Origin of the sequence: Chitinivibrio alkaliphilus ACht1, from assembly GCF_000474745.1 — a bacterium.
In the GTDB taxonomy this organism is placed as follows: domain Bacteria; phylum Fibrobacterota; class Chitinivibrionia; order Chitinivibrionales; family Chitinivibrionaceae; genus Chitinivibrio; species Chitinivibrio alkaliphilus.
Genome location: NZ_ASJR01000007.1, coordinates 1 through 57671, shown reverse-complemented (window position 1 = coordinate 57671; position 57671 = coordinate 1). Strand labels below are relative to the sequence as shown.

General features: G+C 45.7%; 48 protein-coding genes and 1 tRNA gene (1 of these 49 running past the window's edge). 22 read left to right on the top strand and 27 right to left on the bottom strand.

What is annotated here, in order from left to right; genetic code table 11:
* From CALK_RS04625 to CALK_RS12065, 4 genes are all read left to right on the top strand, one after another.
* Nucleotides 1-1071 carry the 3' portion of a trans-sulfuration enzyme family protein gene (locus CALK_RS04625; protein ID WP_022636496.1) on the top strand. It extends 90 nt beyond the left edge of the window, so the window shows 1071 of its 1161 coding nt (coding positions 91-1161); the start codon falls outside the window, past its left edge; the stop codon is at nucleotides 1069-1071.
* Entirely contained in the window at nucleotides 1064-2539 is a 1476-nt protein-coding gene (locus tag CALK_RS04620) for a PLP-dependent transferase (RefSeq protein ID WP_022636495.1), read from the top strand. The genes CALK_RS04625 and CALK_RS04620 overlap by 8 nt, the downstream gene beginning before the upstream one ends.
* A gap of 358 nt (nucleotides 2540-2897) precedes the next feature.
* Nucleotides 2898-3758 carry a hypothetical protein gene (locus tag CALK_RS04615; RefSeq protein WP_034636830.1) on the top strand — a complete coding sequence of 287 codons (861 nt, stop codon included), beginning with the start codon at nucleotides 2898-2900 and terminating at the stop codon, nucleotides 3756-3758.
* A gap of 106 nt (nucleotides 3759-3864) precedes the next feature.
* Nucleotides 3865-4293 carry a hypothetical protein gene (locus tag CALK_RS12065; RefSeq protein WP_022636493.1) on the top strand — a complete coding sequence of 143 codons (429 nt, stop codon included), beginning with the start codon at nucleotides 3865-3867 and terminating at the stop codon, nucleotides 4291-4293.
* A 43-nt stretch (nucleotides 4294-4336) separates the two neighbouring features.
* Here the strand turns inward: CALK_RS12065 and CALK_RS04605 are convergent, their stop codons facing one another.
* The 9 genes from CALK_RS04605 to CALK_RS04565 form a co-directional block, all read right to left on the bottom strand.
* The gene (locus CALK_RS04605) at nucleotides 4337-6001 is read right to left on the bottom strand and encodes a BamA/OMP85 family outer membrane protein (RefSeq protein ID WP_022636492.1); all 1665 of its coding nucleotides are present in this window, start codon (nucleotides 5999-6001) and stop codon (nucleotides 4337-4339) included.
* 1 nt (nucleotide 6002) lies between these two features.
* Entirely contained in the window at nucleotides 6003-7073 is a 1071-nt protein-coding gene (locus tag CALK_RS04600) for a POTRA domain-containing protein (protein ID WP_155851784.1), read from the bottom strand.
* Nucleotides 7054-10917 carry a translocation/assembly module TamB domain-containing protein gene (locus CALK_RS04595; protein WP_022636490.1) on the bottom strand — a complete coding sequence of 1288 codons (3864 nt, stop codon included), beginning with the start codon at nucleotides 10915-10917 and terminating at the stop codon, nucleotides 7054-7056. The genes CALK_RS04600 and CALK_RS04595 overlap by 20 nt, the downstream gene beginning before the upstream one ends.
* 336 nt (nucleotides 10918-11253) lie before the next feature.
* On the bottom strand, nucleotides 11254-12954 hold the full coding sequence (locus CALK_RS04590) for a glutamine--tRNA ligase/YqeY domain fusion protein (RefSeq protein WP_022636489.1): 1701 nt from the start codon (nucleotides 12952-12954) through the stop codon (nucleotides 11254-11256).
* A complete protein-coding gene (gltX, locus tag CALK_RS04585; RefSeq protein ID WP_022636488.1) occupies nucleotides 12951-14411 on the bottom strand; it encodes a glutamate--tRNA ligase in 1461 nt (486 codons plus the stop codon). Before gltX ends, CALK_RS04590 begins: the two co-directional genes overlap by 4 nt.
* A 124-nt stretch (nucleotides 14412-14535) precedes the next feature.
* Complete coding sequence (locus tag CALK_RS04580) at nucleotides 14536-16353, bottom strand: peptidylprolyl isomerase (protein ID WP_022636487.1); 1818 nt, start codon at nucleotides 16351-16353, stop codon at nucleotides 14536-14538.
* A 35-nt stretch (nucleotides 16354-16388) separates the two neighbouring features.
* Nucleotides 16389-18182 (bottom strand): S41 family peptidase, encoded by a 1794-nt coding sequence (locus CALK_RS12060; RefSeq protein ID WP_022636486.1) that lies wholly within the window; start codon nucleotides 18180-18182, stop codon nucleotides 16389-16391.
* 203 nt (nucleotides 18183-18385) lie between these two features.
* A complete protein-coding gene (locus CALK_RS12055) occupies nucleotides 18386-20536 on the bottom strand; it encodes a methyl-accepting chemotaxis protein (RefSeq protein ID WP_022636485.1) in 2151 nt (716 codons plus the stop codon).
* Between the two features lie 59 nt (nucleotides 20537-20595).
* A complete protein-coding gene (locus CALK_RS04565; protein ID WP_022636484.1) occupies nucleotides 20596-21087 on the bottom strand; it encodes a chemotaxis protein CheD in 492 nt (163 codons plus the stop codon).
* Between the two features lie 123 nt (nucleotides 21088-21210).
* Here CALK_RS04565 and CALK_RS04560 point away from each other — a divergent pair, with 123 nt between their 5' ends.
* The gene (locus CALK_RS04560) at nucleotides 21211-22032 is read left to right on the top strand and encodes an HDOD domain-containing protein (RefSeq protein WP_022636483.1); all 822 of its coding nucleotides are present in this window, start codon (nucleotides 21211-21213) and stop codon (nucleotides 22030-22032) included.
* A 21-nt stretch (nucleotides 22033-22053) separates the two neighbouring features.
* The gene (gene trxB, locus CALK_RS04555; RefSeq protein ID WP_022636482.1) at nucleotides 22054-23010 is read left to right on the top strand and encodes a thioredoxin-disulfide reductase; all 957 of its coding nucleotides are present in this window, start codon (nucleotides 22054-22056) and stop codon (nucleotides 23008-23010) included.
* Nucleotides 23011-23062: 52 nt separating this feature from the next.
* On the opposite strand, the gene CALK_RS04550 is transcribed toward trxB, so the two are convergent.
* From CALK_RS04550 to CALK_RS04535, 5 genes are all read right to left on the bottom strand, one after another.
* Nucleotides 23063-23503, bottom strand: coding sequence for a GatB/YqeY domain-containing protein (locus tag CALK_RS04550; protein WP_022636481.1), 441 nt, complete (start codon nucleotides 23501-23503; stop codon nucleotides 23063-23065).
* An 8-nt stretch (nucleotides 23504-23511) separates the two neighbouring features.
* Nucleotides 23512-24621, bottom strand: a complete 1110-nt coding sequence (locus CALK_RS04545; RefSeq protein ID WP_022636480.1) for a PfkB family carbohydrate kinase — start codon at nucleotides 24619-24621, stop codon at nucleotides 23512-23514.
* A 145-nt stretch (nucleotides 24622-24766) separates the two neighbouring features.
* On the bottom strand, nucleotides 24767-24922 hold the full coding sequence (locus CALK_RS12795) for a YHS domain-containing protein (protein ID WP_155851783.1): 156 nt from the start codon (nucleotides 24920-24922) through the stop codon (nucleotides 24767-24769).
* A 305-nt stretch (nucleotides 24923-25227) separates the two neighbouring features.
* On the bottom strand, nucleotides 25228-25995 hold the full coding sequence (locus CALK_RS04540) for an exodeoxyribonuclease III (protein ID WP_022636479.1): 768 nt from the start codon (nucleotides 25993-25995) through the stop codon (nucleotides 25228-25230).
* A gap of 123 nt (nucleotides 25996-26118) precedes the next feature.
* Nucleotides 26119-28197: a glycosyl hydrolase family 8 gene (locus CALK_RS04535; RefSeq protein ID WP_022636478.1), complete on the bottom strand. Its 2079-nt coding sequence runs from the start codon at nucleotides 28195-28197 to the stop codon at nucleotides 26119-26121.
* 129 nt (nucleotides 28198-28326) lie between these two features.
* On the opposite strand from CALK_RS04535, the gene CALK_RS04530 reads away from it, so the two are divergent.
* Both CALK_RS04530 and CALK_RS04525 read left to right on the top strand, forming a co-directional pair.
* Nucleotides 28327-29241, top strand: a complete 915-nt coding sequence (locus CALK_RS04530; RefSeq protein WP_022636477.1) for a PD-(D/E)XK nuclease family protein — start codon at nucleotides 28327-28329, stop codon at nucleotides 29239-29241.
* Between the two features lie 5 nt (nucleotides 29242-29246).
* The gene (locus tag CALK_RS04525) at nucleotides 29247-29873 is read left to right on the top strand and encodes an alpha/beta fold hydrolase (RefSeq protein WP_081698000.1); all 627 of its coding nucleotides are present in this window, start codon (nucleotides 29247-29249) and stop codon (nucleotides 29871-29873) included.
* 54 nt (nucleotides 29874-29927) lie between these two features.
* Here the strand turns inward: CALK_RS04525 and CALK_RS04520 are convergent, their stop codons facing one another.
* From CALK_RS04520 to CALK_RS04490, 7 genes are all read right to left on the bottom strand, one after another.
* Nucleotides 29928-31673, bottom strand: a complete 1746-nt coding sequence (locus CALK_RS04520) for an NADH-dependent [FeFe] hydrogenase, group A6 (protein ID WP_034636818.1) — start codon at nucleotides 31671-31673, stop codon at nucleotides 29928-29930.
* Nucleotides 31674-31698: 25 nt separating this feature from the next.
* Nucleotides 31699-33492, bottom strand: a complete 1794-nt coding sequence (locus CALK_RS04515; RefSeq protein WP_022636474.1) for an NADH-quinone oxidoreductase subunit NuoF — start codon at nucleotides 33490-33492, stop codon at nucleotides 31699-31701.
* An 18-nt stretch (nucleotides 33493-33510) separates the two neighbouring features.
* Nucleotides 33511-33903, bottom strand: a complete 393-nt coding sequence (locus CALK_RS04510) for a (2Fe-2S) ferredoxin domain-containing protein (protein WP_022636473.1) — start codon at nucleotides 33901-33903, stop codon at nucleotides 33511-33513.
* Complete coding sequence (locus CALK_RS04505; RefSeq protein WP_081697999.1) at nucleotides 33896-34489, bottom strand: ATP-binding protein; 594 nt, start codon at nucleotides 34487-34489, stop codon at nucleotides 33896-33898. Before CALK_RS04505 ends, CALK_RS04510 begins: the two co-directional genes overlap by 8 nt.
* Nucleotides 34455-34934: an NADH-quinone oxidoreductase subunit NuoE family protein gene (locus CALK_RS04500; protein ID WP_034636794.1), complete on the bottom strand. Its 480-nt coding sequence runs from the start codon at nucleotides 34932-34934 to the stop codon at nucleotides 34455-34457. The genes CALK_RS04505 and CALK_RS04500 overlap by 35 nt, the downstream gene beginning before the upstream one ends.
* A gap of 159 nt (nucleotides 34935-35093) precedes the next feature.
* Complete coding sequence (locus tag CALK_RS04495; RefSeq protein WP_022636470.1) at nucleotides 35094-35558, bottom strand: cyclic nucleotide-binding domain-containing protein; 465 nt, start codon at nucleotides 35556-35558, stop codon at nucleotides 35094-35096.
* A 2-nt stretch (nucleotides 35559-35560) separates the two neighbouring features.
* Nucleotides 35561-38113, bottom strand: coding sequence for an MFS transporter (locus CALK_RS04490; protein ID WP_022636469.1), 2553 nt, complete (start codon nucleotides 38111-38113; stop codon nucleotides 35561-35563).
* 281 nt (nucleotides 38114-38394) lie between these two features.
* Here CALK_RS04490 and CALK_RS04485 point away from each other — a divergent pair, with 281 nt between their 5' ends.
* Nucleotides 38395-39525 (top strand): cysteine desulfurase family protein, encoded by a 1131-nt coding sequence (locus CALK_RS04485; RefSeq protein WP_022636468.1) that lies wholly within the window; start codon nucleotides 38395-38397, stop codon nucleotides 39523-39525.
* Nucleotides 39522-40754 carry a tRNA uracil 4-sulfurtransferase ThiI gene (thiI, locus tag CALK_RS04480; protein WP_022636467.1) on the top strand — a complete coding sequence of 411 codons (1233 nt, stop codon included), beginning with the start codon at nucleotides 39522-39524 and terminating at the stop codon, nucleotides 40752-40754. Before CALK_RS04485 ends, thiI begins: the two co-directional genes overlap by 4 nt.
* On the opposite strand, the gene CALK_RS04475 is transcribed toward thiI, so the two are convergent.
* The 4 genes from CALK_RS04475 to CALK_RS04460 form a co-directional block, all read right to left on the bottom strand.
* Entirely contained in the window at nucleotides 40746-41978 is a 1233-nt protein-coding gene (locus CALK_RS04475) for a response regulator (RefSeq protein ID WP_022636466.1), read from the bottom strand. The two genes, thiI and CALK_RS04475, sit on opposite strands and share 9 nt — an antisense overlap.
* Before the next feature lie 196 nt (nucleotides 41979-42174).
* Nucleotides 42175-43293: a glycosyltransferase family protein gene (locus tag CALK_RS04470; RefSeq protein WP_022636465.1), complete on the bottom strand. Its 1119-nt coding sequence runs from the start codon at nucleotides 43291-43293 to the stop codon at nucleotides 42175-42177.
* Nucleotides 43290-43820 (bottom strand): Fe-S-containing hydro-lyase, encoded by a 531-nt coding sequence (locus CALK_RS04465; protein WP_022636464.1) that lies wholly within the window; start codon nucleotides 43818-43820, stop codon nucleotides 43290-43292. Before CALK_RS04465 ends, CALK_RS04470 begins: the two co-directional genes overlap by 4 nt.
* Entirely contained in the window at nucleotides 43817-44662 is an 846-nt protein-coding gene (locus tag CALK_RS04460; RefSeq protein WP_420806140.1) for a fumarate hydratase, read from the bottom strand. The genes CALK_RS04465 and CALK_RS04460 overlap by 4 nt, the downstream gene beginning before the upstream one ends.
* A gap of 281 nt (nucleotides 44663-44943) precedes the next feature.
* On the opposite strand from CALK_RS04460, the gene CALK_RS04450 reads away from it, so the two are divergent.
* From CALK_RS04450 to trpB, 7 genes are all read left to right on the top strand, one after another.
* Entirely contained in the window at nucleotides 44944-47034 is a 2091-nt protein-coding gene (locus CALK_RS04450; protein ID WP_022636461.1) for a polyribonucleotide nucleotidyltransferase, read from the top strand.
* A 219-nt stretch (nucleotides 47035-47253) separates the two neighbouring features.
* On the top strand, nucleotides 47254-47664 hold the full coding sequence (locus tag CALK_RS04445) for a hypothetical protein (RefSeq protein ID WP_022636460.1): 411 nt from the start codon (nucleotides 47254-47256) through the stop codon (nucleotides 47662-47664).
* Between the two features lie 2 nt (nucleotides 47665-47666).
* Nucleotides 47667-47972, top strand: coding sequence for a hypothetical protein (locus tag CALK_RS04440; protein ID WP_022636459.1), 306 nt, complete (start codon nucleotides 47667-47669; stop codon nucleotides 47970-47972).
* A gap of 73 nt (nucleotides 47973-48045) precedes the next feature.
* A complete protein-coding gene (locus tag CALK_RS04435; RefSeq protein WP_022636458.1) occupies nucleotides 48046-49338 on the top strand; it encodes a 3-isopropylmalate dehydratase large subunit in 1293 nt (430 codons plus the stop codon).
* Between the two features lies 1 nt (nucleotide 49339).
* Nucleotides 49340-49870, top strand: coding sequence for a 3-isopropylmalate dehydratase small subunit (locus tag CALK_RS04430; protein WP_022636457.1), 531 nt, complete (start codon nucleotides 49340-49342; stop codon nucleotides 49868-49870).
* A gap of 321 nt (nucleotides 49871-50191) precedes the next feature.
* Nucleotides 50192-50443 (top strand): hypothetical protein, encoded by a 252-nt coding sequence (locus tag CALK_RS04425; protein ID WP_022636456.1) that lies wholly within the window; start codon nucleotides 50192-50194, stop codon nucleotides 50441-50443.
* Between the two features lie 99 nt (nucleotides 50444-50542).
* Nucleotides 50543-51769: a tryptophan synthase subunit beta gene (gene trpB / locus CALK_RS04420; RefSeq protein WP_022636455.1), complete on the top strand. Its 1227-nt coding sequence runs from the start codon at nucleotides 50543-50545 to the stop codon at nucleotides 51767-51769.
* Nucleotides 51770-52261: 492 nt separating this feature from the next.
* Here trpB and fbaA read toward each other — a convergent pair whose 3' ends face one another.
* Nucleotides 52262-53332 carry a class II fructose-bisphosphate aldolase gene (gene fbaA, locus CALK_RS04415; protein ID WP_022636454.1) on the bottom strand — a complete coding sequence of 357 codons (1071 nt, stop codon included), beginning with the start codon at nucleotides 53330-53332 and terminating at the stop codon, nucleotides 52262-52264.
* A 180-nt stretch (nucleotides 53333-53512) separates the two neighbouring features.
* Here fbaA and CALK_RS04410 point away from each other — a divergent pair, with 180 nt between their 5' ends.
* The 5 genes from CALK_RS04410 (at nucleotide 53513) to CALK_RS04390 (ending at nucleotide 57291) form a co-directional block, all read left to right on the top strand.
* On the top strand, nucleotides 53513-54415 hold the full coding sequence (locus CALK_RS04410) for a hypothetical protein (RefSeq protein WP_022636453.1): 903 nt from the start codon (nucleotides 53513-53515) through the stop codon (nucleotides 54413-54415).
* A 58-nt stretch (nucleotides 54416-54473) separates the two neighbouring features.
* A tRNA-His gene (locus tag CALK_RS04405) sits at nucleotides 54474-54550 on the top strand.
* Between the two features lie 56 nt (nucleotides 54551-54606).
* The gene (locus tag CALK_RS12530; RefSeq protein ID WP_022636452.1) at nucleotides 54607-55980 is read left to right on the top strand and encodes a sigma-54-dependent transcriptional regulator; all 1374 of its coding nucleotides are present in this window, start codon (nucleotides 54607-54609) and stop codon (nucleotides 55978-55980) included.
* Nucleotides 55973-56941 (top strand): radical SAM protein, encoded by a 969-nt coding sequence (locus CALK_RS04395; RefSeq protein WP_022636451.1) that lies wholly within the window; start codon nucleotides 55973-55975, stop codon nucleotides 56939-56941. The genes CALK_RS12530 and CALK_RS04395 overlap by 8 nt, the downstream gene beginning before the upstream one ends.
* A gap of 2 nt (nucleotides 56942-56943) precedes the next feature.
* Nucleotides 56944-57291 carry a phosphomannose isomerase type II C-terminal cupin domain gene (locus CALK_RS04390; RefSeq protein WP_204365298.1) on the top strand — a complete coding sequence of 116 codons (348 nt, stop codon included), beginning with the start codon at nucleotides 56944-56946 and terminating at the stop codon, nucleotides 57289-57291.
* Between the two features lie 159 nt (nucleotides 57292-57450).
* On the opposite strand, the gene CALK_RS13005 is transcribed toward CALK_RS04390, so the two are convergent.
* On the bottom strand, nucleotides 57451-57671 hold a 221-nt coding region (locus CALK_RS13005), incomplete at its 5' end, for a hypothetical protein (protein WP_034636787.1).

Below are 57671 nucleotides of genomic sequence, written 5' to 3'. Positions count from 1 at the left end.
CCCATTTATCAGACAGCCACCTTCGACTTAAAAAAGCAGGGGGAGACCCCCTATGATTATACGCGCAGCGGAAACCCCACCAGACACTCTCTGGAAAATCTCTTTACCAAGGTCTGTGAAGGACGTTCTGCCCATTGTACTCACACAGGGCTTGGTGCGGTGGCTCTATTGCTGGAGACCCTTGTAAAAACGGGGGACCACATCGTGGTGGAGCAAGACTGTTACGGAGGCACCTATCGCCTGCTGCAATCCTATCGTGAGCGCCTTGACATTACCATTCATTTTGTAGACTGTACCGATACTACAGCAGTCGAGCAGGTCTTGTCCCAAAACGATGTGCGCTTTATACTCTTTGAAACCCCCACCAATCCGGGCTTGAAAATTATTGATATTGCGGCAATTGCAAAACGGGCCCATGCGCACAACACCCTCTGTGTGGTGGATAATTCCCTGGCAACCTTTATCTCCCAAAAGCCCCTTGCTCTGGGGGCGGATATCTCCTTCTTCTCAACCACTAAATATGTCTCTGGTCACGGTTCCGTGGTGGGGGGTGTTCTTGTTACGGGGCGGGATGATCTGGTGGATCCCTTTGCCTATGCGGCAAACGCCTATGGACGCAGCCAAAACCCCATGGATGTCTATGTTACTTCCCTGGGGCTGCCCACCCTGCCAATGCGCATGAAGTTGCATGAAGAAAACGCTCACGCCCTTGCCACATGGCTTGAAACTCTGCCAGAGGTGGTCTCGGTTACTTATCCGGGGCTTCCCTCCCACCCCCAACACGAACTGGCACGCACACAAATGCGCTATTTCTCTGGGGTATTCACCGTTGATTTTGATACCCCGCAAACTGCACAACGGGTGGTGGAAAAAACGGTCCTTTTTGGGGAAAAAGCATCCTTTGGCACAGCCGACAGCAGAATAGAGATACCGGGCAAAATTAGCCATGCCTCTTTTTCTGAAGCAGAGTTGGCTGCCATCGGTATCACCCCTGCAACGGTGCGCCTTTCCCTTGGGTTGGAATCGGTTGATGATCTCAAAAAGGATATTCAGGAGGCTCTTTATGGATGAACGCTATTACAGCCCCATACCCTGCGGAACCCCCATCCCCTTTGATACTCCCCACGCTTTTTCCGTGTCTCTTCCCACCTATCAGGATGTTGCAGATTATGAAGAGAGTGCTGGTGACATTTTTACCAAAGTACGCCAAGCCTACCCTCGAATTATCCAGCATCCCCTGGTATCCCAACTCACCGAGGAGATTCGCCGTATCTATGACAGGGACAACCACTACGCCCTCTTGCTTCCCTCACGGGCAGCCTTTGATGAGGTGTGCCGCCTGTGGAAGAAAACCCCAACCTTCTATGAACACCGGGGCTCTCTTCTCCTTGCGCTTTTTTCGTCATCGCAGGAGCGCTACTCCTTCTTTACCATTATGAAATGGTGTGGATACATGATATTTTCACGGGAGGCAGAACGGATCCTCAAGGGGCATTCTCAGCCCTCCCCCGCGGAACAACAGCAAGAAAAACAGATAATAACGGATGTTCTGCGTGAAGGATACGGTCCGGGAAAAACTATCCTTACCAATAGCGGCATGAACGCCTTCTACAGTGTCTTTGCCGCCGTGAAAGATGCCGCAGCCCACACCCATCGAGATACGGTAATACAGTTTGGCTGGCTCTATACAGACTCCATATCAATTCTTCGCTCCTTTGCCCCACGACATCACCAAATACCCCGGGTTACGGATTTACACACACTAAGAACCGCTCTTGCCTACGAGGGAGATCGTGTCATGGCCATTGTCACAGAAACCGTTTCAAACCCCTTGCTTCACACCCCCAATTTTACTGCCCTAAAAGAGCTTTGTCGCGAATACGGCTGTTGGCTCATCGTGGACAACACCTTTGCAACGCCTTGGAATGTGGATATTTCCTCCGCCGCAGACTGCATTATTGAAAGCATGACAAAGTATGCCGTGGGCACGGGGGACACCATGGCGGGAGCTGTTTTTGTGCCCGCAGAGAGCTCTTTCTCAGAGACAATTCTTTCCGATGTGGCGAAACGCAGCATCCCCTTACAGCATGAAGATCTCTTGCGGTGTGCTCAGGGAATACGCTCCTATGGCGCACGGATGCAGCGGGTTAACGAGGTTTGCAAGCAGATAGCAGCCTTTCTTCGTCACCACCCTGCGGTGGAGTCGGTTTATTCGGTCTATTCAGAAACAGCAGAGAATTATGGAGCCATTGCAAGACATGATGAAGCCTATGGCGGGGTACTTACCTTTGCAGTGCGGGGTGATTTTGCAATATTTTACGACTCCCTCTGCCTTCCCAAGGGGCCAAGCCTAGGGACCGATTTTCCCTTGCTCATGAGCTATACCCTCCTCGCCCACTGGGATCTTGTGCAAAAGGAGGGGCAAAAAGAGCTTTCTCAGGCAGGAATTTCACCGTGGCTGCTCCGCCTTTCCGTGGGAACCTACGACCCAGACAGGACTATTGCAGCATTGAAGAGATCCCTTGATCTTCTTCTGTGATAGGAGTATAGATTCAGGAGAACCACCTTTCTCAAACTCGCTCCCAGTCTTCTGACTCTCTCATTTAGTAGAGCCATAAGGCTGATACTCTCTTTTTAGTAGGGGGTGAAGGTATATTTTGAACAAAAGTCATAGAAGAATCGACACCATTTGAGGTAATTGGCGTGCTTGACTTGAGGAACCATATCTTTGAGAAGTAATGAATGCCAGTTTTGCATATCAAACGGGATTGCTTTAATGGTATTGGCCTTCTCAAAGTATTCATTGGAAGTACAAAATAATAAAAGATTGACACGGTGAAATGTTGGATGATATTTTGCTTTAGATGATCAGGATGTTAGCGAATTAGAGGTACATGATGAACACTGCCAAAATTTCTGAACCAATTTCTGGAGATAAAGCATGTCAGACGAGGGCTCGCGCTGCGCTCCCATTACTTGTCCGCCAAGCGGAGGCAGGCGCACCGATCTTTTACTCCGATCTTGCTGAAGAGTTGGGAATGCCCAACCCACGTAACCTCAACTACGTCCTTGGGAGTATTGGGCAGTCTCTGGAGCGACTTTCAAAGGCATGGAAATCCAAGGTCCCACCAATACAATGTCTTGTAGTCAACAAGAACACGGGGCTGCCCGGAGAAGGTATCGGCTGGTTTCTAGTGAAGAAAGAGGACTTTGCATCACTTCCGCTTCGACAGAAGAGGGCAATTGTTGAAGCAGAACTACAGCATGTATTTTTGTACCCCCGATGGCAGGAAGTCCTTGAAGCTCTTGATCTTGAACCAACAACGTCTGATTTCACTGCTTTCGTGAAAAAATCAGCCGGCGGATTCGGTGGCGGTGAGAGCGAAGAACACAAAGCTCTTAAAGCGTATGTTGCTCAAAACCCAAAAGTCGTCAGTCTTGGCGCGAATACCCCACAAGGCACCACAGAACATCCATTACCGTCCGGGGATTGTCTGGACGTCTCGTTTAGAGATAACAAAGTTTGGGTAGCTGCAGAGGTTAAATCATTAATTTCAGCTGAAGCCGACATTGTACGGGGTCTCTACCAGTGTGTTAAATACCGGGCAGTCATGGAGGCGGTATTGCTCTCGGAGTCACGCCCACAAAACGCACGAGCATTGCTCGTCTTGGAATCAAAACTGCCTCCGTCACTTATTTCTCTGAGAAATATGCTAGGTGTTGAAGTGGTTGAGGGGGTTTCACCAAGAAATGGCTAACACTTGCATGCACTCGCGCAGCAAAAAGCGGCGCTCGATCATGGCTCTGCATTCTGTTGCCGGTGATGCGAGGCGTTAAGGTTGCAAGCAAAATAAGGAGTAATGATTGAATCCGGAAGATTTTGACAATACTACATCATTTCCTGCTGCCGATATAAAGGCAGAGACTGATGGTGCTGATATGAAGGTCAACCATTCTTATTCGGTTGTTACGCCGGATAAAGAAAAAAAAGACTTTATGATTACCATTAGGGCATCCGCGCTTAAAGGATGGCGTGAGAAACTTACTACCTTAAGAGCTAGCTCATTTCCTTGGGCTGAAATATTACTGGCTTTTTCATCTCTGGGCGTAGGTGCTATTTTGAGTTCACTATTATCTGATGTGGCCTTGAGTACACTTACAGGTAAGTTTTTCTTTATTATCTTACCTCCATTAACTTGCGGAGCAATAGTTGCATACTTGTTTGTGCGGCATATAGAGACATTCTCTACAAAGTCTATCAATCTCCTAATAACTAAATACTTCTTTGTATGAGCTCTAAATGTAACTAATATCAAATACACCGGATTACCCATGCTTAGAACGTATAGTTAATTGAAAAGATCCACATATCGGGGTTTTCTTCGTAATATTGTTTTGCCACCTCATCATCAAAGCCAAAGGAGGCCTTCTGGGCATACACAACTCCAATAGCACCAAGGGGACTTACATAGCGTACCCCTCCACCATAAGCACCCCGTGGAGTCTCGGAAAAGGTATAATCGCTTTGATCCGTCAGGAGCCCCACATCAAAAAAGGTATTTGCTTCAAAGGAGAGAATAAGGGGAATACGAGCTTCAATATTTCCGAAAAGAGCAGCATATCCTCCCAGGGGAGCATGCTCTACCGACTCATCCTCGTGGCTGCTTTCAAAAAAGAGCATCCCCTCTTCATACCCACGAACACTGCTCACCCCCCCCAAGGTTAAGAGCTGGTCACGCTGAATTGTATCGAGGGCGGGAGTATAATTATGAACCACTCCTCCTCCGAAACGACCGGCAAAGGTAAAGGCGCTTACGGGGGTTACGTAGGTACGAAACTCTCCACGGGCACGTACAAAATTATCCACCTCGTAGGAAAAGCCATAGGAAAGCTCTCCCTCTCCCCGAAAAAAGGAGCCCCGCCGGGGACGAAGAAAGCTATCTCGACTATCATAGGAGAGAATAGTTGATATTTGCGCAGCGTTTCGTACCGCCTCTGTATTACGAATATCCCGTGCCTCAAAGGAAAGCGACGCCGTTGCCTGAATCGCCTCACTCATACGCCAGTGCAAACTGTAAATATTCCCAATTTCTGCATAGTTTTCCACACTTCCCTGGAGTCCATAGGTCCCATAGAGTGACGAGGTTGCCCGAATCTCGCGATACAGGAAATGGGGGTTTGCAAAGGTAAGTTCCACCTCTCCCTCCCGTTGTGCCGTGACCATGCCACGAACCCCGAGATGTCGATCTCGTTGTAGAAAGTTTCGGTTTTGCGCACGCAGGGACACGTTAAAGGAGTTATATGTATCGTAAGCAAGGCCCACCTCTGCACTATAGGGGCGTGACTCCGTAAGAGAAAAGATAATATCAACCTCTTCATACCCCTCTTCCAAGGCAACAATACTATATGTGAGAGAAGAAAAGGAGCGTATTGTCCGTAAACGACGAACCCCACGACTTAATTCCCGACGTGAGAAAACATCCCCCTCCTCAATAGAGAGGATACGGCGTAGAAATGCCTCGTTCGTCTTCAAATTTCCAGAAAAATGGATGCCCTGTACGCGAACGCTATCGCCAGGGTCTAAAAGATATTCCACCGATACGGAAGAGCTATCTTCATTGAAATGGAGCCGATATCCCACATCAACAAAGGGATACCCCTTTTCCCGGTACTCCTCCAGCAGGGTTTCACGAAATGCACGTACTGTATCGATATGGAAAATATCCCACGGGGGGCTTGGAAGAAGAGCCTCTTCCTGGTCATTCTCTATTCCCGATATACGAACATCCTCACAGAACGTTTGTTCGCCCTCTCGAATGGAAATACTGAGGGCAACCACCGTATCCGATAAATAATCTGTTTCATAGGTTACCTCGGCTCCTAAAAACCCCGCACGAAGATATAAATCTCGTACACGCTGCATATCGTTGGCTGCACGAAGGGGAGTGTACGCAGCATGGCCATCACGTCCAATTCTACGGGTATGCGGCGTCAGGACCATCTCATTTTTTCAGAGCGCGTTCTGAAAAGTATTCATTTCCCTCAAAATGAATGAGTTCAAGGCGGGTTCGCGCTTCAACCGTGTCAACACGAAGGGATATCTCCCGAATGGAATCTCCCCGAGACGAGGTATATAAAGAGTCTTCAAAATCAACCGTTCCATACTGATATCCCATGGAGCGAAGTTCCCGGCGAAGATTGAACAGAACCCGATTGAGGGTAAAATCATTCCGATTTCCCTGATTGGAAAAATCAAGGGCGGTACGCACCCGTCTTCGACGTAAGGGAGCAACATCGGAGTAGTCAATATCATAGCGCGGTCCTTCATCAACGGTGATATTGAGGATAATCTGTTGCGCCTCCTCATCAAAATCATATTCCCACTCAACCTGCGCTTCGGGGTACTGCCGTGAATAGTAATACTCCTGTATAGAACGAATTTTCTGTTCTATCTCCTCAACAAAGAGATGCCCCCCGCGATCGCGCCAGAGCCCGCTCACCGTACGGAGGCGACGATCCGTAAATCGCCCATTTCCCGCAATGCGAATATCTTCTATGCGGTAAATTCCTTCGCGGGAAATACGCAGCTCAAGATCTGCAGTACCCTCGTTCATATCGTATACAATGCGGCTTTCAACTCGTGGGGAAATCAGACCAAATCGATCTTCCAGATCTTCCTCAAGGGACTCCACTTCCTCCTGGATACTTTCCGCAGTGACACGATCTCCCACACTGAGAGAGAAGGCAGAATGAATATCGCTTTCAAAGAGCGGTGCAGCCCCACGTATCTGTATCTCCGACAGCACAAAGGTGGGAGTGAGAAGCACGGAAAATTCCTCAGTACTTCGCACCGTATCTATAATTTCATAAAAGCCACTTCGTTCCAAAAAAGAGACTCCCTTGGCATAGGAATCTGCCACATCTGCTTCTGCTGCTGCAGCACGCCGAAAAAAGTCCTCTGCCACGGTTCTATAGAAGGTTGTATCTCCCACGGCTTCATCAAAATCAATGCGCAGCTGCCCAAGGACAAACACGGGAAGGCAGAGAAGAACCTTAACGACGTTCAAATTCAAAACGGACACTCCCTCCTGAATGACCTTCAGTATCGGTAAAACTTGAAACGGAGATATTCTCCAAAACCCGCAGAATAAAGCTTGCGCGCGTATATGTTTCTCCCCGGGCAATATCAAAATCAACCTTCGTAGAAAGACGACGGGTAAGATCGTCACTCAGGGTAAAGGCCGTACCCCCGCGTTCACTATCAAAAACAATGGTAATATTTTCGAGCCCCATATAGGGATTATCCATGGAACTCACCATATCCTGAATTTGACGTATTAAGGCTTCACGAACCCCCACATCATCACTCTGTAGCTCCGCTGTGGTGAATCCCGTAAGCAAAAGAGAAAAGACATCCATATCCTGTATCGTTCGTCCATCCCGGCTTTCACCGCGAAGAGAAAAATCAAGCTCTTCCTCCGGGTCTCCACTGACTTCCAGGGTTATCATATAATCCCGCACGTAGGATACAGCCGTAATATCAACATCCATGTGTAACCGATGGGGATCAAGAAAGGTAAGGGTTCCCTCCTTAATATTAAAGGTTCGGTTATAGTATGAAATATCTCCCTGAATAATTTCTGCGGTTCCTTCTGCGGCAAGGGAGCGCTCTGTCCCACGAATGGTAATATCCGGCCGTATTTCTAAAAAGGCAATATTGTTGTCAACATAGAAATTTCGCCGGGGAATAATACGTAAATCGATATCCATGAGTCCTCGTCCTTCATCGGCCATATCACGAGGGCCGTGGGCAAGTTCATCCTCATAGCGAGGCGCCGTAAAATCGATATCTTCAAAGTAATACCCCTCCAGCAAATCAATTGTTCCTGCAAGACTCATGCGTCCGCGATCAAAGGAGAGTCTACTCTGGGTATTTACTACCACCTCTGCTGCCCCGGGCACAACCAAGGGAATTGATCGAGCTCGGATATCATAGCCACCGCTCATCATACGCATCCCCTCATACTGAGCAGTACCACCCAGGGAAAATACGCCATTACGACCAATTCTTCCATGAATATCAGAGAGTACCTCTCCGGTATGACGAAACTGCAGCTCCGTATGAAGTGAGTGAACCCGCTGATTTGTGTAGGGGATAAAAAAGGAGATGTCCTCACCGAGGATATCACCGTCAAAACCAAAGGTTGTCCCATCAAACCGACTTGTCACATCAACGGCAAGGCTGCCCCGCAACGAGTCTACTTCTGCCATATCAAACTGGCGCACCAATGAGAGGGGAATCTCCCCGTGGCTACGGACACGAATATCTCCAGGCATGGCAGCCATGCCTGAAAGGTAGAGGTCTGAAGTCGTATCAAGACGGAGATGAAAATCATCCCAGAAAATTGTGTCTGCGGCATAGGAAAGATGTTGGTTTTCTACCCGTATGAGATCTGGGATATTTCGCTCTTCCTGCTCTTTATGAAACAAGCGAAGAGCCCCGATTTCCACGGAGGCATCCGTGAGGGAATGCTCTCTTCCACGTGCTTCAACCGACGCAGAGATATTGCCGTGAAAAGCAGAGGCACCATACACCGCAAGGAGTTCATTGAGAGAAAAGGTATCAATATTTGCTGCAAGAGAAAAGGAGCCTTCCGGAGTATACCCCCCAGACAGAGAGAGAGGGCCCGTGAGATTGTACGTCAGGGTATCCCGCGTTCCCCCAAGGGCCAGAGACATTTTCTGCGGAATTGACACATCATGCACACGAATATCAGCAGCATCAGCATTGAGGGAAAAATAAGGGTCATCCAAGGTGGAATCCACCAGCAGATCAAAGGAAAGATCTGCCCAGAGAGGAAGCTCTGAAACCACCGAGAGCGCACCAAGGGAGAATGACTCAGACCACACCCGCCCCGCCACATCTCCAGAAAGGTTCGCCGTGCCGGAAAAAGCCACCGTACCGGCAGAATCCGGAACCACCGTTCCCTCCGCAATCTCCACGGTGTTATCAGAAATATGCACGGGAAGAAAGAGATCATAGAGGGTAATCCAGGGGGTAGAAATCATGTCACTTTCCACCTGTACATCTCCATCACCGCGTAGGGCAACACCGCCATATTCCCCCGAAAAAGAAACCCGTCCGTCCAAAAAATCGTCACTCACATCAGCAAGCCACACTTCACCTCCCACGGAAGCATCCCAGGAAAAGTCTGGGCGAAGGGAGAACCCCTTGGAAGTAAAAAACTGCCCCCCCACGGAGGTCTCAGCAAAGGTACTGTCCCGTTGCACGCGGAAATCTGCTCCCACCTCTCCCGTTGAGAAGTCTGCAATAAAATCAAGATCACCGAAATCAACCCCGTATCGATCATACTGAAGCCCATGGGCAGTAAATACTCCCACCACTTCGGGATAATTCCAAGGACCACGCACGGTTAGATCACCCATGACACTGCCGAAAAGGGGTCCAAAATCGGTCAGAAAGGGAAGGTGTTCTTCAATAATAAGGGTGGAAAGGGTTGTTTTGATATCAAGCTCATGCCGAGCAAGGTCCACCGATCCCCCCAGACCAATCGCTGCGGAAGAGAACCTGATATCCGCAGAGTCAATCTCCACCCGACTCCCCTGCTTATCAAGAGCAGTAGTAATCTGAATATCCTGCTGAGTGCCATCATGAGAGGAAAGAGTGGTTCGGCCCCTCAGAGCTGTCTGTGCGCTCATCTGTGGAAAGGATGTGCCCTGCCCTGCAAGGGTAAAGTCCAAGGCTGACTCAGAGAGGGTGAGGTCGGGCGTTACGGGCCGTTGTGCCGAATCGGTGGCTCTTCCCTGAAATTCCCATGTGAGCAGTTCTGCAATGGATCCCATATCAGAAAAATCACCGGGCCAAGAACGCGATCCAGAAAGAGAAACCGTGCCCTCTGATGTTAGGAAAAGATCTGAGAAAAACTGCCCCCAGAGATGCTCCACCGTAAATACAGACTCCGCAAGATGTCCCTGTATATGAGCGGTATCTATATCACTTTCTGCGGTGCCCCGCATCGCCACATCCAGAGCCCCGGTTAAGCGTGGGATACTCCCCTCTGCGGAGAGGCTTATATCAATGGATTCAAAAATATTTTGAGACAAAAAAGGATCTATAAATGAGTGCTGTAGAGATGTTTCTGCAAAAAGCTCACCCCGGGGCGTTTGCGACGTAAAAACACCGGAGAGATCCCCCATCAGAGAAATAAAATTATCCTGTTCACGACCATAAAAGTGAAAATGAGAAATCTCCTTCTCGACCATATCTCCTGCCATGTACAGACTGTCAAGGAGAATCGTGTATTCTCCGTGATGCAAGTCCATATCTTTCAGGGAGATGGTTCCAGAGAAGTCCATATCCCGTGAATTTGCGTAGACCTGTGCTGATAGATTTTGCAGAGACAGGGAACTCTCCCCGTAAGCAAGAGAGAGTCTTCCCCGGGTAACAGTCCCCTGCCGAAGAAGAACATGCAACCCCTCTTGCTCTGGATCATCCTGTTTCGGTTCTATACCAAGCGCCTCATACAGTGTTGAAGAACCATCTTCCCAAAAGGAAAGAGTAACACGGGGGGCACCCAAATGAAGCGTATTAATTTGTACCGTATTATGCAAGAGCCCCCGCACACGCAGGGATGCCCCCACTGTATCAGCACTCAATAGGGTATCTCCCTCTGGATGTAGCAGAACAGGATCGTACAGGGTAAGGGAACGTCGCAGCAAAGAGAAGGAGTGATCACGAAAAGAAATAGTTCCCGGAAGGGTCTCGTTAAGATGCTCTAAGACCGTCGTTCGCACCACAGAGAGGTTCAGAATATACTGAGAAAGCAAAACCAAAAAGATTAGGGCAAGGGCGAACCAACGGAGTAGATATAAAAAGCGAAACCATACTCTCTGCACAGACCCTTCTATGGCCCCTCCTGGTTATCTATTTCTCAATGCGTAAAAATATATCACCGACTTCCCATGGAGACAGGGCAGAGAAAAATAAGGACATCGTCTTTTACAACGATGTCCTCACGCTAACAAAAAGGAGGTGTTATGAACAAAACATAACACATATATACAACCACAAATGCGGTTATATCAATTTTCTTCAGGGATATCGCTGTAACGAAAACCCTTGTTATACCCACAAATAATATACACTCATGGCAGCACAACAAAGGAGATTTTTTTAAAAAAACCGGGAAGGCCAAGGGCCCTCCCGTCATAGACAATCCGTAGGTTGAAGCGCTACTTTTTCTTTTGACCACGCTGTTTCTGAATTTTGGCCCAAGTGTCTCGTAGTGTTGCGGTTCTGTTTAGAACAAGATTTTCCGGTGATGAATCATGCTCATCAGCAATAAAATACCCCAATCGTTCAAACTGAAACGTCTTCCCCCCCCCCAACTTGAGAAGAGCCGGCTCTACCTTTGCAGAAACGGTGGTACGCGAATTGGGGTTAATATGGGCAGTAAAATCTTTCCCATCCTCAGCCGCCTTATCAGGATTTTCAGCGGAAAAAAGCGTTTCATAGAGTCGTACTGTTGCGTCCACACTATGACGAGCACTTACCCAATGAATCGTTCCCTTCACCTTGCGTCCATCAGGGGCATTGCCTCCCTTTGTTGCAGGGTCATAGGTGGCACGAATCTCCACAACCTTTCCTGATTCATCTTTTCGCACATCAGTACAAGTGATAAAATACGCGTAGCGAAGTCGAACTTCACGTCCCGGAGCAAGGCGGAAAAACTTTTTTGGAGGATCTTCCATGAAGTCTGACCGCTCAATGTACAATTCGCGGCAAAAGGGTATGTCCCGCGTTCCATCAGCTTCATTCTCAGGATTATTCACCCCGCATAGATACTCTTCCGAAGAGGAATCATAATTTTCAATCACTACTTTTATCGGATCAAGCACCCCCATAAACCGCAGAGCAGTTTTGTTTAGGGCTGTACGAACACAATGCTCTAACAGTGCAAAATCAACCATTGAATCGCGCTTTGCCACGCCAATCCGCTGACAAAAGTCAATGATTGCTTCAGCAGGATAGCCACGACGACGCATACCGGAGATCGTGATCATACGCGGATCATCCCACGAATCGACATGGCCCTCCGTAACTAAGCGTAACAGCTTCCGCTTGCTCATGACAGTATATGTTAAATTAAGCCGAGCAAACTCAATCTGCCGCGGTGTAGCGGGCGTATTGAGATTTTCGATTAACCAATTATAGAGTGGACGGTGATCCTCAAACTCAAGGGTACACAAGGAGTGGGTCACTCCCTCCTGTGCATCGGAAAGGGGGTGGGTAAAGTCATACATGGGGTATACTTTCCATGTATCTCCCGCCCGATGATGAGGCACTGCAGCAATACGGTAGATCACAGGATCACGCATGGTTATATTGGGAGAAGCCATATCAATTTTGGCACGTAACACCTTTTCTCCCGGAGAAAATTCGCCAGCAACCATACGTGCAAAAAGCGCACGATTTTCTTCAACACTTCTTTCACGCCATGGGCTATTCTTACCCGCTTCTGTAAGGGTACCACGGTAGGATCGTATCTCCTCAGGAGAAAGATCACACACATAGGCCTTACCCGCCATAATAAGCTCCACAGCATAATCATGCAGCACATCAAAATAATCTGAGGCATAATAGAGATTATCTCCCCAATCAAAGCCGAGCCACTGTACATCACGCTGAATAGATTCTATATATTCAAGGCTCTCCTTTTCAGGATTGGTATCGTCAAAACGAAGGTTACACTGCCCGTTATAATCGCGAGCAATGGTAAAATTAAGAACAATTGATTTTGCATGACCAATATGAAGGTACCCATTTGGTTCGGGGGGAAAACGGGTAATAATCTTTGAGTGTTTTCCCGTTGCAAGATCCTCTGCAACTATATCACGAATGAAATTTTTTAGTATTGGTTGCGCTTCACTCATTTTTCCGCCTCTGAATAATTCTGTAAAACATACTTTCTACATCTGGTAAGTCGGCGAATCACTGTCTCTTTTCCGAGAATTTCCATAAGTTCAAACAAAGAAGGCCCCCCTGCCTGTCCTGTAAGAGCAATCCGCACAGGAAGCCCCACCCGACCAAAGCCAAGTTCTTTTTCTGACAGATAGCGAGAGAAAGCCTCCTCCAAAACAGGAGCAGCAAATTCGCGACACTCCGATACGAGATCAATCATATCAGAAAATAAGGCTTCAACCCCATTTTTTTTCAGTGCTTTTACTACTTTTTTAGTATCGGGGTACTCCTGTGGATCGTGGCATAAAAGTTGCAAGGCCTCACCGAGTTCCTGAAGGGTCTTACAACGGCTCTTCAACAAACCAACAGCCTCCATAAGAGGAGGAAATTGCGCAACTGTTTCATCAATGAAGGGAGTTACCTCCTCAACAAGACGTTCAGCACTGGCATGGGCAAGATACTGCCCGTTCATCCACTCCAATTTGGTTGTATCAAAAACAGATCCCTTCGGAGAGATACCTGAAAATGAAAAGAGAGATGCCATTTCCGCCGTATCCAAGAGCTCACGATCATCTCCGGGAGACCAACCAAGCAGCGCAAGAAAATTAAATAAGGCCTCAGGAAGAATACCCCGACGGCAGTAATCCATAACAGAGGCTGCCCCTTTGCGCTTTGATAATTTGCCCCCTGACTCAGCAAGAATGATCGGCAGATGAACCCATTTGGGAGGAGCCCAGCCAAAAGATCGGTACAGAAGCTCATGTTTGGGCGTTGAGTTAATCCACTCGTCACCACGCAGAACATGACTAATCTCCATGGCGTGATCATCAACGACATTTGCCAAATGATATGTAGGATATCCGTCTGTTTTCATGAGAACAAAGTCATCAAGTTCATTGGTTGTAAAAGAAATCTCCCCTCGGATCTCATCAACAAAATGAATCGTTTCATCATCGGGGATACGTAACCGTACCACGGAAGTTTCACCGGCAGCACGGCGTTTGTTTGCCTCTTCAAGAGAGATATGTCGGCAGTGACGATCATAGCCAGAGGGACGATGATCTGCTTCCTGCTTAGCCCTCAGAGAGGCAAGTCGCTCTGCAGAGCAAAAACAGTGATAGGCAACTCCAGATTCAAGGAGCTCTTGGGTATAGGTTTCATAGAGCTCAAGACGTTGCGACTGATAATATGGACCATACGATCCCCCTTTTTCAGGTCCTTCATCCCACTCTAACCCAAGCCAGGTCAGAGAAGTAAAAATCTCTGTAAGAGCATCTTCCTGGTAGCGCGACTGATCCGTATCTTCAATACGAACAATAAAGGAGCCCTGCATCTTTTTTGCAAAGAGATAATTAAAAAGAGCCGTCCGTGCACCGCCAACGTGCAGATATCCTGTCGGGGAAGGAGCAAAGCGAACACGTACCGTCATAAACCCATCCTTTTAAGTAATTGAACGGCTGTAAAAATAGTTTATGGAACAATCTCCCGTATGTACTGCATATATAAAAAAAGAGGATATCTCCTCTTTTTTTAACGAGTACACAAGTTCTTGTTTAATAGAAATATCGTCGAAGATTATCTTCAACGGACATGGTCTTTTTCCGCTGGGTACCCCATTGACCATGCAACTGCTGTGCAGTTCTTTCTTGCAATTCCGTACGAATTTCTGCGACGTCTGCATCGTCAATCTCTTCAACTTGCGATTTCCACAGGGGAAGTACGGCATACACACTTCCTTCAGCCCCCTGCGTAATGGCAATGCCATCACCCGTGGGTGCTCCCATAGCTGCAAAAGCAGGGCGAGCATCACCAAAGCGACCGAAATAATCGGCTATAGTAGTGGTATCACTTATCCCAGTGGTGAGACGTTCATCTGAAAAATCTTCCTGGCTGAGGAAGGATTCACCTGTTGCTGTTTCTGCCACCGCCTCTTCCACAAACGTACGAGCAGCGGTATACCGAAGGCTGTCTTCCATACGGTAAAAAGCAGTTTGTAAATATTCATCTACGGAAATTCGCTGTGCCTCTTTTCTATCAAGAAGAACAACAACATAATTGGCTACACCGGGGTCATAAAAATCACCCACCGCATTGATATCTTCATCAAAGGAAAACCGCCCAAGCTCAGGGATATAGTCAATTATAGGAACCGCATGTCCCCGCCCAAAATACCCTGTTGTATCAGGGGTAATAGAATATTCTACTGCGGCACTATCAAAGCCGTGGCGCCGGGCAAACTCAAACACCTCTGCCGTAGTATCATCGATATCCATTTCTCGATCGGGAGAAATTTGTATTTGCTTGTAGATATGTCCCAGTTGCACCATGTTTTCATGTTTTTGAAGCACCGTAAAAATATGGTATCCCTCATCAAGGACCGGTGACCCTTCTACATACATGGGATCACTCACTTCATTCACAGAAAGATCTGCAATTACAGTAGCAACGTCCTCGGGAAGAAAATGATCTTCGAGATCGAGTGCCCCGAGATATCCACCGTTTTCAGCACTTTCACGATTATCAGATTCAAAACGAGCTTCTTCAGCAAAATCAACATCCTCACGACGTACGCGCTCCGCAATATCTGCTAAATCTTCACGCACATATCGCCGATCATATTCATCCGCCTCCTTGTCAAAACGCAATACCGCCAAGGATGCCATTTGCGTTCCCGCATATTGCTCTTGAAATCGCTCGTAGTCAGCACGAATCTGTTTCGAAGAGAGATCCTGTGGAGTTACACTAAAATCAGCAAGATCAGCACGAAGATATTCAAAAAGAACCTGATCTGTTCTACGGCGATATTCAAACTCCTGTTCTGCTGGAGAGGGAGAAAGGGTTTTAAAGAATGCCGTGAGACGTTGAAGTGGAATTTGCCGATACTTTAAGTCCTGTGCCAGAGATTCAAAAAACGGTTTGTTTTGCTGCACATACGCATGGTATTCCTGCAAATTCAGTTCTCCCGTGTTGGGATCTCCAAAAAGCTCAAAGAAGCGCTGTGGATCAACCCCCAGCATTCGCGGATCTGGATCTTCTAAAAGCAGCGTTTTTGCATCGCTATCACTTGCTTCAAGACCAAGATCATCGACAAGTTCTTCCCGAATACGTTCAGCAATAAGACTCTTCCATACCTGTTCCGGGAAACGACGCCGCTCTTCAGGCGTAAGATCTTGCGCATACTGTCGTTGGCGATCATGGAGTCGCGAAAACTCCTGTACAGAAACTGCTTCACCATCAATTCTGCCCACATTCTGACCACCGAAAACATCCATTCCACCGGCACCCCAGGAAACAAATATGGTTAGAATAAAAGCCACAAGAACGAAACCCATGATAAGCGGGGCCTTCTCACGCATCCAGTTAATAAGCATAGAATACACTCCTGTCCATTACGTACGCTGTTATGTTAATTTTGCTCTAGTATCGCCCGATACGTTTCGGTAATACGAAGTATATCAAGGGCTGCATTTACCTGCTGATCATCAGCAATATTCAATTCATGTATCAAGGGATTATCCTGTCCTTTTTCCCGTACCAAAAGGGCCATTCTAATTTTCTCGCGAATTTCCTCTTCACTGGCCCGAATAGCTTCCCTGTGAGATCGCTGAAATACTGATTCCAGCATATCTATGGCGGCACGAATTTCCTCAGCATCCTCTTCGGAAATATTCTTACGAAGAAAGGCCTCCCGGGACTCCTCATCTACCTTTGAGGTATCACCATGGTCAAGCCCCGTATGCGCCTTCAGGCTATCCAAGGTACGTCCCGCTGAGGATTCATATACCACACCTACAGAGTCTGCATAAGCGAGGAATTCCTGAAAAAGTTCATCGCTCACGGTAAACGTCTCTCCAATATCAACCCCCTGTTCTTCCAAAAGAGGATGATGGTAATTCGCAAATTTAAAAAAGAGATCCTTTACTAAAAGGGAACGAATTATGGCGTCAAACTCACGGGTTTCAACAATTGTATCAGGTACAATACCACCACCGCCAAATACTTTCCGCTCAAGACGTTTTGTGCGATACACCTTCGAGGAGTCAATCTCTATTTCAAGGGAATCGGGGTGAAGCTCTGATACATCCATATCATGAGGACGGTTGATACTCCTTCCACTGGGCGTATGATAGTAGGATGTGGTCAATTTCAAAAACCTGTTTTCTGTTCTGTCAATGGGCAAGACCGTCTGCACGGACCCTTTCCCAAAGGTGGTCTCTCCCAAAACAATCCCCCGATCCCAATCCTGAATAGCTCCGGCAACAATCTCCGAAGCTGAGGCTGAAGCCCGATTCACAAGAACAACCAAGGGCATATCATCGGGTATGGAGGCAGGAAGCTGTGTGAAGAATTCTCGATTTCCTTCACGAATGCGCCCCTGTGTATATACTACTTTTTTATTTGCCGGAAGAAAGACATCTGCCACACTGACAGCCTGCTCCAATAACCCACCAGGGTTTGAACGAAGATCAACAATTAAGCCCTGTGCACCTTCTTCTACTAACTGGTCTACGCGATTTCGCACAGAATCCGCAGAGACAGAGGAAAAGGTACTAAGCCGGACATATCCCACAGCATCTTTTAATATACCAGCATAAGGAATGGCCCGAATTTCGATAATATCTCGCGTTATCGTATAGTCAACCGGCTCTGTCTCACCACTTCGAGAAATGGTTATGGTTACATCGGTGCCCGGTTCGCCACGCATTTTATCCACGGCATTTTCAAGGCTGATCCCCTCTGTGGATTCGCCATCAATTTTTACAATTTGATCTCCCGATCGTATCCCCGCCCGTTCGGCAGGAGTACCCGCGATGGGAGTCATTACTGTAAGGACATCATCACGAATTGATATTTGAATACCAAGTCCACCAAACTCTCCTTCGGTACGCACACGAAGCTCTTCATACTCTTTCGGTTCATAAAAAGTTGTATAAGGATCGAGTATATCTAAAGCCCCGTCAATGGCTCCACGTATTAAACTATCTTCGTCAATATCTTCCACATACCCCGTATACACACGCTGTAAGGTTCGCTCAAGCAGATGGAGCCCGTAGTAAAATCGGTCATTGGATTGCAGGGTATCTTCTCGGCCACGCCGTGATTCCCCCGCCACGGTCGTATCCAAAAACACTCCCAAAAAGACAGTAACAGCAATGCAGGCTGTACAAAATAAAGATATTGAACCTTGTTTTATTTTCATAGATACTCCTCGATACTCTCTACCCAAAAAACAGAAGAGCGCGCTCTCTTCTGCCTTATTTTTCTATAATATACATAGTAGACATGCCAGTATTACAGTTTTCTTTAATTTCCCACCCGTGCAAAAACGTGCAACGACCGCATAAAAAACGGGAAGGAAACAAGGTCCTTCCCGGTATCCATAGGCAAAACACGTACATCCTATTAGTATTTTCCATACTCCCGCAAAGAAGCATCCTCCTTTTTGGCAGAAGAATGCTCGTGTGCGGTTGCGGTAGAGGGACTACTCTCCCGATCTGTTTTACTGCTTCTCTCTGTTTCAGCGTCTGCTTGAAGCTCTCTTTCTGGAAGAGAAATGGTTCTTCTTACGGTAAAACGGGACAAGACCTTTTTCAACTCTTCAGCCTGCTGAGATAGTTCACGTGATGTTGCCGCGGTCTCCTCTGCTCCCGCAGCATTATTCTGAGTAATATCAGATATTTGAGCCACAGCAGTACTTATTTCAGAAATAGCATGGGCTTCTTCCTTGGAAGAGCTTGCTATCTCTTGAACCAATCCCACAGAATTCTCAATATCTTTCGATATCTGATTAAAGGACTCTGAAGTATCACCCACAACACTGTTACCAAACTGTATCTTTTCTATTGTCTTTTCAATTAACTCCGTTGTCTCCGTAGACGCCTCCGCACTGTTTTGTGCAAGGCGACGAACTTCCTCTGCCACAACAGCAAACCCCTTACCATATTTACCCGCACGAGCAGCCTCAACCGCAGCATTTAGTGCAAGAAGGTTTGTCTGAAAAGCTATATCATCAATAACTTTCATAATTTTTGAAATTTCTGTACTCGCATGTGTAATCTCATCCATGGCGTCAACCATAGAGCCCATCTGTTCAACACCCTTACGGGCTTGCTCTCCCGTGCTACGCGAAAGAGTATTTGCCTCTCCAGCCATTTTTGCACTAGCATCAACCCGCGATTTCACCTCCTCCAGGGAACTACTGATTTCTTCAATTGACGATGCCTGATTAGAAGCACCATCTGAGAGATTATCACTGGCTTCAGCCAACTGAAGAGATCCTTCACTAACCTGCTCAGAAGAATCCTGTACGCTCCCCACAAAGCGACTCAAATTTTCCACCATATTTGACAAAGCCAAACCAAGTTCATCACGATCTGACTCCATGACAGACCCATCACGCAGATCTCCCTGAGCAATTTTCTCAGCAATTGCTGCTTTTTTTCGCAAACTCTCCATCATGGATTGCAACGCACCTTGAATAAGCCCGATTTCATCATCCCGATTTTTTCGAACCTCCGTAGTAAAATCTCCCTGAGAAACATCTTGAATAATTGCGACAACAGTTTGCAAAGGAGCAATTACCTTTTTCTGCGTAAACAAGACCACCAAAGAAATGATAACGACAGAAGCAAAAAGCAGGGCAACAATAAGAATACGCATTGACGCGTAGACAGGCGCCATAATTTCATCCCGAAGAATAAACCCAACCAAATGCCAATCAGTACCGGGTATCGTCTCCTTAGAGAGATACCCTAAATACTCTTCACCTGCAAGAGTTACCGTGGTATACTCTCCCGGCGATTGCCCAAACACTGCTTCATAGCCTTGGGAAACACTGGTGAAATTCTGAGAATCATCCAAGGGGTTTGCGATAATCGTACCATCTCCTTGAATAAGGGCAGCATACCCATGTTCACCAATACGTAAATCTCCGATAATCTGGGAGATCTCATTGAGGGTTACATCAACACCAACAACCCCCTTCGGTGAGGAAGCTCCCACGGGGATAGTTCGACAAAGTGATACAACAGGCTCACCCGTGGCCGACTCATACACATCTGAGAGTGCCACTGCGCCCGGAGATTCCATGGCCATGGTGTACCATGGCCTACTCCTCGGGTCAAAACCTGCTGGCAGGGGAATTTCATCTCCGATAATAAACCCACCATATTCAGTTCCCATAAACACATCAACATAACTGGCAAAACCTTCTTCAAAATCTGCCAAAAGACGCATATAGGGATAATCTATGCTGTCAAGAGTATGGTGATAGGTAACAAGATCATCCGTACTATCAATGTAGGATTTAAGTTCTGGAGAAAGAGTAAGGAAGAGATCATTCCGTGCAAGGGTCTCAACACTCTGTTCTACTAAGGCCATAAACGTAGCGATATTATCCTGAACAAGGGACATTTCCTTTTCCGCCATTGCCGAAACACGGTCTTGAGAATTGCGAGAAATAAACAGACTTAAGGAGATACCGCTGAGAAGGGATAAACATACAATAATGAGGGTAATCCCTGAAATAACCTGAAGAATCAACTTTTGTTTCATCACATATCCTTTGTAAATAGTTATGCCACCGTTACTGCGTACACTTTTTCACTGAAACACTACCACACCGCACCATGCCAGTCAGAATGACGAATATTTTTTACTTTCATAACCACAGCATGGCCTGTGCCAACATCAAGAACAATCTTACGTCCCAAGTGCCCCGCCACATCGGAAGAGACAAGGGGTATTTTTTTCTTTCGGAGTACGTCCTCTGCTACCGCACAATTTTCCCTTCCGATATCACTACCAGTACCCGTTTCAGGATAGGCCCCTCCAAATATTTGCGCCTGCAATTCTGAAGGAGTAAACCCCTCTTCCATAGCCATTTTGATAAGCCAGAGAGTTGCAACATTTCCAAACATAGCCGTTGCCTCTTTTTTATTTTTTGTAGCAGGAGAAACAAAATGGTTCATGCAGGCAAAATTGCCAAGGCGGGCCGTAATGCACACCGCAACACTACTTCCTAAAACACACCGAATGACCCCTTCTCCATGTTTCGAGATCATATGCCCAGGTAATAGAGTATATGGTACTATTTCAGTGTTCATGACTCATCCTTTCTCCGTTCTATTGTACCCTCTTCCGGAAGGAAGTGCAAGATATTTTTATAAGATCTTGCCAGGATCTATCCCTATGGTATACTTCCTTATAGATTCTACAAGGAGAAACCGATGCCACAAAAAGAACAATATATTGATCAGGTTATTAACGTAATAGAAATGCTTCCGCCCCTTCCTGATAGCATTCTCTCTTTACAAATGGCGGTACAAGAGAAAGATATAAACTTTGCACGCATTACTGAGATTATCAAAAAAGACTCTGCCCTCACAGCAGACATACTAAACATCGCAAACTCTGCACTTTTTGCAAGGGGAACCCCCGTAGAAAGTCCGAAGACAGCCATACGCAATATCGGCCTCTCAACAATCACCAATTTTGTCACACTGCAATTTTCCACACGGGTACTTAAGGAACGTTTTTCTTCAATTGAGGGATTGCAAGAATACTTTCAACATGCAACAGATGTTGCAGAAACAACACAACTTCTTGCACAAAACACGGGTAAATCACGGGTTGAACAGGAAAAACTCTATACGGCAGGGCTTTTACACGACATTGGAAGATTAGTCTTAATTATGGCGGTAGAACCACAGATCATCCAGGACCTCTCTCTTAACGACTGGTACAACATTGACCACACAGCCGCCATTGAAGAAAAGGAGATACTTGGAATAAACCATTGCATCGCGGGACAGCACATAGCAGAAAAGTGGCACTTCTCAGAGGATACCCAGCATATTATTCTGAATCATCATACACCATTACAAAACGGCATCGACTATGACTCGTCCTATGTTTTTATGGCACACTTCTTGCTTATGAAAGAGTTTACGACGCAAAAATTAATACAGATATTTCCCCATGAAGTGCTTGAAAAAATGCATTTTACGGAAGAGTGTATTGAAAAGACACGAACAGAGTTACAAAGGTAATACAATGACAAGTGAGGATGTATGACTACTAAAGAAGAAGAGCTTATTATTATTGGTTCCGGCCCAGCAGGTCTTACCGCTGCAATTTATGCAGCCCGGGCAAACCTCTCTCCCCTTCTTTTTGAAGGATTTATGTCAGGCGGCATGCCGGGAGGTCAACTGATGGAAACAAATGATGTGGAAAATTTCCCCGGATATCCTGAACCAGTACAAGGTCCAGCTCTCATGGGAGACCTTAAAAAACAGGCTGAACGGGCCGGTACACGCTTTATCATGGAAGACATTGAAAAAATTGAAAAAGAGAATGATCATTTTATTCTAACCTCAATGAATGAAGATGTATACCGTGCCAAAGCTGTTATCATTGCAACGGGAGCAAAAGCTCGACGCCTTCCCCTTGCATCAGAAAAAACATTTTGGGGAAAGGGCATATCTGCCTGTGCAATCTGCGACGGTGCCCTTCCCATGTTTAGAGATCAGCCCATTGCTGTTGTGGGCGGAGGGGAAGCGGCCATAGAAGAAGCCACGTATTTAACACAATTTGCTCAAAAAGTATATATCATCCACCGACGGGATGCCTTTCGAGCAACAGCGGTTATGACAGAAAGAGCCCTTTCAAACGAAAAAATCGAGGTGCTTTGGAACTCTGTTGTAGATGAGTTTCTTGGAGGAGATACCCTTGAGAAAATCGTTTTAAAAAACACGCAAAATGGCGAGCGTTCAACCTTACATGTAAAAGGCTGTTTTGAAGCAATCGGGCACATTCCAAATACAAAACTTGTTGAAGATCTGCTTGCAACGGATGACCAAGGATATATACAAACATACCCCGATTCCACAAAAACAGAGGTTTCCGGACTATTTGCAGCTGGTGATGTGCAAGATAAAAAGTACAAGCAAGCTATTACCTCTGCCGGAAGCGGATGTATGGCAGCCCTTGATGCTGAGAAATATATTACAGAAACCTTTGGAAGATGAGAAAAGGAGGTCCATTTCAGGACCTCCTTACACGAGAATAGATACAATTTTTTTACGAAAGGCGTTGGCGAACCATCTGAGAAACCTCTGCGCCATCCGCCTTTCCTTTCACTTGCGGCATAAGAACTCCCAGCACTTTTCCCATGTCCGACATTTCAGTAGCGCCTGTTTGTGATACAGCTGCATCGATAAGCTCTTGTAACTCATGGCTACTGAGTTGCTGTGGCTGAAACTCTTCGAGTATGGAAATTTCATACTCTTCCTTGTCAGCAAGATCATCTCTTCCTGCACTCCGGTACTCTGCTGCACTCTCTTTTCGTTGTTTTATTCCCTTGGTCACGCACTCAAGAAGATCTGCATCAGTTGGATCAGAAACACCCGCATCAATGGCATTATTTTTTACGGATGACATAAGGGAACGCAAAACGGTCAAACGCCTCTTGTCTTTAGCACGCATGGCCGCGCGTATCTCATTTTGTAATAAATCAATCATTACTCCTCCTAAATTTCCTGACAATCGACAGCAGCCCACCGGTTCATAAAATCCAAGAGTTGTTCCGTATTAGGAGAATCACAAGCGCGCACATAATACCCCGAAGTACACACACCAACAGCGAGGCATTCCTCATGCGGCAAGCCTGCCATCCACGCATTGCAAAAACCAGAATTAAAGTTATCACCCGCCCCGGTAGTAAGTTTAGGGCTTGCCGTATACGGACCGTCAATCCACGCAGACCCCTGTTCTGAAGCAAAGGCAGCTCCGGCAATGGGGTGAATAACAATAAGATGTAAACCGAGACGTTCACGAATCGCAACACCACGCTTCTCAAGGTCTACCTCATCAATATCCAAAAGACGGGCAATGATGGCAGACTCATTCTCATTCAGGCCAAGAATCACTTCTGCATGCACCTGCAATTTAACAAAAATATCTAAGACATCTCGAATATCAGCATCGGTTCGTTTTTCTGGATCAGACAGATCAATGAATACTCCCGGCCGTTTTTCCATGGCACTAAAGATATTGGTAAAACCTTCGAGAAGACTATTCATTTGAGGTATTTCGGTCCAATTTGTTAAGGCAAAGAAGTCCGATTCTTCGCACAATGCACGTATTTTTTCTTCCCCAGCTTGGGCAAGAAGGGTCTCCCAGTTCACCTCTTTAAGATTATCCTGCTTTACCAACATAAGCTTACCATCATTGAACTCAAGAGCATCCGTGTGTCCTGGGTCGGTGAGGGATATTACCTCGCGGCATCCTTGGGCAAACTCGCGGTAGACAGGGTCAATCGCATCTTTTCCCAAGGCACCAATATAGGAAACATCGTATCCCTGTTGCAGAAGTGCATTGGCAAGAATCGGACCATTTCCTCCCAACTTAACTTGTTGAGGAACAAACTCAATATTTGCACTCAGACCGGATGCCGCAGCGGTACGTTCTGAAAATTCAGTAATTGTTTTCATCCGAAGGTAGTCATCATCACCGATCCGCTCTTTCACAACATGAATTATTTCATCAACAAAGCCATCAAACCCGGCGACAATCTTTTTCGGGGCGATGGAGGTCTTCAACCGTTCTGCCGCCGACGATACAATATTTGCCTGACTCATACATACCTCTAATTAATAAATTTTGAATAGAGTAACTACAGATAATACAACAATATACTATCTATGAGACCATTGCAAGAAGAAATTCATAATTATTAGAAAATTTTGGAAAGCAAGGCGGACGATCCGCCGCCTTGTCAACACATTAGATAGAAAGAGGTGCAACCCCTTCTGCTTCCATTTTTTCAAGATACCGCTCGGGGTCATCTTCAAAAGCAGTTACGCAGGAGTTACAGCATAAGAAAACGCGAACCCCTTCGTAATCGACATAAATAGAGCGATCAACAGGTTGTCCCTCCATAACCGGACAGGTGGTTTGCTGCGTCTTTTCCTTCGACTTCTTTTCGCCCTCTTCATCTTTGGGGCAGCACGGACGATGAACATCTGCACCCTCTAACTCCTCTGAAGAAACCTCTGGTTTTGGTGCTGTTTTATCTTGTGAGTCATCAGCCCCGACCCCAGTAAAAAGAAAAAACTAACCAGAACAACGGCTAAAAATATAGCATACTTCATATACAACTCCTCGTCAAAAAAACACTATATATACAATATATTTTATATATAACAGAACTGTGAAAAACACGGAAAAATCAGCAAAGAATTAATTCAGATAAAATCCATGCCTATGGGACAGTGATCTGACCCCATGACAGAACTATAAATTTGTGCATCAACTAAACGATCTTTACTCTGTGCATCAATGCAGAAATAGTCAATCCGCCAGCCAATATTCCTCACCCGAGCATTGAAACGATAACTCCACCACGTATACTGCTCCTTATCTGGATAGAGCTCTCGAAAGGTATCCACAAAACCACCATTGAGAAAAGAAGTCATATCTTGACGTTCTTCTGCACTAAATCCAGGATTATTAATGTTTTTATCAGGATTTTTGAGATCAATTTCCCTATGAGCAACATTTAAATCACCGCAAAGAACAACAGTTTTGTCTTGTGACAGCTCATGGGCAAAATCTGAGATGCACGCATTAAAATCTTGCTTATATTTTAAACGAAGCAACCCATGTTGCGCATTGGGATAGTACGCATTAATGAGGTAGTAATCATCATACTCTGCCGTAATTACACGTCCTTCTCTATCAAAAGCGTCAACCCCCATCCCGGAAATAATTGAACGTGGGGAAACTCTGCAGTACAGAGCGACCCCGGAGTATCCTTTTTTTTCAGCACTGAAAAAGAAACTCTCATACCCCGCAATATGGTGCAACTCATGAGATAGTTGGTGTGGCTGAGCCTTCGTCTCCTGCAAGGCAATTACCTCCGCACCCGACTCTTCAATATAGGGAATCAAGCCTTTTTTTTCTGCTGCGCGAATTCCATTTACATTCCATGAAAGTAATTTTTTCGGTGCCATGGTGTCTCTCCTTTTATTTATGATAAAAATACATACGGGTATCTCCAGAGATCCACCTTTACCATAAATAAAAAGGGGAGGCCTAAGCCTCCCCTTCTACACGCTGTGCATAAAATAGTCGTGTTACTGAACTGATACTCGAAACACCTGAGACCGTCCTTCTCCTGAGATACGAAGGAGCATAATATTTTCAGCAAACTGTCCGTTGTCTCCAAGGGAAAGCCTGTTTTCACCCACCTGCAATTGCGCTGTTGTTGTGTTCAAACGACGCCCATGAAGTGTATAGGCCTGCACAGTGTAGGTCCCCGAAGATGGCACCGATACAGTCAGAGCCTCTGGTGAAAGAGCATATACACGAATTGGATCATGAGGGGCAAGCCTATCCGTCGAGATTTGCGGTACGCTTCCTGCTGTAAAACCGTCAATACCAAGGGAACGAATAGTTATTTCTCCTTCAGTTCCACGAAAAGCAGGGCCAAACTCGAGGCTGGTGATCTCCGACTTATCAAAGGGTACTTCCTCAGCCCAGCTCGGTTGAGCAAACGTAGGAGTATCTAAGTATAATACAATGGTCCGCCACTCTCCTCCTGTTGCAGGAATTTCAGTGCGATAATCTCCTCCCCCCTGATCAATAGACTCCATGGGAAGCACGAGATTGAAATCATTGGTTGACTGATATTCCAAGCGGATAAACTCCGGTGTTGTGAGCGGCGTTGCAAGAGAGGTTGCAAGCGCCCCATATGGCCAGATATCTTCGTCACCATCTTCTGCAGCCATGGAAAAAGACACATGAACAACGCTGTCTTCTGAGAGAAGTCCACCAGACGTATCTGCTTCTGATCCATAGCTATCATGGTAAATATACCAGCCGAGATATCCTGAAAGATTTTCTACTTCATACTCTGTATCTCCATCATCATCGTCTCCATGATCATCATCGTCTCCATGATCGTCATCGTCTCCATGATCATCATCTGTATCATAGGGAACCCACCAATTACCAGAGACCATCATCATAGAAAGAAGATTTACCGCCGTTGCATATACGCCGGAACCAGAGTTTGTACGCATTATATCCCACGCACTATCAAGAAAGCCTTGGAACTCGCTATCAACCATGGCAGAAACAGCAAAGGGCGCAGTAAAAACAATATCTGACCACGTATTAAGCTCATCCCCGCTGAGACTATACCCTGCCACAACATTTGAAGCATCATTATTTGTTTTTTCAGTAAGCCAGCTCATAAGAGTATAGGCTGCTTGCCGCGATTCCTCAGAACCGCTATGAATATAGTCAGTGGCAATACGCCATGGGTAGCGACATGCATTATAATAATACTCATCTGAGTGTGGTGTATTACTTGAACCTTCAGGATCAGGACGAGGGGTTTGCCCTGTTATAAAATCCGGCATCAACCCCGTGTTTGGAGCGTACTCTTGTGTCATAAAATCGACTAAGCTATACACTGTATCAAGAGCAGACAGCCAGAAGTCATCTCCCGTTACATCATGATACGCCCGTAAATGTCCGGGCATCCAATCAGAAGGACGAGAATCATAATGATTCGGATTCCATTCAAGCTGAAAATCACCTTTCATAATACGCATTGTTTCAGGGCTCATATTTCCATCTCGAATACCCTTCTCAATCATTTCTTGAGCTTCATGAAGGTAGTCAACATCGCCATCTGAGCCCCACTGATGATGTGCAAGAATCAGGGCGTAAGCAATATCCATATCTCCATCACTTGCCGACGTAGAAGCTGAATCAGATTCATTATTTACAACTGTCCAAGACATATTATAAGGATTTACCCTGCTTGGATGATCTTGAAAGAAATAAAACATGCCATCAAAGTATTCTTGTGCCTTTGGCTCATGTCCTGCCATAAGTGCAAAAATAAGCATACCGTAACCATGTGCTTCAGAAACAGTATTTGTCACATTATCATCCGTGCCAGAACCTCCTGCTTGAATATAATACCCGTTAGGAGTACGTTCCGATTCCCGCAAATGCTGGCGATACTCATTTTCATAAATATTGATGACATCCTGATTCAACTGCGACTGACTTCGCGACGGCTTAATAGTTCCTTCAAAATCGATCCCTTGAGGAAATGGCCTTTGTGGCGATGCACTCAGGGCGAAGCTGGTCATGAGGAGTACCAAAAAGCCCAATAAAGTACGTATCTGATGTGTCATATAAAATCCTTTCATCTATAGCATTCAATATAAAGGTATTTCAAAAGATGCATTTTTACCAAAATTTTCTCTTTGAGACTTTTTTTTCACCGCATTATGTATCTTCATACACATACAAACGAGGTATCCATGAATATCACAATACAAACCTACCCCTTTAGCAAACCCTTGGGCTGGTCTATTTCTCGCTATGAACTCTTTTCACGCTGTAAAAGAGCTTATTATTTCTCATATTACGGAAAATATGATCCAGATATACCCATGGATAAAATCCGTTTTCTCAAGCAAATCACCTCTCTTCACCTGGAAATTGGACACACAATCCACCACACCTTTGAAACACTTCTACGCCGACTTCAGCGTTCATGCGCTCCCGTAGACACAGCTCGATTTATTCAGCATGGACAGAGCCTGTATACAGAAGCGTTTCGCACCAAGACATTTATGGAAGAGTATTATGATGGTATCACCCTGGATCTTTCCCACGGCCTTGGAACCATAGCAGACATGCTCACTCAATTTTTAGAAAGCGACCTCTATGAATGGATACTCTCGGTGGCTAAAAACGATTCATCACAATGGATTATTGAGCCGGGGGGGTATGGAGAAACACGGATACAAGGCTATAAGGCATACTGCAAAATGGATTTTCTCCTGCCTGTGGATAACAGTGTATTTATTCTGGACTGGAAAAGTGGAAAAAAACAAGTTGAGAAACACTCAAAACAGCTTCTTGCCTATACCGCAGCTATTTTGGCAGAAAACCCACATCTTTCCGTGGAACAAATTGTTCCGAAAATAATTTACGTCCACACGGATGGAGTTGAAACCCTTTCCACCCAGGTTACCAAAACAGACCTCATGGATTTTTATACTACCGTAGAACAGGAGCATGGTGAAATGATTCGGTACTGCAGAGATCCACAAGAAAATGTTCCTCGAGAAAAGGATGCTTTTCCACTCTGTAACCTACCGAATATATGTAAATACTGTCAATTTAGAGAAATCTGCCTTGACACTGCTTCCACGCCCCTTCTGTTTTAATACCCATGGAGCTTCTTGTTCTGATACACGGTTTTTGCCGCACTAGAGCTGACATGGCTGATTTGGAACAGTACCTACAAGCACCCGGCAGAACCATTTTTCGCCCAAATCTGCCAACACGCACAGGGTCACTTGCTCAATGTGTAACAACCCTGCATACCATGATACACCCACTCCTAGAGGAAAATACATCCATGGTTCTGATTGGTCATAGCATGGGTGGTTGTATCGCCCGGCAATACCTCCATACGTATGGAGCATGCTCTCTATCTTCCTGTATCTGCATCGCCACCCCACACAGGGGATCCCCCATGGCAGATTTCTTTCTGAAGATACCAGGAGTTGCCTTACTACGCCCCACTCTTATGGAACTTCGTACCACCACAAAACAGCCTGTTGATTTCTCAGAAGAAGTTCCTATTGGATGTATTATTGGTACAAAACCTACTCCTTCGCCCTTGGCAAAACTCCTTCTCTGTTCTCCACATGATGGACGGGTTGAAGAAAAATCTGCCAATTCTCCCTATGCACAATCCAGTATTCACCTACCCTACACACATTTTGAAATTCATCATAGAGAAGAAACCGCTCACCATATCAGGAAGTTTCTGCAGTCTGACTCTTTTGTATAAAAAAAGAGGGTGCCGAAGCACCCCCCACAAAAGAGTATCCACAGGGAATACCGTCTATTTGTTATATACAGGACGATTCCGATAGCTTCGATGAAGAAGCTCGTGGGCCTTATGAGAACTGGGCTCGCCAAGATACTCCTTATATGCCGTAAGGATATCAGGATTTTCATGGGAACAGCGCACAACACTCTTCTCATCATCTTGATAAATTCCAGCAGTTCTCTTTGCACGGGTTTCATCATCGGCGCCATGGGGTTGACCACCACCGCCAATACATCCACCACGACACGCCATAACCTCAATAAAGTGGTATGGGAGCTCTTTTCCTTCAGCTTTTGCCGCACGAACGGTATTAAGGACCGTTTCAATATTTGCCATACCGTGAGCCACGGCAATACGGACCTTTTGCCCGGCAACATCAAGCTCTGCTTCTTTTACCCCCTCCATGCCTCGAGGGCCTTCAAACTCAACCTTCGGCAATGTTTCACCTGTAATTTTCGATACGGCAGTACGAAGAGCTGCCTCCATTACCCCACCGGTAACGCCGAATATTGTCCCAGCACCGGAGTAGGTCCCTAACAGAGAGTCAACATCGCTTTCGGGAAGGTTTGGAAGATCAATACCGCTCATTTTGATCAATCGTGCAATCTCACGAGTTGTCAGAACCACATCAACATCCTTACATCCTGTGGAAAACATGTCGTCACAGTTTTGTGCCTCTGCCTTTTTGGCAGTACACGGCATAATAGAGACAACATAAATGTCTTTCGGATCAATATTATGCTTTTCTGCATAATATGATTTAATCATTGCCCCTTCCATCTGCTGCGGTGACTTACAGGTAGAAAAGTGGGGAATCATATCATTGGAATACTTCTCCATATAATCAACCCACGCAGGACAGCAGGACGTAATAAGAGGAAGACTTTCCTGCTCTTCTGTAAATCGCTTGATGAACTCTGTCCCTTCCTCCATAATGGTGAGGTCGGCAGCAAAGTTAGTATCAAAAATTTTATCAAAGCCAAGACGACGCAGTGCTGTATACAACTGCCCAGTCATGAGACTTCCTGACTCAAGGCCGAAGGCCTCGCCAATAGCCACACGAACTGCCGGTGCAATCTGTACAACCGTATGAACATCGGGATTATTAATTGCGGCAACAGCCTTTTCCCATTCTGACTTTTCATAAATTGCCCCAACAGGACAGTGTGCAGAACACTGACCACATTTGATACAGGGGGAATCGTTGAGCTGTACATCCGCAGCGGGAGCAAGACGCGTATTTTCTCCCCGATCAAGAAACTCAAGGGCATATACCCCTTGAAGATCCTGACACACATGCACACACCGTCCACACTTAATACACTTTTCAGGGTTTAATACAATAGACGGGGTAGACGTGTCTTTGGGAAGAGGGTGCAAATTCTTATCAAAGGGTTCTTCACGAATTCCAAAATCAGCCGCAAGGGTTTGCAACTCACAATTATTGTTTCTTCCACAGGTAAGACAGTCATCGGGGTGCTCTGAAAGAATCAGCTCCAACACTGCTTTCCGAACTGAAATTATTTCATTATCACCCGTAATGTATGCCTCTCCCTCCACAGCTTCAGTGGCACACGCACGCATAAGCTTTGGAGAGCGATCATTTTTCACAATACACATCCCACAGGACGCCCAGGGATGCAGATCTGGGTGGTAACAGAGGGTGGGGATCTTCACCCCTGCTTCCTTGGAAGCCTTTAGGATACTGGTTCCTGCAGGAACGGTAACCTCTACGCCATCAATTGTACACGTTATCATTTCAGACATTGTTTATTCTCCTCACTTACGCCTTTACCACGGCATCAAATTTACAAACCGTAAAACACTCTCCACATTTTACACACTGCGACTGATCTATTTCATGGGCCTGTCGTTTCGCACCACTGATACAGTTTACGGGGCATTTTCGAGCGCAGAGAGTACATCCGATACATTTTTCTGCGTCAATGGAAAATGAAACAAGATCCTTACACTTTCCAGCGGGACACACTTTTTCATTAATATGAGAAAAAAGCTCATCACGGAAATAGTGCAATATGGAAAGAACCGGGTTTGGTGTGGTTTGCCCAAGTCCACAGAGAGAGGCTTTTTTCATTGCCTCTGCAATAGCGTCTATTTTATCTACATCTTCAGCGGTAGCACTTCCCTTGGATATTTTATCAAGGATATCATAGAGTTTACGCCCACCAATACGACAAGGCGAGCATTTACCGCACGATTCATCCACGGAAAAGTCTAGATAAAACTTTGTCACATCAACGATACAGTCATCCTCATCCATAACAATAAGACCACCCGACCCCATCATGGAACCAAGAGCTACCAGATTGTCAAAATCAATGGGTGTATCCAGGTGCTCTTCTGTGATAACCCCACCGGAGGGACCACCGGTTTGTGCAGCCTTAAACTTCTTACCATCCTTGATACCACCACCGATATCAAAAATAATCTCACGTAAGGTCGTGCCCATGGGTACTTCAATCAAACCAGAATTGTTTACCTTACCGGTTAAGGCAAAGACCTTTGTCCCACTTGTTTTTTCCGTACCGATTTTTTTAAACCAGTCGCCACCTTTTTCAATAATTACGGGAATATTTGCAAGGGTTTCGACGTTGTTTACACAGGTTGGTTTCCCCCATAAACCTTTTACAGGAGGAAATGGCGGTCGTGGCGTGGGCACCCCTCGTTTCCCTTCGATAGAAGAGATTAGAGCTGTTTCTTCACCACACACAAAGGCACCGGCACCAAGACGAATCTCAATATCGAAGGAGAAATCCGTTCCAAGGATATTATCACCGAGAAGCCCATAATCACGTGCTTGCTTCATGGCAACTTCGAGTCGCTCAATGGCAAGGGGATATTCCGCCCGAATATAGATAAAGCCCTTATCTGCACCAATGGTATAGGCATTAATCGCCATGGCTTCAATAATAGAATGTGGATCTCCTTCAAGGGTGGAACGATCCATGTATGCCCCGGGATCGCCCTCATCGGCATTACACACCACATATTTCTGATCAACCCCCGTAACGCCTTTGGAAAAACTCAGCTTCATCCATGAAGGAAACCCAGCTCCACCACGACCACGAAGCCCTGATTTCTTCAGTTCTTCAATGACATCATCAGGGGAAAGCTCGGTCAGCACTTTTCCTAAAGATTGATACCCATTTCTTCCGATATACTCATCAATATCTTCAGGGTTGATAAAACCACAGTTGCGCAGAACAATTCGAAACTGCTTTTGATAAAACCCCATATCATCAATTTTGTTTGAGGCTTTTTCCATACCTGGTTCTTTATACAAAAGACGGTCAACCTGACGTCCCTTTACCACATGCTCTGCCACCAGTTCAGGTGCATCATCGGGAGTTACCTTCACATAGAAAGCTTCTTCCGGGAGAATCTTTACAATAGGACCCTGTTCACAAAAGCCGAAACAACCGGTCTTTACAACTTGGACATCCTGGGAGATATTGTGTGCTTCAACGGCCTTCACCAGTTCGTTGTAGATCTCTTCACCCATATTTGAGTGACAACCGGTACCGGCACATACAAGAATAAAACTTTTATAAGCCATTACTTATCTGCTCCTGGTTTACTGACCATCAACAATGTCAACGGACGGTTTATCAAATACATACTCACTTACCATTTTCTGTTCGAGGATATGCTCCTTTACAATTCGTTCTGCAATAGTGGCATCCACATTATTATAGATTGTATCAGGCATTTCGGGCATACGTACCTCAACGGTTGGTTCATTGGCACAAAAGCCCATACAACCGGTCTGTTTTATCATTACATCGTCAAGATTACTTGCATCAATTGCGGTAACAAAAGCGTCGAAGGCTTCCTTTGCTCCAGCAGCTATACCGCACGTTCCCATACCGATGATAATTTCGATACTCTTATCTGTGTCCCGACGGTTCATTTCTCTACGCTTTTCATCGCGCATTTTTTTCAGGTCATCCAGGTTTAACTTAGCCATGGGTATTCTCCTTGTATAAATTTTCTTCACAGGATTCGATATACAACTTCATACAGGATAGAGAATCAACACTGGTTAACTCTCCTAAAGTATCTTCCAACTCTTTTCTCGTAACAGTGTACTCTGCTGAATGCCACCGATGACAAAAGATGATGTTTCCCTCCTGAGAGAAGGAAAACAAGGACGTAACCGTTGCTGGAATGTTGCCACGGGGAGGAAGATCAACCGAGTCTTGCTTCATCCAAAACGAGACCTCCGTACCATGCCCACTCACAGAGGAAATGTGCGCATCGCCACCGCATGCCTGAGCAGCTTGGAGCAAGAAAGGAAGTCCAAGGCCAACAGAGCGATGTACGTGCTTTTTCCCATCGGTATAAAATGGGTCCATAACTGACTGTAAGGTTTCATCGCTCATACCACACCCATTATCCTGTATTGTACACCGTATCTCAAAATCGCTCTCACACATCTCCACAGATACAGTATCTGCTCCCGCCTCCAGGGAGTTATGCACAATATCTGTAAGATAGTCACAGAGAGAGTAATGCACCTTAATTCCGCTGATACGGTGCAAGAATTCCGGCAATCATATCCTTAGTAACGTTACCATATACTTTTCCATCAACGGTCATGACCGGTGCAAGACCACAACACCCGATACAGCGTACCGCTTCGACAGAAAACTGCTTGTCTTCAGTGACACATCCAGCTTTACAATCTATCACTTGGTCTATCTCATCAAGAAGATCCTGAGCTCCCTTCAGGTAACAAGCGGTCCCCATGCATACGGCAACCTCATGCTTTCCTGGCTCTTTTAGAGAAAAGAGATGATAAAACGTTGCAACACCGTAAATCTTGGCCAAAGGAACATCAAGCAGATGTGCAACCTCTTCAGCAACAACATCGGGGATATACCGATAGTGCTCCTGAACCTTGTGCAGAACCATAATTAAATTTCCTGGCTTCTCTTTCCATTCTTCAATAAAATCAACCAGTTTTTCCGGCATGGGAAGCAGTGCCTTTTCTGCCATACTTCTTCCTCCATTAGAGAGTTGTTTTTCAAAATGACCCATAGTCATATCTTCACGGGACTCCCCGTGTCGAAAGTAATATATAAAAGGAATTGTACATATTGTGATTTTTATAACATGTTCAAAACGCTTACAAAGTTAGCTTTTTACAACTGCATTCTACAAGACCGTATCTCTTCGACGGCGTTCATACTCTGCTAAACGAGTTGAAAACATCTCCACTATTCGTATCGGTATGGAGGGATTCTCAGACATAAGAGCATAGAGATCGGTTCGACCTAAAGTAAGAATCTCTGTTGGAGCAAGGGCAATAACCGTATAATCAACCCGATTACCCGGCAAAAAGAGATCTATCTCACCGAAAAAACAGGTAGTGCCCTTTTCTTGGGCAGAGATACGTCGTTGTACCCCCTCGGCAGAGGTAAGTTCTACTTCCCCCGAAGAGAGGAGATACAGGGTTGTATTGCTATCCCCCTCTTTCAGAAGAACATCGTGGGCCTCACAGCGAAATTGCCGTACAGCACCGGTAAGTCGCCGTAATTCCCCGGGAGAAAGGGAGGAAAAGAGTGGACAATTTCGAAGGACAACCATATTTGCGATATACTCGAACCCACGATTTCCCATGATCACTCGCTTTGTTGATTTATCAAATACAAGGTGCTTTCTCGTACAACAGGCAGGCCGCTTAGAAGATATATCTCAAACACTTCGTCGAGGGAATGAAATTCACGGGGACAGTGTCCTCCTCCCTCCATAAGGGTTACAATAAGTTTATTGATGCGCTTGGAAGAAGCTGTATCAATAATATCAACAACACGAGAATAAATCGTACGAGAATAAATATGAATCTTATCAAGTATCGTGTTGACGGCATTACTTGCATCTACAATGGCAACACACTCAAGAAGATTATTAAAATGCAAGCTCTGTTCTTCCTGCTCAATAACCTGAATATAGTATTCCAAATATGGATCTACACGACCTGAATTATGCAGAAAGGACCGCAAATAATGCAAGGCCTGCCGAGACACCAAGAACTTCTCATACTCCTGTTCAGCAAAACGCTCCAGACGCTTTACCATGGACTCCCCGACATGTACTCTACTATGGGCCAAAGCGCGCAAAACAAAATCCGTAGTATAACTACTACGAAACTCTCCCATATGGGCAACGATATCCGCTTCCCCATCTCGATGAATAAGCCACGCAACCTGCGAAACAAGCTCACGTTGTTTTTGTTCACTCACCGCCTGATACATATCGACAAGTTCAAAAAGCAGGGCATAATCCCGCGAACGAACCACCGCCGCAACAAAGGATTTCCAATAGGAAAAACTGCGCAGCACCCGAACAGTTCGGGTATACCAATACTGTTTTAACGCCTGAGTAAGTCGATTCGTAATTGGGATATGCGCAAGAACCCAAAGGGCAGACTTCTCCTCCCCCTCTGCATCTATAAAAAGCATCTCCTCTAAACGGGCTTCCAAAGAATATTTTTGTGAAAACCCCAGATAAAAAAGAATGTATATGGCATTTCCCCGCACACGAGGAACAGCGTGGGAAAGAAATGCAGCATAGACTGTTTCCTCCTCCTCCTGCATACTCCAAAGGGCAATCAATACATTGGCCACCACACGTGGATCTGTTTCGGCGCGAAGTAAATACCGTACAAAGGGGAGCACGTTCCGATTCTTTGCTTTTCCGAGGGCAGAGACGATATAGGCTTGCACATACGTATCCACCAGAGGATACCAGTGAATAAGTCGAGCTATGGCACGATCATTATCAAGCTCTACCAAAATATCCACGGCACAAAACTTCAACTCTCGCGGCTGCTCTTCGATTACCGTATCAAGAAGCTCCAGCCCCTTTTCATAAGAAAGACTTTGGCTAATACGTTGAGGGACCTCCTCAGAACTTGTCCGGTGTAAGTATCCCAAGGCGGTAAAAAGATAGTGCCGTCGCAATCGTAAGGTTATACCAAGAGCGATAAGGGAGAGAAACAATAAAATGACAAGCATCTGGGTTTGAGAAGAGATGAGCACGATAAGCCCCGCAGAAACAGCCATGGCAAGAGGCTTGAAGACACCGTCGATGGTGAGTTTACCCCGACCACGAAGATCCTCAGGAAAAATTGAAAAAATATTTTGATAATTGGGTGAAAAAAAAGAATCAAACACGGCAATACGCAGCCCCATGGCAGCAATAACTGTATGTATGTAGAGATCGAGACCGTGCATATCGAAATACCACATGGCAGCAAAGGACAGAAAGAAAACAAATGGAAGTACTGTCAATACGCGTATCCAGCCGATATATCGAGTAAGCCGACCGGCAACAAAGGCTTGCAAAAGAAAGGTAATGAGAAGGAACCCACCTTTAAAGTACCCGAGAAAGCCGGAAATAGACAGGGCATCTTCATACTCTGAACGAACCACATCATAGAAAAGATATTGTTGGCAGAAAATAATTATGAAAATAAAAAAATAGGCTGTTGCCATGGTATTCAGAAGAGGCTGACGCATCAAATCGCGAATATTTCGACCCAACACAGAGAAATGCAACGAAACCTGTCGATTAAAACGGCGGCGGGAAAAATGATGCCCCAGGGAGTATACCATGGCTTTGACCAGCAGAGCTGCTGTAAAGAGTAGAAGAATCCATACCCACAGGAGTTGCAAAGGTGTATAGGTTTTCACTAACACTGGTATAGAAAATGTTCCCACAATCGCCCCAAGGGTTCCCCCGGCGGCAATAAAGGGAAAATGCTTTGCACCGCTTCGGCTATCGGCAACATCATTAGCAAGGGTCCATGCAAGCAAAAACATCATAATCTTTCCTGTATAGGAAAGTACGTACAACACAAGATATACCCACTCACCGAGAAAATGAAACAGGCGTAACAGAAATAGAGACACTGCATAGGTTACGAGAAACAGGATAAATATCTTCCCTCGATTATAATTATCAATAATTGAAAGGGCAAGGAAGGATAAAACAAACAAAATAAGTGCATTTACAAAAAACAAATGTGAAACAACCTCTGCACTGTATACAGAAAGTACAAGAGCCTCTGATACGGTATCACCAACGGAGGCAGCAAAAAATACTAAAAAAAGGAGGGTGAAAAAAAGCACCCGATAGTGAAGTGTGGAGAAATACTCCGTAACATGTCGCATTATATCAAGTTACCAATCTACGATAAAAGAGTATACACCTACAGTATACGATAAGAAAAGAGGCATTTCACAGCTTTTTCGCAAACATGCACTTTGGACCGTCAAGAAGGGTGTCCAATGGAAGCTAAAAAAAACAGACAACACTCTTTTTACACCTTGAAATCAACGAAGCAGATGTTCCCGGTTCCATAAAAAAACAAGGCTTTTCCGCACACGCAAAAAGGAACCAAAGATTCTTTACCCCTTTGATACAAATAGTATATTTTACACACGGAGGTAGTATGATTTATCTTGATTCTGCGGCGACTACATCGCCAGATCCTACTGTGTTAGAAACATATACTAAAGCAGCGCAGCGCTATTTTGGCAACCCGAGTTCTCCTCATGGTATGGGTATTACAGCAGAGTCTGTTCTTACTCAAGCAAAAGAACGTACCCGTAGACTTCTTTCTGCTCAGGAGTACACTCTTTTTCTCACCGCATCTGCCACAGAAGCAAATAATCTTGCCCTTATCGGGCTTGCTCATAGATATCGCCATCGGGGACGTCACATTATCTCTTCCACCATGGAACATCCTTCTATTTTAAAAACCCTCTCCTACTTAGAAACACGGGGATTTACTCTTACTCTACTGCGTCCAGATACACGAGGAATCATTTCCCCAAGCCGCATTCAGAATGCCCTGCGGGATGATACCAGTATGGTCACCATAATGCACGTTAACAATGAAACGGGGTCCATATCACCGATACAAGAACTGATACACACCGTACATCGCCACTCACATGCGGCCTTTCATTGCGATGCTGTACAGTCCTTGGGCAAACACGGAAACGCCCCCATAACTGCAGAGGCTGATACCATTTCATTTTCGCCGCATAAATTCCATGGATTAAACGGAATGGGAGGACTGCTCTGTAAAAAAACAATACAGCTGCCCTCCTTTATTCATGGAGGGGGGCAGGAAGAAGGCGTACGAAGTGGCACGGAACACTGTGCGGGTGCAGCAGCCATGGCTCGGGCTCTTCGTCTGAGTCTTCAAGAAAGCAGAAAGCACCACGAACGGCTGTGTCGCATGAATGATCTTTTTCGCGCTCACCTTACTTCACTGGAAGGTATTGTAATCAACTCGCCTGAAACCAGTTCTCCCTATATTCTGAATATAAGTATCCCCGACAAAAAACCTGAACCCTTTGTCTCCGCCTTGTCAAACGCGGGCGTTTATATCTCTACAAAATCTGCCTGTGCGGCCAATGGAACTGGCGAAAGCGTACCCATTCGTGAAATGACGGGCTCACTTCGGCGAGCACGATCAAGCCTGCGTATAAGCTTTACCTACAAAACAAGGACTGACGAAATACAAGAAGCCCTGGAAATAATTACGAACACCTATACAAGGATGTATTTATGACACCCCAAAACATACTGTATCTTCGATTTGGCGAACTCTTTTTAAAAGGAAAGAATCGCCACCGCTTTATAGATACCCTAATACACAATCTGAAACAGCGACTCACCCCCTTTCCTCATACAACCCTGCATCATAATTATTACAGTGCGACGATTATGCTGAATAAGACCCCGCTTGCCCCTGTTGAACGGGCACTCTCCACTCTATTCGGAATACAATCCTTTGCCGTGGGCGTACCAACAGCAAAAAATATTGAAACGATCTGTACAGATACGATACCCTTACTACACCATCATAATATCCCTAAAAACAGCAGGATTCGTATTCAAGCACGACGTTCATCAAAGGATTTTCCCTACAAATCCATTGAGATCGGACAGAGACTGGCACAACATCTTACAGATCACAGTCCCTATACAGCAGCCGTACAACCGCCACACACCACATTGACTGTCCAGATTCGTAAAAAAGATGCCCTACTCCTTCTGGAAAAAGGGAAGGGTCCTGGGGGAATGCCCGTAGGCACTGCGGGAAAGGGGCTCCTCATGCTCTCCGGCGGCATCGATTCTCCCGTGGCAGCCTACCTTCTCATGAAACGGGGCATTGCTGTTGAAGCCATCCATTTTGAATCGCCTCCCCACACAACACAAAGAGCACGACAAAAAGTATTTGATCTCGCTCACCGTCTAGCTTCCTATATGCCCTCACAGACAATACGCGTGCACACCATTCCCTTTACCCACCTACAGGAAACACTTTTCCAATCGACCCCTTCCAGCTATGGCATGACGATTATGCGACGCATGATGTACCGAATCAGCCATGCCCTTGCCCAAAAAAAGGGAATTTCTCTTCTCGCCAACGGAGAAAGCATCGGGCAAGTTGCATCGCAAACAGTAGAAAGCATGGCAGCGATTACTCCCGTCACCTCTCTTCCTGTTCTGCGCCCCCTTGCCTGTATGGACAAGGAAGAAATCATCTCCATAGCCCGGCATATTGATACGTACGATATATCCATACGCCCATATGATGATTGCTGCACCCTTTTTGTGCCCCCGAATCCGGCCACACGTCCCCGGGAAGAACTGTGCCAAAAATACGAAGAGCACTTTCCCTTTACCGAGCTAATTTCCCAATGCCTTGAAAAGTATACGACCCATACTATATCAGCAGATAAACCATACCACGTAAATCAGGAACTCACGGAAACAATTGACGACCTACTCTGAAGCCCCCTGGGAGTCCATGGAAGGAACCCATACTCGCTCATAATAGGTGATACAAACACTTCGCCACTCATCCCACCGGTCTAGGCCAATGGTTTCGTCTACATAGGTCCGATCCATATACTCTGTGCCGAAATTAATCCGTCGCTCCTGTCTTTCAAGGGCAAACATATCTGCTGCATGGAGTATGGATAAAAGCATATTATCTGCACTAACACACTTGCTGGGAGCGTGATGAAATGCCACCGCTTCAACCGTTCTATACTGAAACCCCCACAAGCCCAAAAGATATGCTCCAACCTCAGCATGATCTGCGCCTAACACCTGTCGCTCTGATTCTGAAAGAGATTCACTGGTGACAGAGCTAATACCAATGGCTTTGCCATACTTGTCGTGAAACGAGGACTCAAAAACAAGCCGTCCAAGATCGTGGAGAAGCGCTGCCATCACTGCAGTCTCACGAACACTCTTGCGAACCTTATGATATGCACAGATTTCCCCTACAAATCCAGCAACTAATTTACTATGTATCATAACCTCTGCAACGGAATCACAGGTCTCTTTTTCGGCAAAATGGGAAAATAGATGGGATGAAACAACCAATGACTTAATCACCTCTGCTCCCAAGAGAGTTACCGCTTGAGAAGGAGTTGTAACGGGCTCTGCAATAGCAAAAAAAGAAGAATTGATTAATTTTAAGATCGTGGTAGAAAGCCCCACATCTGATTCAACAATAGCCCCCACTCTCCGTAAGGATGGTTCCGAACGATCAATCTCCGCCTTAAGCCGATAATAGGCATCGGGTAAGGCAGGAATGGAATCCATGGAACTAACCATATCCCGAGCATGTCGACTAATAACCAGACGATGCAATCGGTAGAGATTTTGCACAATCTCCTCTATGCGATCTACCGAATGCGCTTTACGCAAAAACTGATGCGCCAAACGAACAATATCGAGATAGCCCTCAATCTTCTCGTGATCTGTTAAGATCAATCGGATAATACGGGGATACCGCTTCCGGACATATTCCAATATCTGAGTTCCGTCAAACAGAGGCAGCTGAAGTTCCGTTACGATAATATCAACATCAAGGTAGTTGAGATAATCCACTGCAGCCAATACATCTTCTGCATAAAAACAGTCCCACTGAGAAGAGTTACTGAAGACAGACTGATACCGCACTATCCACTGGGGATCATTATCAACAAAAAGAACTGTATGCACACACCCTCCAAAAAATTAAGTATACCCTATGGACATACAATTGCAAGATATTACGACATCTCTTGATAAAGACGAAATACTCGTTGTTTAAACTGTGCCGGAGAATACCCCGTGGTAATACGGTGATAATTTTCTGTGATGTGCCTCTGAGCACGATCACAAAGGTCGTGTATCCCATTACGGCGCCGTATCTCTTCTAACAGCAGGGTATCGTTCCTATTTTTTCAAGCCACTGCATTTGTTGGTTTCGGCTGAGGCAAGCAAAGTCGGTCCAAACACCATAAGCGGGCACCAAAAGAACATCATATATCCCGGAAAACACCACTCCACGGGCACAAAAATCTTCGGTTACAGCGGGAATATTTCTTCCCAGCAGAGGTTTTCCCGCAAGAAATGATTCAAGAAAAACAAGACCAAACCCTTCCATTACACTTGTGGTAACCACATAGGTACAATGTTCATAAAGACTGCCAAAGTCTCCTTTTTTTGCAGCATTAAACAGCAGAGGAAGAGTATGTAATGAGGAAAAATGGCGCCACTGCTCATACCCCTCACGCTCCTCGGGGGTTTCCGGTTCCCTACTAATCAGCCACACTCCTTCTGGATCAATAAGCTGAGAAAGAAGGATAAACTCACCGATATTCTTCCGCTCTATGGCACGAACAGGATAGAAATACCACGATTTCGTTTCATCAATCTTCAAGGAACAGGCAAGCTCCATCCGCGTCATATTTCCCCGGGGAGGAGGCTCCACAGGATTTGGAATATACGAGGTTGATTCAAAAGAAGAAAGAGGGCTTCGGGAAAGATCGCTTTTATTAATACACACCCAATATACACGCCCGTGCTGCGGGTACATCAGGTCTTCATACCGTGCATATCCAAGAGATGCCGCTGCCTGCTGTACCTGTTTGAATAATGCCGGACGATCTTCCACAAAATCATGGCAATGAATACAAAAGGGACATCCGGCACGAGCTGCTTCAACAATGGCTGCATTTAAACGAGGATTTTTTCCGATAACACTATTGTGTACATGAAACAATGTGCCCGGTTCTTGATCGCAAAAAAAACGCAAAAGTCTCAAATACCCATCAAGGCTCTCTCCTTGACGTATAGCACTGGCGTAATCAAGAAGAGGTTCTTCAACAAGTGAAAACCGAGGATCCTCTGGCGGAGAGTAGTCGGCCGCATCTCCTGTATAGAGCACAAGCTCCAAAGCCATATCCTTCTGAAGGAAGAGAGATATCTGTTGTTCTATGATACGACGGACCCCCCCACGACGCATGTGGTAGTGTACCACAACGATCTTCATGTATACAGAGACTTTCCCTGAGAATCTATGGCAACAATCAAGGGCATATCTCGAAGGGTGAGTTTTCGAATAGCCTCCGGCCCTAAATCGGGATACGCGACAATCTCAGCAGCCACAATTGATTGAGAAATAAGTGCTGCTGCACCACCCACGGCCGCAAAATAGACCGCCCCATGCGTCTTCATTGCGTCCACAACAGCATCAGAGCGATCTCCCTTTCCAATCATGGCAGCAAGGCCACACCGAGATATCAGTTCCGGCGCATAGGGATCCATACGATAGCTCGTTGTTGGGCCTGCAGATCCAATAACCGCTCCAGGCTTTGCCGGCGTAGGGCCGACATAGTATATAACCTGATTTCGTAAATCAAGGGGAAGCTCTTTACCCGTTGCAAGCAATTCACACAACCGCTTATGCGCAGCATCGCGGGCCGTATAGATATCTCCCTGCAATACTACCTGATCGCCGGCGGATAAACTCCGTATAGTACCTGTATATAAGGGAGCCGAAAGAGAAATATGTTTCATAGGGTTACCTCCGCATGACGAGCGGCATGACAGTTTAAGTTTACCGCCACGGGTAATTGAGCAATATGACAGGGATAGGGAGTAATATGGACTGCAAGAGCAGTGGTTCGCCCTCCGAGCCCTTGAGGACCTACGCCGGAGCTATTAATCTGCTCTAAAAGCTCCTGCTCAAGACGGGCATAACGAGGATCTTCATGGGGAGTCCCCACGGGCCGTAGCAAAGACTTTTTTGCCATGAGACAACACTGCTCAAGAGTTCCTCCAAGGCCAACCCCTACAATAGTGGGGGGACACGGATTTCCTCCTGCTTCCACCACCGTACGAAAGACAAAATCCCGCACCCCCTCCACTCCGTCAGCCGGTTTTAACATAGCCGTACGACTCATATTTTCAGAGCCTCCCCCCTTCGGAGCTAAGACAATACGAAGGGATTTTCCCGGCACACTCCGAAGATGTATCACTGCGGGAGTATTATCATTCGTATTGACGCGATCAAAGAGTGGATCGTGCACAATTGATTTTCGCAAATACCCCTCAGTATATCCACGCCGGACTCCTTCTTGACACGCCTCTTCCACACTTCCCTCGTCAAGACAACAGGCAGTACCCATCTCTACAAACAGCACCGCAAAGCCCGTATCCTGGCATATGGGTAGTTTTTTTTCAGCAGCAATCCGAGCATTCTCAATACATTGTTCAAGAATAGCACGGCCACGAAAATTCTTTTCAGCATGGGCATACTTTTCCATGCGCGCAAGAACGTCCGCAGGTAAATATCGAGCCGCCTCGAGACAAAGATTGCGCACTGCAGAGACAACCTGATCCCGCGAAAGCATGCGTATATCCACTACAACCTCCGGTAGCACTAAGTATGGTACAGATATTTGCAAAAGAATATACATCGTGGCGAACCTGCCCCATGGAAACACCTGGCAAAAGAACCACCATGCATATCCAAACGACCTATTTTCCGCGTTACATCCATGGGAAAAGAAATAGTTGTATATATCAAAAAAAGCAAGGTGGTGTTTTTAAAAAGAAAGTGTATTTTTTGTACATGCAACATTCAAATCTATATATATTGATTTTACGAAAAAGTGTTATAATTAGTAATGGAGAATGAATGACAGTTCACAGTAAGTCTGTTACCGTTGATGGTACAGAAATCACTCTTGAAACCGGACGAATAGCAAAACAGGCGAATGGATCAGCTACCATTCGCATCGGCGATACAATCCTTCTCAGCACTGCCTGTAATGGTACGGCCCGGGAAGGTATTGATTTTTTTCCTCTCACCGTTGAGTTTATCGAGCAATCCTATGCTGCAGGGAAAATCCCCGGCAGTTTTTTTAAGCGTGAGGGGCGCCCCAGCACGCACGAAATTTTAAGCGCGCGGGTTGTTGATCGACCCATTCGCCCTCTCTTCCCAAAAGGGTATAAAGAAGAAGTGCAGATTGTAAACACGGTTATCTCTGCAGATGAAGTACATCCTGCAGACGTAAACGCTGTTACGGCAGCATCCTTTGCCCTTTGCATATCCGACCTTCCCTTTAACGAGCCTGTGGCAGCAGTACGTGTAACGCGTCTCGACGGAAAACTCAAGGCCATGCCTACTCGTGAAGAAGCTGAAAAAGGCGACTTCAACATTATTATCGCAGGAACAGCCGACTCAATCATGATGGTTGAAGGTGGTTCCTATGAGGTAACTGAGGACGAAATTGTGGATTCGATCATGTATGCCCATGACCACATTAAGTCCATTTGTCAAATGCAGAAAGAATTTCTCGCACAGCTCAATGTTTCGGAAGTTCACTTTGAAGCGCCGGAAGGCAGAAGTAGTGACATTGACGCAGCAGTAAAAGAAATTGTTGGTACGCGTCTTCACGAATATAGTTTTCTTTCCGACAAGGAAGAGCGCTATGAGAAGCTCGCTGATCTTCAAAAAGAAGTCCTTGAAGGGCTTGAAGAAAAATTTCCTGAGCAAGAAAGTGATATCAAAGCAGCATTCCATGATCTTGAAGCAGAGGATATGCGCACCACAATTCTAAAAGAAGGCAAGCGCATCGGTGGACGTGGTCTTGATGACATCCGTAAGATCACCTGCGAGCTTGACTTTCTTCCTCGAGCGCACGGATCTGCTATTTTCACTCGTGGTGAAACCCAAGCTCTTGTTACAACAACCCTGGGAAATAAACGTGATGAGATGATCGTTGACAACCTCCAAGAGGATTTCCGTAAAACATACTATCTTCACTATAATTTTCCTCCATACTGTGTTGGGGAAACCGGTCGCCTCGGCATTCCAAAACGTCGAGAAATTGGCCATGGTCATCTCGCTGAGAACGCCCTTTCTCCTGTTCTCCCCCCTGAGCAGGTGTTTCCCTATACGGTTCGTATTGTATCTGATATTACCGAGTCCAACGGCTCATCCTCCATGGCGTCTATTTGTGGCGGATCTCTCTCTTTAATGGCCGCAGGTGTTCCTATCAAATGCCCAATTGCAGGTATCGCAATGGGACTTATTAGTGACGGTGATGACCTCGCCATTTTAACTGATATTCTTGGTACGGAAGACCACTTAGGTGATATGGACTTTAAGGTTGCTGGAAGTCGCGAAGGCATCACGGCAATTCAAATGGACATCAAGATTGACGGCATAACACCGGAACTGATGAAAACAGCCCTTGGGAAAGCACGAACTGCACGTATGAAAATTCTTGACATCATGGAAGAATCCATCGCAGAACCACGAACACAGCTTTCCAATTTTGCTCCGGCCATTGTTACAACAAAGGTAAACGAGAAAGATATTGGTATAATTATTGGTCCCGGAGGAAAAACGATCAAGGAAATGCAGGAAGAACACTCTGCTGATATCAACATCGCTGACGACGGAACTATTACCATTGCAGCACAAAACAGGTCAGATGCTGAGGCGGTAAATGCCTTGATTGAAAAGTTAACTGAAAAACCTGAAGTTAATAAAGTATACGAGGCAACAGTTAAGAAGATTGTTGATTTCGGTGCATTTTGCGAATATCTTCCCAAACAGGAAGGTCTGCTTCACATCTCTGAAATTGACCATACACGGGTCGAGGATGTAAATGCCTACTTGAAAGAAGGAGACACAATAAATGTGAAAATTATTGGTCTTGAACGAAACGGTAAGGTGCGGCTGAGTTTAAAAGCACTCAAACCCAAAAGTGAAGCATAGACATAATAGAGGGCCCTTTCGGCCCTCTTTTTTTACGACACACACAAAGAACCTTTTACTGTAAACGCAGCATCTATATCACATTGATTATGAAATTATTACAAAAAACTTTTTTTTGAGCATAGTATTATCCCCTCTTTCGGTACTCCTTAAGAGTTGCATAAAACACCTCCTCCATGATAGAATGATACCATACACGTTCGTATCAGGAGTATTTTCATGTGGGATAATGGAGTATGGATACTAGCCTTTCTTCTCTTTGCCTCTGCATACCACGGAAAGTTAACAAAACTTACCCCCAATAACAGCACCGAAGAAGAACAAAGTACTTTTTTTGCGTCTCTACACACAGGCGACCTTATACTCTGCCATGGCAATAGTTTTTTTAACAAGGCTGTCACCCTTCTCACAAACGGATCCCCGTGGGGGCATATCGCCATGGTAGTTCGTACCCCCACGGGAAAAATTTTTCTGTGGGAATCAAATGTAAAAAAAGATACAATTCGGGAAGTACTGGGAGATACTGCAAAGGAAGGCCCCATGCTCACCAGTGCACAAACCCGACTATGCACCCCTAATAAGCAATATGCCCTGCGGCGACTCACCTCACCCGCTGCGAGAAAAAAATAAGCGTGGCACTTCCCACCTGCATCTCACAGGAATACAAGTCCCATATCCCCAGCGGGCAGCGCGTTGCCCTTTTTGCCCATATGGGAAAGTATTTGCGTCGCGAAACACGGGAGGGAGTATTCTGCAGTCAACTCATGGCAAAAACCTTGATGGAGGCTGGGGTATTACAAAAAAATCGTGTCTCAAACTGGTACACCCCCGCTGACTTTGGCTCTGAAAACACGCTTCCCTTCATCGAAAAAGGGCTCTACAAGAAGGAACAATTTTTTCGTTTTTCAAACACAAAAGTCATTGTTGAATGTAGCTAAAATAATATTCTCCCCCGATTTTTTAGAGCTGCAAAATATATATTACGGCGAAATTTTATTTTCAGGAGGAGAGATGGGTAAAACCCTGGTTGAAAAGGTGTTTGAAGCCAAACTGCGTGATGTCCCCTTCCCCGGAACACATGTACTGAATCTTGACGTTGTAATGTGCCATGAAATAACAACTCCCGTGGCCATTGCAGATCTTGAATGGCGAAAAAAAGACCGTGTCTTTAACAACACAAAAATAAAAGCGGTCATTGACCACGTTACCCCTGCAAAAGACAGTAAAAGTGCCATGCAAGGTAAGATACTCCGCGACTGGGCAGATCGTCACAACATAAGGGATTTCTTTGATATTGGACAAAACGGAGTCTGCCACGCCCTCTTCCCGGAAAAAGGATTCATCCGTCCTGGATATACCGTAATTATGGGAGACAGCCATACCTGCACCCATGGTGCCTTTGGAGCGTTCTCCTGTGGTGTGGGCACAACGGATCTTGAAGTGGGGATTTTAAAAGGCGTCTGCGCCTTCCGGAAACCCGAAACAATACTTGTTGAAATATCTGGAACCCTAGGCAACCGCGTCTACGCAAAAGATATTATGCTCGAAATTATTAAAAAACTCACCGTAAATGGTGCAACAGATCATGTAATTGAATTTCGTGGTGAAGTGGTAGATAATTTCTCCATGGAAGAACGGATGACCCTTACCAATATGGCAATTGAAGCTGGTGGCACCTCCGGTATTTGTATGCCCGATGAAAAAACAGTAGACTATCTTTGGGAATTTATCGCCGAAGAGTATGAGCACGATCGCTCTCGTGCAATAGAAGATTTTAAGAAATGGTGGTCAGACTCCGATGCATCATACGCACAGGTTGTCAAAATAGATGCATCAGCGGTTGAACCCTGTGCAACCTATGGGTATAAACCCGATCACGTTGACAATCTCCGTAATTTTACAGACGCACGGGTTGACCAAGTCTATATTGGTAGCTGCACAAATGGACGTCTCTCTGACTTACGAATTGCCGCGGAAGTTACAAAGGGGCATCGCCTTGCCCGAGGCACGCGTGGCATTGTTTCTCCTGCAACTCCAAAGATATATCGCGAAGCCCTGAAAGAAGGACTCATCGATATCTTTCTTGATGCTGGGTATTTAGTGTCAAACCCAACTTGTGGTGCCTGCCTTGGTATGAGCAACGGAGTGCTTGCAGAGGGAGAAGTTGCCGCTGCTACCACAAATAGAAACTTCAACGGTCGCATGGGTAAAGGTGGGATGGTACACCTTATGAGCCCTGCCTCAGCAGCAGCTGCGGGCATCACGGGAAAACTATCTGACCCACGTGACATAAAGGAGATATAATATGAAACAATTTGGTGGATCACCACTCTTTCTTGACAGATCTGATATCAATACTGATGAGATTATTCCGGCAAAATATCTCACAGAGGTAACTAAAGAGGCATTACAACCCTATCTACTGGAAGACCTATCCCTTGAACGATTTGACCCGAAGGGAGAGCAATTGCGTAATGCTGAAGTACTGATCACCCGTGAGAATTTTGGGTGTGGCTCATCGCGAGAACACGCTCCCTGGGCCTTGGAAGTAAACGGCATTCATGTGGTCATCGCAGAGAGTTATGCACGCATTTTTCGTCAAAACATGTTTAATTGCGGCATGCTAGCCCTTGAGCTTCCTAAGGAGGAAATAAACAATATCTTTGCCCTACAACAAACTCCACACCTTACCTGCGCAATTATGATGGAGGAACAACGGCTTACCTTTTCAAATAACGAAAAGGAGTTGTACAATTGTACCTTTTCCCTCTCTGAATTTGACAAAGCCCTTGTTGAGGCAGGAGGGTGGGTAGAGTTTGCCGATAGTCGATATTAGGGCGATCTACCAATACAACAAGCCTCATATGGACCAATTACTACGGACCTCTCCCGTACATCACGGGAGAGGTCCGTACCACAAATTCCCCTCCTACCGATACGACTGATTCACTGAAAGCCCACCGCATCGCATAGTGCTCAAACAGTTCTTCTCATATCATACCAGTACTACAGGACATTCTCGTACTATTGCCTTATTCATGCTCATATGGTACCCTTTAAACGCCCCTGTTTCAGTTTTATTCAAATAAAAAGATAAAAAGATAAAGCACCAGCTTACAAACACCGATAGTATAGTAGGGTTTATTAGGAGCATATTATGAGAATTGGACATACCGCAGCAGCTCAATACAACTACCATCGAGGCAGAGGTACAAATTCTCCTGCTGAAAATAAGTCCGTGAGTAAAAACAAGTCTTCCCGGAATGTGCGTAGAGACACCTATGAGGGGGGAAAAGCGGGCTCACTAAATGAAGTGCAGAAACGAATTAAAAATGATTTTTATAACTCAGATGTGGTAAACGAAGACTTGTCAGAAGTTTTCTCAAAATTATTTGATCAAAAATTATAATCCTCCTGCCTTCCCCGAGAGATAATTTCACTAATTCACATCTAAGGGGAGTACAATATCTTATATTGTCATGGTTCAAAGATACACGATGGAGGTACTATGTCAGCAGTTGATCCGGGCAAAATGCCTGACGAAAATGGGTTTTTCGGTGAATACGGTGGCCGCTTTGTTCCCCCGGAGCTTGAAGGCGTTCTGGAAGAGATAACCGATGCCTACAATGCCATTAAAGATACCGCAGAATTTCAGGAAGAACTTGCGTACTATGGCAAACACTATATAGGAAGACCAAGCCCAATCTTTCACGCGAAGAATTTAAGCAGAACCGTTGGCGGTGCCCAGATTTATCTAAAACGAGAAGACTTAAACCATACGGGTGCACACAAGATCAACCACTGTATCGGTGAAGCACTTCTTGCAAAAAAAATGGGGAAGAAAAAGATTATTGCGGAAACCGGTGCTGGACAGCACGGCGTTGCCTTGGCAACAGCTGCCGCCTTAGTTGGTCTTGAATGTGATATCTACATGGGAGAAGTAGATATCCAGAAAGAACACCCCAATGTTGTGCGAATGAAGATATTAGGAGCACGGGTAGTACCTGTTTCTCATGGTCTTAAGACGTTAAAAGAAGCGGTTGATGCCGCCTTTGAAGCATACCTAAAAGATCCTGTCACACAGCTCTATGCCATTGGCTCTGTGGTTGGGCCGCACCCCTTCCCCATGATGGTACGCGATTTCCAAAAAGTAATCGGTGAAGAAGCAAAAAAACAGTTTCAGGAAACTTCCGGTGGTTCTCTTCCTACAGCCTTAGTAGCTTGTGTTGGTGGGGGAAGTAACGCCATGGGGTTATTTACCGCCTTTCTTGACAATGACGATGTCGAACTCTATGGAATTGAACCGTCGGGAACAGATGTAGAGGAGATTGGGAAACATGCCGCCACCATTACAAAAGGTGCACCGGGACTTCTCCATGGATTTAAATGCTATAATCTTCAAGACGAAGAAGGTACTCCGCACCCTGTCTACTCTGTAGCCTCGGGGCTTGACTATCCGGGAGTGGGCCCCCAACATTCCTACCTCCATGATATCCAGCGGGTAAAATATCGCCATATTGGCGATGAAGAAGCTCTGACCGCCTTCTTTGAACTGGCTCGTGCTGAGGGTATTATACCCGCCATAGAAAGTGCTCATGCTGTTGCCTTTGCTCAAAAACTCGCACGCACCCTTCCGTCGGATGCCACGGTGCTTGTAAACCTCTCAGGACGCGGAGATAAAGATATTGACTACGTGGTGGAGCAGTACGGTAGCTCCTTTGGTATCACTCTCTAAAACGTAACGGGGAGAGTGAGGAATTACGCGCTCTCCCCTCTTATGCCCCTTACACACTCCGTATATGGTGGTTCTTACTCCCTCTTTTAGTTTCACAACAAGCAGTATCAATCTATCCGTTATTTGCCTCTGAAACCTGCACAGAGCCCTTTCCACTGCTTCTCGTGTATCTTCCCAACGACCTTCGACATATCTTATAGATAGAAATTGAGTATCCACCCAATGATATTCGAATTTAATCTCCCTTGAATGAACCTCTAGACATTACGCTCTTTGCCGTTCCAGAATGGGTGATCTTCCCAGGTAATTGGTGTATAATCCCTATAAATCCTCAGACACAAGATTTACCTCCAGCTGCTGATTCCTGCCCACGGGATCAACCTTGCCCTTTGGCTACGAAACGCAGAGATTCACCGCTAGGGCAAGCCCCTCCATACAAAAAAGGAGCCACCACACGGTGACTCCCCTTCATGAGATATATTACCGCCGGTATTATCCCTTGTACTCCAGCGCATCGTATGCTTCAAGTACACGAGTAACCATACCTTCTTCAGAAGCACGAAGCCATTTACGAGGATCGTAATACTTCTTATTCGGCTTATCATCCCCATCGGGGTTTCCAATCTGCCCTTGAAGATAGTCTTTATACTCAGTATAATAATCAAGGAGCGCTTTCCAGGTTGCCCACTGTGTATCGGTATCAATGTTCATTTTGATAACACCGTAGGTAAGAGATTCTTGAATTTTCTCCGGCTCTGAACCAGACCCACCATGAAAGACAAAATTCACTGGTTTTTCTTCAGTTCCGAATTTTTCCTGAATATGCTTTTGTGCAGCATCAAGAATTTCAGGGCTCAAGATAACATTGCCGGGTTTGTAAACACCGTGTACATTTCCAAAGGATGCTGCAATGGTAAAATGAGGAGAAACCTTGCTAAGCTCTTCATAGGCATAGGCGATCTCCTCAGGTTTTGAGTAGAGGTCTTCCTTATCCACATCGGTATTGTCAACACCATCTTCTTCACCACCGGTAATACCAAGCTCTATCTCAAGACCCATCTCTATTTTTGAAAGACGCGCAAGATACTCTTTTGATGTAGCAATGTTTTCTTCCAAGGGTTCTTCAGAGAGATCCAGCATGTGTGAAGAAAAGAGCGGACGACCATGGTTTTTATAATAGGTTTCTCCATACTCAATAAGTCCATCCACCCAAGAAATAATGTTTTTTGCACAGTGATCTGTATGAAGGATTACAGAAACCCCGTACGCCTCAGCAAGACGATGAACATGTTCAGCACCGGCAATAGCACCAAGCACTGCGGCTTCCTGACCATCAAGGGAAAGCCCTTTCCCTGCGTTGAAAGAAGCACCACCGTTGGAAAACTGAATGATCACGGGACGATTAATCTTCGCAGCCGCTTCCATTACAGCGTTAATGGAATCAGAGCCCACACAGTTTACTGCAGGAAGGGCTATCATTTTTTCTTTTGCAATTTCATAGGCTTTCGTAAGCTCTTTCCCGTACAATACACCGGGGGTAATTGCGTCAAAGGCATTGCTCATAGTTCATTCTCCTCATAAAGTTAAGAATCTACCAATCAAAATATAATATATGGGAAAATTACATACTACGGCAAACCGTTTGAGGCTATTGAAAAAACATTTGTGAAATAATTTTTAATGTGTCTTCGCCATTTTTATATATTCAACACTGTATGCTATTAACACCCTTACGGAGGTATCATGTGTAAAACAGCACTGGTGACCATTCTCTCTCTTTTTATTCTCACCATCTCCAGCACGGCCCGTGAAAAACTTGTCTTTCATTCTCCGGAAGGATGGAGTACCCTCCGAGATGACAGCCTCTCGATTCAGTTTATCAGTGATGAGAGCGTGTACGAAAGTACCGTATCTTTGATGTTAGTAGAACGCAACCTTCATGGACGAGAACGCATTGTCAGCCGAAGCAACGCAGATATTTCCCCGTCGGGAAATACCGTATCTATGCAGACAAGTCTCCGAAACATGGGTGGTGAAGCTTACTATTATCTGCGATGGGCTGTTCCGGATCACAATCTATCGGGAACTGTTGGTCCCATATCAAAATACCGTATTAGCTCTCACGCACTCAATGAGGAAATCCCCGTACCCCTCTTTGAAGAAGGATCACTCTCTGATGAAGCCGTGGCAGAACAGTACGCGCAAGTTGCAGAAGAGGAACTTCCCACCAACGTCTATATGGCAGCAACTCCCGAAGAGCTAATTCTAGCTGCCCATACTGAAAAAACGGGAACCATTGCTCTCGATCCTGCCAATGCAAAAACCGGGTTTCCCCTCTTTTCGGTTCGCTATATTTCCTTAGATACTGCAGCTGAAATGCCCTTTTACTATATCGATCGGCGAAGCTCTGCTGATACAACTTCCGTGGAGATTTCGTATCGGTCTCGTGAGTGGTTTGGAGATATGAATAGTACAGAAAGAGATTCTCTTCGTATTATACGAATTCCCTGGAATAATCTTGGCGTAAAATTCCAGAAAAACCGCCGTTTGGGCTTTGCCTATCTTGCTGAGCAGGGAGCGATTCCTGAAAATGCCGATTCATATATCCCCGCAACATGGAGCAACATAAAATTAGAGAAAAAATAATATCACCCTTGCATTTTACGTTCGTGCCATATATATTAGAGCGTCTTTGAAAGATATGGTGGCTGTAGTTCAACTGGTTAGAGCACTAGATTGTGGTTCTAGTTGTTGTGGGTTCAAGTCCCATCAGCCACCCCATACATATAAAAAAGGGTTCCCTACGGGACCCTTTTTTTGTCTCTTCCGGAGGATCTATGGAAAAACCATGCATATTAGTTGTCGATGACGATGTTCACATGAGATCATCAGTGGTGGAGTTTCTAAGATTCTCAGATACCTATGAAATTCTTGAAGCTGAACATGGCAAAGCTGCTCTGAATTGCTTAAAAAAAACACGCGTGCAAGCAATTATCTCTGATATAAAGATGCCGGAAATGGACGGTATTACCCTTCTGAAAGAAATACAGCATCGGTATCCCCATACCCCCGTACTGCTCATGTCTGCATACGGTGATATTCAAACTGCCGTAGAAGCAATGCATTGCGGCGCCTTTTATTTTGTCGAAAAGGGGCGTCCCTCCTTTGTTGATGAACTTGAAACCCTTCTAAAACGTGCCCTTGACACTTCTTCTCTCCAACGGGAAAATACGCTGTTACACCGAGAAAATCGCACCCTTCGAAAAGCCTTGCGAACAGATTGGAACTATGTGGGCACCACCGCCAAAATCCAGAAATTACGCAGCCTAACGGAAACCGTGTCGAAAAGTCGATCCACGGTTCTTATCACGGGGGAATCAGGAACGGGGAAAGAGTTAATCGCCAAATCCATCCACGCCTTAAGTGATCGGGCGGGCGGTCCCTTCATAAAAGTTAACTGTGCTGCCCTTCCGGAGGGGTTGATTGAATCGGAACTCTTTGGACATGAAAAAGGTGCCTTTACGGGGGCTATTAAATCTCGCAATGGGAAATTTGAGCTGGCATCGGGAGGAACCTTACTCCTTGATGAAATTGGGGAAATGCCCCTCAGTGTGCAAGCAAAACTCCTTCGTGTTCTTCAGGAAAAAGAAGTAGACAAGGTGGGAAGTGATGCACCAGTGGATGTTAATGTCCGTATTATAGCAACAACCAACCGCGATCTCCATAAGGAAGTGTCCGAAGGTACCTTTCGGGAAGATCTCTACTACCGTATCAATGTATTCCATTTCACCCTGCCACCCCTTCGTGAAAGAAAAGAGGATATTGAAGCCCTTGCTGAGCATTTCATTACCAAATACAATGAAGAAAATGGGCTCTCCGTAACCGGGCTCTCTTCGGGTGCCGCCGCTGAGCTCCTTGGGCATAGCTGGCCCGGAAATATCCGAGAGCTTGAAAATGCCATCGAACGAGCGGTTGTTCTCACAGGACAGGGAACTATAGAGCCAGAGACGCTCTTATTACGGAAATCTCCCCAGGAAAAATCCGGCCTTACTCCCGGAATGACCGTGGCGCAAGCAGAGCGGGAGCTTATTTTTAAAACCCTCGACTTTTGTAATAACAACAAAACAAAAACCGCTGAGCTTCTCGACATTTCAATCCGCACCTTACGAAACAAACTCAAAGAGTATGAAAATGAGGCTGCCCATGAGTAACTATCAATATCTTTTTGGCCCCATTCCTTCACGACGCCTTGGTATATCTCTTGGTGTCGATCTAGTGCCGCATAAGGTATGTACCATCGATTGCGTATACTGCGAATGCGGTGCCACCTCTACCCTCACAACAGATCGAAAAGAGTATGTTCCCCGTGCGAAGGTACAGGCAGAACTGGCCGAATTTCTTGCAATAAAGCCACAGTTGGACTGCATTACCTTCTCCGGCGCAGGGGAACCCACCCTCAATTCTGAGATTGGTGCACTTATTCAGTGGATACAACGGGAATACCCCGCGTATACTCTTGTGGTGCTTACCAACGGCACCTTGCTCCATCTTCCCACGGTTCGTCGTGAAATCGCCTCTCTGGATATTGTAAAAATATCCGTTGATGCCGTTGCCCCCGCTCTCTTTACAGAAATAAATCGCCCCGCCGCTTCACTTACCGTGAGCGCTATGATGGAGGGAATTCAACAGTTTTGTTCTGAGTGTACCGGAAAAATTTGGCTGGAGCATTTTCTTATCCCAGGAAAAAACACAGATGAAGCATCCCTGCACCAGCTGGGCACCTATTTACAAACCCTCACAGCTGAAAAACTCCAACTCAATACCCTTGATCGTCCTGCCCCTGAGTCATGGGTAACTCCTGCTGATGCTGTTACCGTGCGCATGGCCCAGGAGATACTCCAAAGCTATCTTTCGTATCCCGTGGAAAATGTGAGTAAAGTAGACACGACTTACACGTTTTCAGACAAAACCACCCCCATTGAAACACTCATCTGTAACTATATCTCTCGGCGTCCCATGACCTTGCAAGATCTACAGCAGACTACGGGGAAGGACGAGAAAGAACTTCATGCAGTCTTAGAAAAACTTTCTCAGGAAGAACTGATTTTCTCCCGCACAGAGCAACGTGGTATATTTTACGAAACCCGTAAGAACAATGGTACGAAGGAGTAATGGTGGGTGATATCTGTTTTACACGCCCCTGGGGAACCTACACAATTCTTGAAGATTCTCAGGCATATAAGGTAAAAAGAATTAATGTACTACCGGGAAAGCGTTTGAGTCTGCAATCCCATTCAAAACGTGATGAACTCTGGACCATGGTACAAGGAGAAGGGGTGGTAACCCTCGATGGGCTGGAAATCACCTTCACTTACGGTAAAACCATTGATATCCACCGCGGACAGAAGCACCGCATTACCAATACGGGCTCCCTCGAACTTATTTTTATTGAGGTTCAAACCGGCGAATACTTCGGAGAAGACGATATTGTTCGGTATGAAGACGACTTTGGTCGCGTATAAAGAAAGACTCCATCAATGCCCCCTGCTCAGCTGGAAGGCACAACATTCAGACATCAAACATGATGACTGTTACGGCAGAGGTGTATCATAGCTTGAGATAGTGTTACGAATTGTTCGCAATTTTATTTTCATAGAGGCTCCTTTAAAGAGGTATCACGACTACTCATTTTCCTCTTTTCCCTTTTCTGGTTTTGACTGTTTTGGTAGAGTATAGGTATAGCCATCTTTAATAATCTCACGCCTTAGCAGACCAAACCCAATCTCCAGTGAAAGATCATAAAGTGCAACCCGGCTTGTGGAATCAAGATCCGTTACGGAAAGAAGGGTTATACTATCTATGGCTGCCGATCTTCTTGGCCTTGAGGTAAACAGTAAGTGTC

Excerpts from the sequence above, each read along its gene's own strand:
- CALK_RS04540 (WP_022636479.1), bottom strand. The coding sequence starts at position 25,995 with ATGGCACCGAAAAAATTACTTTCATGGAATGTAAATGGAATTCGCGCA.
- CALK_RS04435 (WP_022636458.1), top strand. The coding sequence starts at position 48,046 with ATGGGTAAAACCCTGGTTGAAAAGGTGTTTGAAGCCAAACTGCGTGAT.
- CALK_RS04430 (WP_022636457.1), top strand. The coding sequence starts at position 49,340 with ATGAAACAATTTGGTGGATCACCACTCTTTCTTGACAGATCTGATATC.
- CALK_RS04550 (WP_022636481.1), bottom strand. The coding sequence starts at position 23,503 with ATGATTGATTTATTACAAAATGAGATACGCGCGGCCATGCGTGCTAAA.
- trpB (WP_022636455.1), top strand. The coding sequence starts at position 50,543 with ATGTCAGCAGTTGATCCGGGCAAAATGCCTGACGAAAATGGGTTTTTC.
- CALK_RS12060 (WP_022636486.1), bottom strand. The coding sequence starts at position 18,182 with ATGAAAATAAAACAAGGTTCAATATCTTTATTTTGTACAGCCTGCATT.
- CALK_RS04615 (WP_034636830.1), top strand. The coding sequence starts at position 2,898 with ATGAACACTGCCAAAATTTCTGAACCAATTTCTGGAGATAAAGCATGT.
- CALK_RS04510 (WP_022636473.1), bottom strand. The coding sequence starts at position 33,903 with ATGGCTAAGTTAAACCTGGATGACCTGAAAAAAATGCGCGATGAAAAG.
- CALK_RS04620 (WP_022636495.1), top strand. The coding sequence starts at position 1,064 with ATGGATGAACGCTATTACAGCCCCATACCCTGCGGAACCCCCATCCCC.
- fbaA (WP_022636454.1), bottom strand. The coding sequence starts at position 53,332 with ATGAGCAATGCCTTTGACGCAATTACCCCCGGTGTATTGTACGGGAAA.
- CALK_RS04465 (WP_022636464.1), bottom strand. The coding sequence starts at position 43,820 with ATGAAACATATTTCTCTTTCGGCTCCCTTATATACAGGTACTATACGG.
- CALK_RS04450 (WP_022636461.1), top strand. The coding sequence starts at position 44,944 with ATGACAGTTCACAGTAAGTCTGTTACCGTTGATGGTACAGAAATCACT.
- CALK_RS04525 (WP_081698000.1), top strand. The coding sequence starts at position 29,247 with ATGGAGCTTCTTGTTCTGATACACGGTTTTTGCCGCACTAGAGCTGAC.
- CALK_RS04490 (WP_022636469.1), bottom strand. The coding sequence starts at position 38,113 with ATGCGACATGTTACGGAGTATTTCTCCACACTTCACTATCGGGTGCTT.
- CALK_RS04395 (WP_022636451.1), top strand. The coding sequence starts at position 55,973 with ATGAGTAACTATCAATATCTTTTTGGCCCCATTCCTTCACGACGCCTT.
- CALK_RS04535 (WP_022636478.1), bottom strand. The coding sequence starts at position 28,197 with ATGACACATCAGATACGTACTTTATTGGGCTTTTTGGTACTCCTCATG.
- trxB (WP_022636482.1), top strand. The coding sequence starts at position 22,054 with ATGACTACTAAAGAAGAAGAGCTTATTATTATTGGTTCCGGCCCAGCA.
- CALK_RS04560 (WP_022636483.1), top strand. The coding sequence starts at position 21,211 with ATGCCACAAAAAGAACAATATATTGATCAGGTTATTAACGTAATAGAA.
- CALK_RS12530 (WP_022636452.1), top strand. The coding sequence starts at position 54,607 with ATGGAAAAACCATGCATATTAGTTGTCGATGACGATGTTCACATGAGA.
- thiI (WP_022636467.1), top strand. The coding sequence starts at position 39,522 with ATGACACCCCAAAACATACTGTATCTTCGATTTGGCGAACTCTTTTTA.
- CALK_RS04495 (WP_022636470.1), bottom strand. The coding sequence starts at position 35,558 with ATGGGAAATCGTGGGTTCGAGTATATCGCAAATATGGTTGTCCTTCGA.
- CALK_RS04565 (WP_022636484.1), bottom strand. The coding sequence starts at position 21,087 with ATGAACACTGAAATAGTACCATATACTCTATTACCTGGGCATATGATC.
- CALK_RS04425 (WP_022636456.1), top strand. The coding sequence starts at position 50,192 with ATGAGAATTGGACATACCGCAGCAGCTCAATACAACTACCATCGAGGC.
- CALK_RS04520 (WP_034636818.1), bottom strand. The coding sequence starts at position 31,673 with ATGATAACGTGTACAATTGATGGCGTAGAGGTTACCGTTCCTGCAGGA.
- CALK_RS04410 (WP_022636453.1), top strand. The coding sequence starts at position 53,513 with ATGTGTAAAACAGCACTGGTGACCATTCTCTCTCTTTTTATTCTCACC.
- CALK_RS04530 (WP_022636477.1), top strand. The coding sequence starts at position 28,327 with ATGAATATCACAATACAAACCTACCCCTTTAGCAAACCCTTGGGCTGG.
- CALK_RS04605 (WP_022636492.1), bottom strand. The coding sequence starts at position 6,001 with ATGGTCCTGACGCCGCATACCCGTAGAATTGGACGTGATGGCCATGCT.
- CALK_RS04590 (WP_022636489.1), bottom strand. The coding sequence starts at position 12,954 with ATGAGTGAAGCGCAACCAATACTAAAAAATTTCATTCGTGATATAGTT.
- CALK_RS04545 (WP_022636480.1), bottom strand. The coding sequence starts at position 24,621 with ATGAGTCAGGCAAATATTGTATCGTCGGCGGCAGAACGGTTGAAGACC.
- CALK_RS04580 (WP_022636487.1), bottom strand. The coding sequence starts at position 16,353 with ATGCTTATTAACTGGATGCGTGAGAAGGCCCCGCTTATCATGGGTTTC.
- gltX (WP_022636488.1), bottom strand. The coding sequence starts at position 14,411 with ATGACGGTACGTGTTCGCTTTGCTCCTTCCCCGACAGGATATCTGCAC.
- CALK_RS12795 (WP_155851783.1), bottom strand. The coding sequence starts at position 24,922 with ATGGAGGGACAACCTGTTGATCGCTCTATTTATGTCGATTACGAAGGG.
- CALK_RS04500 (WP_034636794.1), bottom strand. The coding sequence starts at position 34,934 with ATGGCAGAAAAGGCACTGCTTCCCATGCCGGAAAAACTGGTTGATTTT.
- CALK_RS04445 (WP_022636460.1), top strand. The coding sequence starts at position 47,254 with ATGTGGGATAATGGAGTATGGATACTAGCCTTTCTTCTCTTTGCCTCT.
- CALK_RS12055 (WP_022636485.1), bottom strand. The coding sequence starts at position 20,536 with ATGAAACAAAAGTTGATTCTTCAGGTTATTTCAGGGATTACCCTCATT.
- CALK_RS04515 (WP_022636474.1), bottom strand. The coding sequence starts at position 33,492 with ATGGCTTATAAAAGTTTTATTCTTGTATGTGCCGGTACCGGTTGTCAC.
- CALK_RS04485 (WP_022636468.1), top strand. The coding sequence starts at position 38,395 with ATGATTTATCTTGATTCTGCGGCGACTACATCGCCAGATCCTACTGTG.
- CALK_RS04470 (WP_022636465.1), bottom strand. The coding sequence starts at position 43,293 with ATGAAGATCGTTGTGGTACACTACCACATGCGTCGTGGGGGGGTCCGT.